Below are 57,671 nucleotides of genomic sequence, written 5' to 3' on the forward strand. Positions count from 1 at the left end.
AGCAAGGACGCGGCAGCTGATGGCATAAATTGAAACTATATAAAAATACAAAGCTATATTTTTAATACTTGCTCCACAACTTTTGGCATTGATCCAAATAAATTAATTGAATTACAAGAATCAGGCATTTTAGATTATGCCGAAGCATGTTTATCGGAAAAGCACAGTATCAGCTGAAATTTAGAAAAGTTTTCTTCCTCAGTTCATTTATGTCAACACTGATTTTTATATCCAGAATCTTAGCATAGTGGTGAATAGTCCTAATATTGGTATGCCCGAGCATTTTTGATAGGAGCCTTTTGAAATACATTTTAAACAGGAAAGGCGCAATTTCTTGCGCCTTTCGTGATCCCGCTGGGATTCGAACCCAGGACCACTACATTAAAAGTGTAATGCTCTACCAGCTGAGCTACGGAATCAAAGCTGTTATTTTCAGCTTTACTCTAAGCGTTTCCGTTTAAAGTGATGCAAATATAGGGCTACTATATATAGGGTGCAAATTAAAATCCCATAAATTATATACTGCGCTGATTTTTAGCCAGATTATTTACATATCACCAAATTTAAGCCTCGATTTTAACCCTAAAATCGACCTTTAGCCATTAAAAACGGCTTATCTTTTCAAAAAATTAACCAGCAATTGGTTCAGTTCATCTTTATGCGTAATGAATAATCCATGTGGTGCGCCTTCGATTACATAATATTCTGCATTCGGCAGCAACATGGAAGTGATTGCACTGGTTGCTTTGATTGGAACGGTTTTATCGTCATCACCGTGGATAATCATGATTGGAATAGTAATCGTAATCAGATCTGTTCTGAAATCAGTCTCAGAGAAGGACCTTACACAATCTGCAGTTGCTTTTGGACTGGCTACAATGGCAAGTTGGTGCATCCAGTTCTGGATCTCCTGACTTACCGGTTTATTCAGCACACCTTCGCTAAAAAATTGTTTACCAAAATTTGTCAGGAATGCCGGGCGGTCCTGATGGATACTGGAAACGATCCCATCGAATACTTCCGCAGGAACACCTTCCTCATGGTCCTCAGTTTTTAAAACCAATGGAACTACAGAGCTGATCAGGATTGCTTTCTCCACTTTAGAAGATCCGTATTTGCCCAGGTAACGCACTACTTCACCGCCACCCATGGAGAAGCCAACTAAGGTTACTTCAGATAAGTCGAGTGCACTGATTAGTTCATGCAGATCAGAAGCCAGGGTGTCGTAATCATATCCATTCCAGGGTTTGTCTGACTGGCCAAAGCCTCTTCTGTCGTACGCAATGCAGCGATAACCACTATATACGATGGAAGCGACCTGATATTCCCACATTTCGTGTGATACCGGCCATCCGTGGATCAGGATTACCGGTTTGCCTGATCCCAGGTCTTCATAAAATATGTTTACAGACTTACTGTTCTCTGGGTTTCTTTTGATATATGGCATAGTTCTCTTTTATGTTTAACTGTTTTAATAACATCCGGATCATCATTATGTTTAACTAAATCCGCAACAGACTGCGATACTAATTTAATATCCTCATCTTTGCAAAAAAAAATATACTAAATGAATAAAGCAATTTTTCTGGACCGTGATGGCGTACTGAATCACGAAATATACGATTATATCTGTCGCGTAGAAGATTTTGAAGTCCTGGAATACCAGATTCCTCCTTTAAAGAAACTATATGACGAAGGGTACATGCTCATTATCATTACCAATCAGGGGGGCATTGCTTTAAACCGTTATACCGAAGAAACCCTTGCAGAGATGCATGCCATTCTTGGCAAAAAGTTTGAAGAGCAGGGCGCATTGATCACCCATGCTTACCATTGCCCGCATCATCCAACCGTATCTGAAGAATGTGCCTGCAGGAAACCAAAATCAGGAATGGTGTTAGAAGCCATTGCGACTTACAATATCGATCCTGCATTGTCAGTAATGATCGGAGATAAGCCAAGAGATGTGGAAGCCGCAAATGGGGCAGGAGTGAAGGGGATTCTTATTGAGCCGGATGAGCAGATCAGCTATGAAAACATAAAAAAAGTGCTGTCGAATTAATCAACAGCACTTTTTTTATAATAAGATACGACTTATTTACCGGCAGCTTTAGCATGATCAGCTAAGAACTGAGCAAGACCGCTATCGGTTAATGGGTGTTTGATTAATGCAAGAATTGCAGAAAGTGGTCCGGTCATCACATCAGCACCTAATTTAGCGCAGTTGATGATGTGCATTGGGCCTCTTACCGAAGCTGCAAGAATCTGAGTTTCGTATTGATAGTTGTCAAAAATTAACCTGATGTCTTCGATCAATTGGAAACCATCTGTAGAGATGTCATCTAAACGGCCTAAGAAAGGAGATACGTAAGTAGCACCTGCTTTAGCAGCTATCAATGCCTGTCCTGCAGAGAAGATTAAGGTACAGTTGGTTCTGATGCCTTTTGATGAAAGATATTTAATGGCTTTAACACCGTCTTTGATCATTGGGACTTTAACCACGATTTTCGGATCCAGTTTAGCCAAAGCTTCACCTTCTTTAATCATCGATTCATAATCAGTAGAAATCACTTCTGCACTTACATTCGCATCAACGATATCGCAAATCGCTTTGTAGTGGTTCAATACATTCTGATCTCCGGTGATTCCTTCTTTAGCCATTAGGCTAGGGTTGGTGGTTACGCCATCTAAAACGCCAAGGTCTTGAGCTTCTCTGATTTGTTCCAGGTTAGCTGTGTCTATGAAAAATTTCATATGATATTTAGTTTAAGAAAATATATGATTAACTCGTGATAGTCGTTAGAAAGAAGAGTATGCATTCGAAGCATGGTCTATCTAGAAAAAATAAAAATGGGCAAGCACCTTTTATCGCACCGCTACAACCTTCTACCCTTGCTTCGTTCCCGCCCTGGGGGAGTTCAAAGGGAGCTGATCGTAAAAGACTTGCCCGTCACAAAAGTAGGAAAAGAATTGAATCTACAAAAGTAAATATTGCTTTTATTGTAGTTTTTTCGAGGGATTTGGGGTAATTGATTGAGATTAAACCTATTGTAGTGTAAATTATTTTTAATCTTTTTTCTCATTTTCTTTAACAAATGCTAAAAAAGGAAAAAATCTGCAAAACATCAGTATCAGAAACGAAACATAGAAATACTATGCATGAATAATAATGGTTATGAATGTCGTAATTTATATCGATGTAATTTATGAATATCACAAAATACAAGGATTATAATTGAAATATGCTGTGTATCTCCTAAAAAATATAACAATATTATAATTCCTTGATTTTTTTTCGTAACTTAGTGTCTGAATCACACTATACCCAACCAACATTAAATTAAACTTATGGAACAAACACAAGATCAGCAAGGGTTGTACGACCAGCGTTTTGAGCACGACGCATGTGGCATTGGTTTCGTTGCCCATATCAAGGGCAGAAAGTCGCAACAAATCATTTCCGACGCCATTACCATTCTTGAAAATCTTGATCACCGCGGGGCTTGCGGAGCAGAAATTAATACCGGAGATGGCGCAGGTATTATGATACAGATCCCTCACGAGTTTCTGTACGACGAATGTCTTAAAATCGGATTCAGCCTGAATGAATCCGGCGATTATGGGGTAGGGATGCTATTTTTACCAAAAGATGTCAAGGCGAGAGAAGAGTGCAGAGAGATCATTTACCGTGCAGCAGAGAAATTGGGACTGGAAGTTTTAGGCTTCAGAAGAGTACAAACCAATACAGAAGGTATTGGCGACATGGCATTATCGGTAGAACCGGAAATGGAACAGGTCTTTATCGCACGTCCTTATGCTATTGCAGCAGGTGCAGACTTTGAACGTAAACTTTATGTGTTCAAAAACTACCTGTCAAAGACCATTAACAATACCGTAAAGGGAATCAATGGCGAGTTTTATATTGCTTCTTTCTCTTCGAGAACGATCGTATATAAAGGACAGCTTACCTCTTTGCAGGTGAGAACCTATTTTACTGAACTAAGTGATAAGCGTGTCGTTTCCGCTTTTGGCTTAATTCATAGCCGTTTTGCAACAAATACCTTTCCTTCATGGAAGCTGGCGCAGCCTTTCAGGTATATCGCACATAACGGAGAAATTAACACCTTACAGGGAAACCTGAACTGGTTTAGAGCAAGCGTGAAGTCTTTGGCTTCGTCTTACTTTACACCTGAAGAACTGAATATTTTACTTCCTGTAATTGACGAATCCAATTCCGATTCAGGATGTTTAGATAATATAGTAGAGTTATTGCTTCATGCAGGCCGCTCATTACCACATGTACTCATGATGTTGATTCCTGAGGCATGGGATGGTAATGAAGACATGGATGAGCTTAAACAAGCATTCTATAAGTTTCACGCTACTTTAATGGAGCCATGGGATGGACCGGCTGCTGTTTCTTTTACAGACGGCAATTTGATTGGTGCCACGCTGGACAGAAACGGACTTCGCCCGCAAAGATATGCCATCACCGAAGATGATCATGTGATCATGGCTTCTGAAGCCGGGGCATTGGCTTTAGATCAAAGCAAAATCATCGAAAAAGGAAGGTTAACTCCCGGAAAGATGTTTGTGGTAGATATGGAGCAGGGACGAATCATTAGTGATACCGAAATTAAACAATTGGTTTGTGGCCGCAGGCCGTATGCAGACTGGTTAAATCAATACCAGATCAGACTGGAAGAACTTTCAGATCCAAGAGTAGTCTTCAGCGGACTTTCTCAGGAGTCTATCTTTAAGTACCAGCAGGTATTTGGCTATAGCCGTGAGGACATCGACCTCATCCTGAAACCAATGGCCAGGGATGGTAAAGAGCCGATCGGATCTATGGGAACAGATATTCCTTTAGCAGTCCTGTCGCAAAAACCTCAACACCTTTCTTCTTATTTCAAACAGTTGTTTGCGCAGGTAACCAATCCGCCAATCGATCCGATCAGGGAAAAAGTGGTAATGAGCCTTGCAGGTTTCATGGGTAACAACGGAAATATCCTGGAAGAAAAGGCCATGCAATGTCATTGTGTGGGGATTAAACATCCGATATTAACGAACTTAGAGTTAGAGAAACTAAGAAGTATCGATACGGGAGTATTCCAGTCTAAAACTTTACAAACCTATTTCAGAGCAACCGGAAAACCGGGAGCAATGGCAAAAGCGTTAGACAGGCTTTGCCGTTATGCAGTAGATGCAGTAGAAGACGGATTCCAGGTGATCATCCTTTCCGATCGTGCGCTGGATTCTGAACATGCTGCAATTCCTTCTTTACTGGCCGTTTCTACGGTTCACCATCATTTGATCCGTAAAGGATACAGGGGTGATGTTGGTTTAGTGGTAGAAGCAGGTGATGTTTGGGAAGTTCACCATTTCGCTTGTTTAATTGGATTTGGTGCAACAGCAGTGAATCCTTATCTGGCCGAAGAAACGATTACAGGTTTTGAAACCGAATTGGAGGCTAAACCTGCAAAATTAATTCAGAACTATATATATGCAGTAAATAATGGATTGTTGAAGATCTTCTCAAAAATGGGAATCTCTACATTGCAATCTTACCATGGTGCACAGATCTTTGAAATTCTAGGGATCAACAAACAAGTGGTGGACAATTATTTTACAGGTGCGGTTTCCAGAATTGGTGGATTAGGACTGGACGAAATTGCAAGAGAAGCATTGATCAAACACAACAGGATTTTTGGTTCGGCAACACGCCCGGATACGATCCTGCCTACAGGTGGTAATTACAAATGGAAACGTAAAGGAGAACAACATTTGTTCAATCCTCAGACGATCCACTTGCTGCAAAATGCAACGAGAAAGAAAGATTATAACGTTTATAAGCAATATTCTAAGCTGGTAAATGAGCAAACACATCAGGCTTATACGATCAGAGGTTTATTTGAATTCAATTACGATCGCCCTGCGGTGCCTTTAGAAGAAGTAGAACCGATTGAAAACATCTTGAAACGCTTTGCAACAGGAGCGATGTCATTTGGATCGATCTCTCATGAAGCACACTCTACTTTGGCCATTGCCATGAACCGCATCGGCGGAAAAAGCAATACCGGTGAAGGAGGAGAGGATGAATTGCGTTATGAGACTTTGCCTAACGGCGATTCTATGCGCTCTGCCATCAAGCAAATTGCTTCTGCACGTTTCGGGGTAACGAGTTATTACCTGAGCAATGCAGATGAATTACAGATTAAAATGGCACAGGGTGCCAAACCAGGTGAAGGTGGACAATTACCGGGAGATAAAGTGGACGACTGGATCGCTAAGGTTCGTCATGCCACACCGGGAGTAGGTCTGATCTCTCCGCCGCCACACCACGATATTTATTCTATTGAAGATTTAGCACAGCTGATCTTTGATTTGAAAAACGCAAACCGCGAAGCAAGAATCAACGTGAAACTGGTTTCTAAAGCTGGTGTAGGAACGATTGCTGCCGGAGTAGCGAAAGCACATGCGGATGTGATCCTGGTTTCAGGATTTGACGGAGGAACCGGGGCATCGCCATTGACCTCTATCCAGCATGCCGGACTTCCATGGGAGCTTGGACTTGCGGAAGCACATCAGACGCTGGTTAAAAACCGCTTGCGCAGCAGGGTAGTCCTGCAAACAGACGGACAGCTGAAAACAGGTAAAGACATCGCCATTGCAACGCTTCTTGGAGCGGAAGAATGGGGAGTAGCTACCGCAGCATTGGTTACCTCCGGATGTATCATGATGAGGAAATGTCACCTGAATACCTGCCCTGTAGGGGTGGCGACTCAGGATCCTAACCTTAGAAAATTATTTACAGGAGAGGCAGACCATGTAGTGAACTTATTCCATTTCCTTGCGGAAGAACTGAGAGAAACGATGGCGGAATTAGGTTTCAGAACGGTAGAAGAAATGGTGGGCCAGGCAGATGCCTTAAGCTTACGCCAGATCGATCCGACGGACTGGAAGTTGAAAGATCTTGACCTTTCCGCGATCTTGTATAAAGCTCCGGATAACGGATTAAGTCTGTATCAGACAGAAGTGCAGGATCATGGATTAACAGATATCCTGGATCATGCTTTAATTAAAGCAGCTCAACCTGCTTTGCTAAATAAAGAGCCGATCTACAGAGAGTTTGAAGTGAAGAATACCAACCGTGCGCTGGGAACGATGCTGTCTAACGAAGTGTCTAAAATTTATAAAAGTCAGGGTTTACCGGCAGATACGATCAATTTCAAATTTAAAGGTTCCGCCGGACAAAGCTTTGGTGCTTTCGCAGCGAAAGGAATCTCCTTACAATTGGAAGGTGAAGCAAATGATTATGTTGGAAAAGGACTTTCAGGCGCAAGGTTGTCTATCTATCCTTTCAGTACCATCAGCTATGTCCCTGAGCAAAACATCATCATCGGTAACGTAGCCCTTTATGGTGCAACCTCCGGCGAATTGTATGTAAGAGGGCAGGCAGGAGAACGTTTTGCGGTGAGAAACTCGGGTGCTACAGCAGTAGTGGAAGGCTTGGGTGACCATGGTTGTGAGTACATGACTGGTGGGGAAGTCCTGGTGATCGGTGATACAGGAAGTAATTTTGCCGCTGGTATGAGCGGTGGAGTAGCCTGGATCTATGATGTTAAAGGAGAGTTTGCCAATAAGTGTAATAAAGAAATGGTAGACCTTGATCCGCTGGATGAACAGGATGAGCTGCGCATTAATATCTTACTGAAGAAACACATTCAGCTGACAGATAGCAGTCTGGCTAAATTCATCTTAAACGACTGGACCACTCAATCTGCACATTTTATTAAGGTATTCCCTAAAGAATACAAAGCAGTATTGATGAAAAGAGCTAAAGTAACTGTTTAACCTTATGCTCCGAAACAACCAGAGAAAATTGAAACACAAAATGATCAGAACCACTAAACTAAATATAGCTTAACTATGGGAAAAGTAACCGGATTTTTAGAGTATGAAAGAACTGCTCCTGTAAAAGAAGATGCTAAAGAACGTTTAAAGCATTATAATGAATTTGTACAGAATTTTGAATTAGAGGAGGTAAACCGCGAAGCCGCAAGGTGTATGGATTGCGGGGTTCCTTTTTGTCAGTCGGGTTGCCCGCTTGGCAATGTGATTCCGGAATTTAATGATGCAGTATATAAAGGAGACTGGCAGCTGGCTTCTACGATTTTGCTGAGCACAAATAACTTCCCGGAGTTTACAGGAAGGATTTGTCCGGCACCATGTGAGTCGGCCTGCGTACTTGGCATCAACAGGTCTCCGGTCTCTATCGAAGAAATTGAAAAACATATTATAGAGATAGCCTTCAATAAAGGATACATCAAAGCGGAACAACCTTTGATCCGTACAGGTAAGAAAGTTGCCGTAATTGGTTCCGGACCAGCAGGCCTTGCCGCAGCAGCACAGCTGAATAAAGCGGGGCATGAAGTGGTGGTTTATGAACGCGATGATACACCCGGAGGTTTATTGAATTATGGAATTCCTGATTTTAAACTTCAGAAAGATATCGTCAGCAGACGTATCGCCCTGATGGAAAAAGAGGGTATTGTTTTCAAATGTAATTCCAATGTTGGGGTGAATGTAGAGCTCAATACATTACTTAGAGAATATCAGTCGATCGTGTTGGCTGGAGGATCTACCATTCCAAGGGACCTGAACATTACAGGCCGTGAGGCCAAAGGGGTTCATTATGCAATGGATTTCCTGAAACAACAGAACAAGCGTGTCAGAAATATCAGCGTTGATGGAGAAGCGATTCTTGCGACGGGTAAAGATGTGATCGTAATTGGGGGTGGAGATACCGGATCTGATTGTATTGGTACTTCCAATCGTCAGGGTGCAAAATCTGTGATGCAGTTTGAGATCATGCCGATGCCATCCCAGAACCGTACTTCTAATATGCCATGGCCAACCTTTCCAATGCTTTTAAAAGTAACGTCTTCTCATGAAGAGGGTTGTGAGAGAGCCTGGGGAGTGAATACCAAGGAATTCATTAAAGATGAAAACGGAAATCTGAAAGCCTTAAAAGTAGTGGATGTAGAGTGGGAAATTGATGCGGTTGGAAGGCCTTTGAATTTTAAAGAAAAAGCCGGTACAGAGCGCGATTTGCCTTGTCAGCTGGTTTTATTGGCCATGGGCTTCTTACATCCTCAAAAGGAAGGCTTAATTGAAAAATTAGGTGTAGAGCTGGACAACAGAGGAAATGTAAAGGCCGAAGAGGGTAAGTATCAAACGAATATTGCCAAGATTTTTGCTGCAGGAGATATGCGCCGCGGACAATCCTTAGTGGTATGGGCAATTTCAGAAGGCAGAGAAGCAGCCCGTAAAGTAGATGAATACCTGATGGGACATAGCAGTCTGGCATCTAAAGATGGAATCCCTTATGCTTAATCATTAAAAAAGAGATAAGATTTATTTCATTATTGATAATAAAACCCCGGAAATTTAATATTTCCGGGGTTTTTTAATGTAAAACTGCATCCAAAATTCCTACCCTAAGGAAGATTTATTACGAAATAACGCTGGTATCAAGGTTTTTGGTAAAAAAGAAGTTAAATGATCAGAAAGACTAAACAGAAATCCTTGCGGGGGATGATTGAATATTCTACTTTTTGGCAGTTTCTTTACAAAAGAATTACAATTGATGGGTGTTATTCTGTAAACGGGCATTTTCATTTATTTATATCGTTCTATGTGGTCTGAACGATGTTTTATAAGTAGAGTTAACGGTGTGAATTTTCATTGAATTTCAACTCCCGAAATCAAATGAAAAATGTCCGGATGAAACCCTGATTTGGGATTTTTAGGACGCTAAAAAAAATATTATTAGCGCATTTTTTATGGTAAATCCATCAATTTTATTCTAAAATATGCTGTTTTTTGGTTTTGTTTTAAGTTTAAATACTTGTAGTACTGGTCGTTATGCGCGTTTTGTAACGGAAATGAGACCATGTTGACATATAAAATTCGGCAAAAGCTTAAATTATAGTTATTAACTAATCCTAAATTAACTATGAAAAGACCATTACTAACGCTAATGGTGCTATTGCTGTTTACAATAACAGCCTGGGCACAAACACGTACCATCACTGGTACCGTAATCGCGACAAGCGACAAAAATCCCCTGCCTGGGGTATCTGTAAGGGTGAAAGGGCAGAAAACAGGAACTCAAACCGGGGCCAATGGAAAGTACTCCATCGAGGTGAACGGAAGCAACCTGAGCCTGGAGTTCTCTTACCTGGGTTTTACAACCCAAACGAAAGCAATCGGATCAAATAATCAGTTAGATGTTTCTTTAAATGATGAAGAAACCAATTTAAATGAAATTGTGGTTACCGCGCTTGGTATCAAGAGAGAAAAACGCACATTGACCTATTCTACCCAGGAAGTGACGGGAAATGCTTTAGTCGCCGCTAAAGAGAATAACCTGGTCAATGCACTGGCAGGTAAAGTAGCTGGTGTTCAAATCACAAACTCAAGTGGTGCGGCTGGTAGCTCTTCCAAAATTGTGATCAGAGGAAATACTTCCCTTACCGGAGAGAATGGTGCCTTATTCGTTGTGGATGGAGTGCCGATCAATAATACGGAAGCAGGAAATCCGGATGGCGCATTGAGTGCCGGAGGTACAGCAAACAGAGCAATTGATATTGATCCAAACATCGTAGAAAGTGTCTCTATTCTTAAAGGTGCAGCAGCGAGTGCTTTATATGGTTCGGCTGCAGCAAGAGGGGTGGTGATCATCACGACGAAAACGGGTAAAGGAAGGCCTTCCGTATCTCTCTCTTCGGGTGTTACCTTTGACAATGCCATATTTCCTGAGTTTCAGGACAAATATGCGCAGGGTAGTGATGGTAACTATGTAGATGGTAATAATGGAAAATTAGGTTCAAGTTCATGGGGTCCACTCATTGAGGGACTCATGGTAAATGGAGCGCCGGTTACAAAACACGATCCAAGAAAGGAATTCTTTAGACAAGGTTTTACTACAGACAATACAGTTGCTGTAAATGGATCTACGGATAAATCAAGTTACCTCGTTTCTTATTCTTACCTGAATACAAAAGGTACCATGCCAGGTACAGATTTTGGACGTCATTCCTTCTTTACCAAATTTACAAACGAAATAACCAGTAAGGTTTCTGTCACAGGTCAGGTGAATTATATCAATACCGGAAATGATCGCTTGCCTGAAGGAAACAGTCTTGCCAGTCCATTCTGGACAGTATATGCTGCCCCAATTTCATGGAATCCTTTTCCAACCACCAATCCTGACGGAAGTCAAAGGCTTTACCGCGCAGCGCGGAATAATCCATATTGGCTGGTAGATAACGTTAAATTCAGCTCTTTTGTAAACAGGTTCTTACCTGTATTTACGCTGAATTATAACCCAACACCATGGTTGTCAATTACGGAAAGGATAGGCGCGGATATCTTTAACGATGCAACAACTTATCATGAAGCTCCGGGGATTGTTGGTGGAGAATCTGCAAATGGAAAAATGTACAACCGCGAAATCAATTTCAAACAATTCAATCACGACTTAATCATTGAGGCGAAGAAAAACTTTGGAGACGACTTTTTTGGAAGTATCCTGGTAGGAAATAACATCCTTTCTTCTCAACAGAAAACGGTGTTTGATAAAGGTATTGGCCTATCAGCAAAAGATTTTTATAACATTGCAAATGCCTCGACCATTCTCTCTACAATAACGGACAACAATTACCGAAAAGTAGGGATATATGCACAAATGACGGGAGAATACAAACGCATGCTGTCTTTTTCCTTAACAGGTCGCTATGATGGTACTTCGGTGCTGAGTTCGGATAAAAGATTTTATCCTTATGGCTCTGCTTCTGCCGGATTCATATTTACGGAACCGCTTGATTTAAGTAACAACTCTATCCTGAATTTTGGTAAGATTCGTGTTTCTTATTCTTATGTAGGAAACGATAATGTTCAACCTTATAGCATTGGCAGAATTTATGCCAAGCAAGTCATTGGTAATATAGAGTTTCCTTACGACGGTCATAATGGATTTTTACTAAGTAATGTAATTGGTGACCCTAACCTGAAAAATGAATCCTTAAAGGAATTCGAAGCAGGTCTGGAGTTAAAGATGTTTAAGAGCCGCCTGAATGTTGAAGCTACCTATTTTAATAAAATCAGCGGGGACTTGATCAGTAATACGCCAATTACCCCTTCAACCGGAGCTAATGCAGCCATCATCAATGCAGCAAGCATGTATAACAGAGGTTTCGAATTGGTTTTTAGTGGTACTCCTATAAAAACTAAAGACATCACCTGGGTGGTAGGATTGAACTTCTCTAAAATCAACAACAAAGTGACCGAGATTGGCCAGGGCAAGGATAACATTCAATTCGCAGGTTTTACCAGTCCGGGTGTATTCGCTTATAAAGATCAGCCTTATGCAGTCATTTTTGGTTCAAGGTATCTTCGTAATGATGCGGGGAAAATGGTCATAGATGCGGATGGGTATCCGATTATTGATGATACTCTTGGTCCAATTGGAAATACAGTAGCTAAATGGAACGCTGGATTAACGACTACTTTTACCTGGAAAGGCATTAGTCTTTCCGCGGTATTGGATATGAAAAAAGGCGGTGATGTTTACAATCTTGATAATTTCTATCTTAACTTTTATGGGGTAACCAAGCTAACTGAAAACAGAACTGGAACCAAGGTGTTTGATGGCGTAACAGAAGACGGACAGGTAAATACCAAAGTCGTTCCGATAGATCAGGCATATTATCAGAATAACTACTCCCAGGTAGATGAAAATGGGGTAGAAGATGGTACGTATGTGAAATTAAGACAGGTGAGCTTAGCTTACAGTTTTACGCCTTCGCTTTTAAAGAGAACACCGTTTAAAGGGTTGAGCGTTTCCGCTACAGGAAGAAATTTATGGTTCTATACGCCTCATTATACAGGCTCAGATCCGGAAGTAAGTTTATATGGTACCGGAAATGGTGGTGGCTTTACAAACTTTGTAACCCCGTCTAACAGAAGCTATAATTTTGCTGTAAAAGTTACTTTCTAAAATCGAACAACATGAAAAAGACATCATATATATTAATCGCATTTGTGCTACTGGTGTTTGCATCAGGATGCAAAAAATTTCTTGATATTAACAAGGATCCTAATAACCCGGTAGATGTACAGGAGTCACTGATTCTAACACCTCTGGAACTTTATACGACAACAAACATTGTTGCCGGTTACCCTGGAAGTGTTTCTGCTTACTGGATGCAGCAAATGGCAATCAATCAGCCCGCACCGGAGATCGATTCCTACCGCATCACACCGAGTGATGTAAACAATACCTGGAGCTTTGATCTTTATCCTGCAATTTTGCTCAATGCCAGAATCATGGTCCAAAAAGCGGAAAAGTCGGGTAACAATGGTTACGCAGGTATTGGAAAAATCCTTCTTGCTTATAACCTTGCCTTTTGTACCGATCTTTGGGGAGATATTCCATATTCAGAAGCTTTTCAGGAGCTGGCGAATCAGCGGCCTAAATATGATTCACAGGAAAGTATTTACAAGCTAATTCAAAGTACATTGGACGAGGCAATTGTAATTCTGAACTCAGCTCCGGCCGGAGTTAAAGTAGGTACTGATGATTTAATCTATGGTGGTGATTTTGCTTCCTGGAAAAGACTCGCTTATACACTTAAGGCCAGATATTACCTTCGTTTGAGTAAAGCTGCAGGTTATTCTGCTACAACTCAGGCCGATTTAGCGTTAGCGGCATTGCAGAATGGCTTTTCTACAAACGCGCAAAATGCGAAAGTTACTTACTCAGGAAAAGCAAAAGGAGAGAATCCCTGGTATCAGGGAACTTTGCCGGGAGCAGGAGGTGTAGTGCTTTCCAAATATTTTACTGATTTATTAGTTTCCAATAATGATCCCCGATTGCCAATTATAGCGACGGCGGGTTCTGGCGGAGATTATGTGGGCAGACAAAGTGGAACGACACCCACCCCAGATCCAGCGATTTATGCTACAGTTTCGCCTAATGTGGGTGGATATTCTGAAGCGGATGAAGAAAGTGGGAAAGTTGCCCCGGTATACCTTGCTACCTATGCAGAGGCATTGTTTATCAAGGCTGAAGCCACATTGATAAAATCAGGACCAGTAGCGGCAACACCTGTGCTTAAGGAAGCTATTGAAGCCAATATGAACTTGTTGAAAGTTGCGGCGGTGGATAGAGATGCTTATACGGCTACTCATTCTATTCTTGATCCGGTAACTCCGTTAAAGACGATCATTGTAGAGAAATATGTCGCCAATTTTTTATCACCTGAAACCTATAACGATTGGCGCAAGACAGGCTTCCCAGTGCTGACTATTGTTCCAAATGCATTCAAGCCATATATTCCTCAGCGTTTCCCTTATCCTTCACAGGAAGTTACAGCCAATCCTCAACCTCAACAGAGCGTTCTTACCTCTGAGAAAGTTTGGTGGGCCAAGTAAACAATAAGAATTTCTTTTAAACAAGAGCGGCCGCATCAGTTGATGCGGCCGCTCTTGTTTAAATTTTTTGATGATGAGGTTAGGATTTGTCGTTTGGATTCTTTTTCTTTTCCATCAACATCGCAATGGTTTTCTCAATCCTGCTGATCCTGGTTTTATCCTGCTTTGCCGTTAAGATCCAGAGCACATATTCTTTTCTGTGAGAATAAGCCAGAGATTCAAAATAAGTCAGCGCTAAAGGATATTGTTCCAGAGCAGCCAACAGGTCTTCCGGAAGCGTGACTTTTTTGTTGATCACATCAATATATGCTGAAAATTCATTCTGCTCAATATTTTCATTTCTCACTGAAGAAGCCTTCACCAGATCTATAGGTTTCAGGCGCAGACCTGTCCATACTTCTGAAATAGAGACCGATGCACAGGGCGTCAGTTGGTAGGCTTTCAGTTCGTCCCATGGCGCCATCATATGGAGATCGCTTTCCATTCCTGAAGTTTTTTTAGGATAAGCAATCCAGAACAGCGTATCCGGCTTGAGTTTCCCGGAAATGATAGGCAGTTGTTCTTTCAACTCATAACTATTCATGACAAATAGCAACAGCGCATCAAATTCCTTTTCTGCATTAAAACTGAGCTGTACGGCATCAAAATCTCCCAGCAGCGCTGCTACATTTTCAGGCGCATTTTCTACAAGCAGCTTAAATCCTGCTTTAACATGTAGTTTTTTCAGTAGTTTGTTGTCCATCGGTCCGCTTATTTAATCAGGTAAAGCAATTACAACCTTAGTTTGGCAAAGAAATCCCATAGGACAATACCTGCAGAGATCACAATATTGAAGGAATGTTTGGTTCCAAACTGAGGGATTTCAATACATTTATCAATTTGCGCCATCACTTCTTCACTCACTCCGTTGACTTCATTTCCGAAAATCAACGCATATTTTTTACTGCTTTCGGGCTGGAAAGTATTTAACATCACACTTCCCGATGCCTGTTCAATGGCAATGATTTCATATCCATCTTCACGAAGGGAAGCTACTGCTTCCAGTGTGCTTTCAAAATGTGTCCATGCCACGGACTGGGTTGCGCCTAAAGCCGTTTTTTCTATTTCACGGTGCGGAGGTTGAGCGGTAATGCCACAGAGGTATAATTTCTCTATGGCAAAACCATCTGCCGTCCTGAAAACGGAGCCAATATTGTGCATGCTCCGTACATTGTCGAGCACCACGATGACCGGTAATTTCTCCTGTTCTCTAAATTCTTCTACACCTACACGGTTTAGCTCGTCTGATTTTAATTTTTTCATTAAAGACTTTTGATAATTCTATCCGGCAAAATTAAAATTAAATTGCAGAAGCACCATCACCAATCTCACTGATATAGATGGCCGCCGGATAACCGATTCGTTCTACATAGAAATCAGTCAGTTGTCTGGCGAAATCTTCTTCCTGACCTTTCTTTAACAAGGCAATTGCACATCCTCCGAAGCCTGCACCGGTCATTCTTGCACCGATCACATACTCGTAATCCGTACAAAATTCAACAACTGCATCCAGCTCTGCACCGGTAACCTCATATAAATCCTTTAAAGATTGATGAGAAGCGTACATTAAGCGGCCAAATTCTTCCAGATTTCCTTCGTTTAGAGCTTTTGCAGCAAGGCTTACCCTGTCGTTTTCCCGGATCACATGGGTGGCCCTTTTCAAAACAGTCTCGTCAGTAATCAAATGACTGTGCAGGGAAAATTTCTCTGCATTCAGTTCGCATAGGTTATTTAGTGTAATTTCCTGATTGAGTTGTGCCAAACCCGTCTGACATTCCGCAACCCTTTCATTGTATTTTGACTCCGCGAGTTTCCTTGGTTTGTTGGTATTTATGATGGCCAAAGAATAATCGCCCAGGTTACAGTCCACAGACTTATATTTTAAAGTATCGCAATTCAGTACCAGGGCTTTATGCGCCTCTCCGAATGCAACGGCAAACTGGTCCATAATACCGCAGTTCACACCGATAAATTCATTTTCTACTTTTTGAGCAAGTAAAGGGATCTCAATTTTTTCATAACCAAAATTGAAGTAATCATTTAAAGCATAAGCCATTGCAACTTCTATCGAAGCTGAGGAAGATAAGCCGGAGCCAATCGGAATATTGCCGTAAAAGAGCAGGTCAAGACCGGTAGGGATTTCGTGTTTTTTAAGGATTTCATGGAAAACACCCAATGGATAATTGTACCATTCTGAACCCGTTTTTGTATAAGATGGTTGTAGGGCAATTTCTTGTGTTTCAGGGAAGTTAAGGCTGTTGAACCGAATCACCCGGTCGTTGTTTGGAGCAATGCTCAACCAGGTGCCTAAAGTAACTGCGCAAGGCATTACGAGCCCGCCATTATAATCAATATGCTCACCAATCAGGTTCACGCGTCCAGGGGTAAAGTAGTTCGCCTTTGGCTCTTGTCCATATAGCGCTAAGAATTTCTCGGTCAATTCCGCTTTCATTGTAATATTTTGATTTAAAGTTTTTGTTTTAAGTAAAGTATTGATAGTATTGTTTTAAATAACAACCGCCCTAATATACAATTTATGGAAACAAAGCTAATCAAGACCGGGAAATTTATTGACGGTAAGGAGATCCTTGGTATTGAGTTAACAAATACGCATGGCACCTATGTGAAAATATTCAATTATGGTGCAATCATTAATAAATTTATCGTACAGAATAAGCGGGGCGAAAAGCAGGATATTGTGCTTGGCTTTGATGATTTTGAAGGCTATGTAAGTGAAGCGTACCTGGCAGACTATCCTTATCTGGGCGCTGTGATCGGCCGCTATGCCAATCGGGTAAAAAACGGAAGATTTACCATTGACGGAACGGTACATCAACTGACACAGGCTAAAGGTGGCGATTGCCTTCATGGCGGAAATAAGGGATTTGACAAACAGGTTTGGGATGTTTTATCCACCATAGACCCAAGTGTTACCCTGCAATATGTGAGTCCGGACGGAGAAGAACATTTTCCGGGAAATTTAACGCTGCAGCTGACCTTTAAGCTGACTGACGATAACGAATTGATCCTTGATTTTAAAGGAAGTACCGATCAGGCGACGGCCATCAATATCACGCACCATAGCTATTTTAATTTATCACCTGATCTGGAATCAGTCGGAAACCACCATCATAGAATGCCTGCAAGCCACTATCTTGAACAGGATGATAACTATGCTGTTACCGGTAAGTTAATTCCTGTAGAGGGCACGATACACGACTTCCTGGGTGGAAAGCTGATCTCTCAGGATTGGGATCCGGAAGAAGGTTACGATCAGAGCTATGTTTTGGATAAAGAATACGGAGAATTCACACTGGCTTCAGAAACCTCAGAGGAAAAAAGTGGTTTGAAACTTTCCGTTTATACCACGGAACCTGTGGTGCATTTGTATACGGCAAAATACACCTCCGTGAAACATGGCAAAGGTGGTGTTGAATACCATCCTTATGGTGCTTTCTGTGTGGAAACACAGCATCATCCAAACGGCATTAATATCCCTTCCTTTCCGAGTACCATACTAAGACCTGGGGAAACGTATAAACAAACTACAATTTATAAAATAGAACATAACTAAATGAAAGTTGATATCTGGTCGGATGTAAGGTGTCCGTTTTGTTATATAGGAAAGCGGAAGTTTGAATCTGCACTCGCTGAATTTGAGCATAAAGAAGCGATAGAAGTAGAGTGGCACAGCTTTGAACTGGATCAGAACATGGTTACCGTGCTGGACAAAAGTTCAGAGGAATACCTGGCCGAGCGTTATGGAAAGAGCCGGGAATGGGCCGCAGAAAGCCATAAACATGTGACGGAAGCAGCAGCAGAAGTTGGATTGAACTTTAATCTGGCGCAGTCTATCGTGGCCAATTCCTTTGATGCACACCGCCTGATTCAGCTGGCAAAATCTAAAGGTTTAGGGGATGAGATAGAAGAGGCTTTGTTTAAAGCTTATTTTACGGATGGAAAGAATATTGACGATCCTGCTTCTTTAGTTGAAATAGGAACGCTGGCAGGCCTGGAAGCCACAGAAATTACCGAGCTATTAAATAGCGATCATTTTACAGATGAAGTCAGATATGATGAGAAAACTGCCGAAACTATTGGTGTTCGTGGTGTTCCTTTCTTTGTCTTCAATGAAAAACTGGCCGTGTCTGGTGCACAGCCTTCAGAGACTTTTCTTGGCGCATTAAAGCAGGCCTGGGAAGGTCAGGCTTGATATCAGATTTGAGGAAATCCATGGTCACTAAACAATAAACCCACGTTGAGTCCACCTTTTTCTGGTAAAAGGTGGACTCAACGTGGACTTACTGTGCACTTGCTGTGGACTCAACTTGTGTGTATCTGTAACCTACAGCAAAAGTTTCCAGAGCGGCTTTCTTTTAAAATGATGCCGGGATTCCTGCAGGTATTCATCCATGATGCGTGGCTTTCTTAAAATTAAATCTGTAATCGTATCCCGTTCCGGTTCCGGAACTTTGATGGCGAGGTCATCCAGCTCCACAATATGGTTGGCCAACCATTCCGGTAATTTTGCCTTCCTGGTTAACTGATTAAACAAGGCCTCCGGTGTGATGTTTACATAATCGATTTTACGACCCGTTATGCGGGATAATTTTGCGGCCATTTCTATGTTTGTAATCGCTTGCGGGCCGGCGAGAACAATAGATCTTTCTGTTAATGCCAGGGGGGATAATAAATTGTTGACGGCTACTGTGGCTACATCACGGCAATCCACATAATTTCTTGGCGCATCTCCTAAGGCCCCGAAAATCTTGCCGAAATATTGAATTGTGAATACATTCCGTTCCCAGTTTTGCATAAAAGAATGGGGCCTCAGGCAACAAAAATCCTCGATATTTTGCGAAAGATGTTCGTCTATTTTACTATGCCATTGGCTAACCTCCACCTTTGCCGGTAATGGAACAATCGGTGAAGATAACTTAACGATGCGTTTTACGCCACTTTTTTTGGCCGCATCAATGATGTTCATTTCATGTGCCACCTGATCCGGAGAAGTTGCCGTTAAAAGAAACAATGCATCCGCCCCGAGACAAGCTTCTCTAAGTTGCTCGCCTGAGTTTAAGTCGGCACTTACATAGGTGATGTTCGATGGAAGGCTGTTTTTCAATACTGGATAGGGCCGTTCCGGATTTCTAAGAACCCCTCTTGCGATACAATCAATGCCATTTAGCTGGCGCATGACCTCTGTTCCGACCGTACCTGTGCAGCCGAAGACAACGATTGTAGGCTTAATTTCTTTCATTTTTATAAATCTTTACAGGTTGACGGACAGTTAATATGGTGGCACCTAAAAACGCGGAGAATGTGATGTTAAAGTATTGTGATTGAAGTTGAAAGATCCAGGTGATCAGTAGTCCAAGGCTCATCATGAGCATGATGATCAGCAGGGACCTCAGCAGCTTTTGTCGTACTAAAATCTGTTTCAACTCCAATTGCCAAAGGATCGCAAAGCTTAACAATGTTGACACCAGGGACGATATTCCTATCGTCGTATAGCTGGCCTGAATCAGGTCACTTTTCTGAAGAATAATTCCGGAGATGCCAGACATTAGCGAAGGAAATACATAAGCGGGAACGGATGCCAGGAGCAGGGAGCGCAGGTTAAAACTCCCGGGCTGGTAATTTCTATGATTCATCAGTTTAAAAGAGTTTTATGACTTGAGTAACAGGATCACTGCCCAGGGTTATCGCACAGTCATTGAACCTCGGCTTTGCCGAAGGTTTGAAGTTATTGCCATAACCAACAGGTTCCTGAGGGATACCGAACCAATCCTGCTTTAGTTTTTTATTGTCATCCAAGTCCTGAAAAACAGTGACCGCATAGGTTCCTTTTTTCGGTAAATTAAGGCTAAATGTTAAGGTGGAGCCATTTGCCTTAAGGGTTTTGCTGAGGAAGACTTTTTTCAGAAAATCTTCTTTTTTATCATAAATATTTAGCACAACAGTACCTTTTCCCGGTTCAATGTTAGTGATGTTGATGTTCATTTTTACTTCTTGTGCCTTTGCTAAAGCGGAAGCAAAAATGGCGAGCGTGATCAAAATTTTAGCTTTCATTATTTTCTGTTATTTACTGGTTTTCTTCCGATACGATAGGTTAGTGCGGCTTTTCCGTAAGCCATGTTAGAGATGCTGAAGTCATTGACCGTTTTTTGTTTGTCATCGAACAATTCATAGCGGTTCAATAGTCCCATTCCTCCCTGTACCTGAAGCCAGATGCCTCCAACCAGACGTTGGTGCAGCTGCAGGCCACCATGGATGGTAGAAAACTGTGCGTAGTCGACTTCTTTGCCATTATAGCCTTTGTAGTTTTTCAGGTTAAACCGGGTCCAGTCTATTGAGCCGGCCAATCCAACCTGGGTATTTTCAGTCAGGTTATAGAGTACATTTAACCTCGGCCAGTAGAACTGGGCCAGCAATTTACCGTTCGTGCTTCTGTAATCAATTGAGATTCCCGGCGTGATTAAGGCTTCCCCGAAGGAATACATCGCATGTACGCCAAGGCCGATTTCAAGATTAGATTCCGCACCGAATTTTTTGGATACCCCAAGTATTCCGTCCAGGATCAGGTCATCAAAAGAGACTTTCTTTTTAAAATCTGCCGCGATGGTTGGCATCGCTATTGCCAGAATAGACCATTTACTTGAAATCGGATGTCTGATAATAATGACCGATTTTATTTCATGAATCCTGTCGATACGGTTTGGATCGGCAATCGTCTCATCATCATATTTAAAATCCATCATTCTATAGTTAATGTTGCTGAAAACACTGGTTTTGCCGATGTTGAAAGCTGGAACAGGCAACCAGGCATCGTAAGTGTTCAATTGAAACTTATTCTGTTTCAATGAACTCTCAGCTGGCAAATCTTTAAAATCGCTCTTGGCGTGAACGGTGACAGCCACACCACCAATGTCCTGAATAATCTGGCCCTGGCTTTTATTGGAAAACAGGAAAGCAGAGACGATGATAAAAAGAAAAGACAATTTTTTCATGCTGGTATGAGGATACCGTGGCTGATCGCAAGGTTGATTGCATACCTTCAGGTACCCATAAGTACGCAGGGAGGGGAGTGCTTTTTGTTGGAAATTTCTAATGGGAATTGATGTTTTCATTTTCTTTGAATTTGATAATACAAAGATGACCTGAAAACAGAAGCTGCTTTAAAACAAAACCGTCCTTTACCCGGACAAATCCTGCATAAATGCAATCCGGTATTCGGAAGGAGTGATTCCGACTACCTTTTTAAATAGGCGCCCAAAATAGCTTGGATCACCAAAATTGAGCTCAAAAGCAATTTCAGAGATGCTTTTGGTCAGGTCCTGTAACAACAATTGACTTTGCAGGATACTCACTTTATTGATCCATTCCTTTGGACTTGTACCGGTCGTTTCTTTCACACACCGATGGAGGTAGTTCTCCGACACCGCTAACTCATCCGCATAAAACAACACTGTTTTATGAGTGATGTGATGTTTGTACACGAGCTCCTTAAAATTGAAGGTAATTTCGGAATTTCGGTTTACCCCTTTATTCAGTGCTGTATTTGAAGTAAGGATTTTTTGTAATCCTGCCTGAAGCAGCGAATAACAGATGCCGAGGTTGGGGGCCGGACTATAAAGTTCAATGCTCAGGAGCTCAAAAAGAGGAGTTAGCCATGCACTGCTCTCCTTCGATAACTGGATTACTGTGTTTGCGGAAAAAAGTTTAATGAGTTCCTGTTTGGATAACAGTTGATTCAGTGTCTGATCTTCAAATAAAATCATATGCCCCGTGGCATCTTCACTCACTTCTTTTAAAGCCGTAACATTGCCCTGCCTGATGAACAACACTTCATTTTCTTTGATGGATTGTACATCGGCATCTACCTGTTGTTTTGCCTTTCCTCTGGTAATGTGAACAATGAAATTGAAATCAGGCCTGTGCAGGGGGCTGGGCACTTTGATAAACCCGGATGTCTTTCCGATATCATGTATTTGGATAGGTGTTTTTAAAATCACGAAATCCGTTGACATTTCGGACATATACTGACCTCTGAAATCCGTCGGGCTTACTCTCTTTATTTTAGTCACGGTACAAAGCTAACAGAAATAATATTTAGTAAATGTTTTTTATTTATCGCTCGTCTTGTTTATAGGTGGTATTGGGACAGGCGGCATTGTGGTCGGGATCGGTGCCGGTCGGCTATCCTCTTTATATTTTTGGTACCCCTGGTAATGGTATGATTTTTCAGCACCCTCACCACAAACGGTATAGAAGATGCTGGAAGATGAAATACTGTCTTTCAGGCCGCTAAAATTGCCTTTGGTTTTGGGAGATAACTTGACATATTTACGCAGATAACGGGGATCGTTATACTGATTTTGTCTATAGTAGGCCTCGTTCTCTTTCGCTTTTTTACTGATATATTGGTTTGATGCCTTGTCGTACAGGTAATCGGCAGCTGCCGGCGAAGGGAAAGAATGGTAGTGTTTATTCGCAAAGACGAAATCCCCTGTATTCTTTTTTGACAGGTCATACTCATTTTTCAACTGCATAATATCCCGCCATTGGCCTTCATTTTTATCTGTTTTCTGCTTTTTAAAACCTTTCTCTCCAAAAGATGCGGATAACCTCAGGAGTTTTTCATTTTCATCAATGGAAATCATTCCTGAAAAATGTTCCGCATAGCGACCAGGCGCATTATAAACCAAGGTCAAATCGTTAAAGCTTTTATCTATCTGGTAGGTCCAGGAAACGTTTTTGTTGGAAAGGGTGATGCCGGAAACTTTATTTTTTCGCGTCAATACAAAGGGTGCGTCAAAACAATTGGCGTCTTTATTAAACACGTTTTTAATGCTGTCGGCCCCAAGTTGCACAAGGGTTTCTGCAGCTCTGTCGAAACCCTTAAAATCTATTCTTACGCTTGCTCCGATACTTTTGTTCTGATGGGCATATATTTCAAATAATTCCGATTTATCGGGATAGAAAAGCAGATAGTCTTTTTCAAAACCATAACTTCCGAAGATGGCGGTAGCGTAACCATACAACAAGAATCTGCCATCATCAAATAAACAGATTCCTTCTGTACTTTTTCCATAACATCCGCTGAGCGCTTCATAGCGCAGATCTTTATTGGTTTTTTGAGCGAAACAGAATACAGCTAAAAGCAATAGCTGGCATAATAGGAAGATTTTTTTCATTGTTCTGGGATACTATTCCGTCAAAGATCGGCAATATATTTCCCAATTTTCATTCCGGAAAAAATACATCCTCCAAGAAATGTTCCTTCCAGCGCACGGTAGCCATGCATACCGCCGCCACCAAAACCGGCTACTTCGCCCGCTGCATATAGCCCTTCCAGAACAGTGCCATCGGCTTTTAAAACCTGTCCGTTAAGATTTGTTTCGATACCACCCAATGTTTTACGGGTAAGGATGTTGAGGCGTACGGCAATCAGTGGCCCGTTTTCAGATGCTAATATTTTATGCGGTTTCGCTACACGTCCGAGTTTATCACCTAAATACTTTCTGGTACTCCGGATATAATTAATCTGGGTGTCTTTGGAGAATTTATTGTCCAGTTCCCTGTCTCTTGCTTCCAGGAGCGACCTGATCTTTTGCGCATCCAGCAGAAGATCACCAGAAAGTTCGTTCATCTTTTGCACCAGTTCTTCCAAATCATCTGATACAATAAAATCTTTACCATTTTCCTTAAACGCTTCTACGGGACCGGGTGCTTTTTTACCGAAAATCCTTTTCAGAAAAAGGAGGTAATCTTTATTGGTGATATCCGGATTTTGCTCTGATCCGGAAAGCGCAAATTCCTTTTTAATGATTTTTTGTGTCAGGATAAACCAGGAGTAAGCATATCCCGTTTCCTGGATGTGTTTCAAGGTGCCCAGTGTATCAAATCCCGGTAGGAAAGGAGCAGGGAGGCGATTGCCCTTGGCATCAAGCCAAAAAGAAGATGGACCGGGTAGTATTCTTATGCCATGATTTGGCCAGATGGGATTCCAGTTTTGCAGACCTTCGGTGTAATGCCACATCCGGTCGCGGTTAATGATATTGGCACCTGTAGCTTCGGCAATGCCGATCATTTTACCATCTACATAGGCCGGTACACCACATACCATGTTTTCTGGTGCTTTACCCAGTCTTTCCGGCCAGTTTTGCCGTACCAGTTCATGATTGGCGCCGATTCCCCCGGTTGCGATCACGACAAGAGCTGCTTTATATTCAAATTGAGAAATGACATTCCTGTTGGTCGCAAACCCCCTTTCTTTATCATCATTTTCTAATACATCACCCTGTGTGCCAACGATTTTTCCATCTATGCTGATCAGCGCAGTCACGCGATGTCTGAATTTCATTTGAAGCAGGCCTTTTGCGCTTGCTTCATGAGCTTTTTCGACAAATGGTTTGATGACGCCGGTACCGGTACCCCAGCTGACATGAAAACGTGGAACTGAATTGCCATGACCACTTGCCGCGCCATCTCCTCGCTCTGCCCATCCCACCATAAACATCAGCTTAATGCCCATCTTAGAGATGTATTCGTATTTTTCTCCCGCAGCAAACTTTAGATAGGCTTCTGCCCATTGCCTTGGCCAGTAATCTTCTTCACGATCGAAAGCAGCTGTGCCCATCCAGTCCTGCAAGGCCAGTTCATAAGAATCTTTGATCCCCATTCTGCGTTGCTGGGGCGAGTTGATTAAAAATAAACCTCCAAATGACCAGAATGCTTGTCCGCCGAGATTTTGCTCCGTTTCCTGATCCAGTAGCAATACCTTTTTTCCTGCATTGGTAATTTCCATAGCAGCAACCAGTCCGGCTAATCCGGAGCCAATGACGATCGCATCAGGTTTAAACTCTTCTTCTATAGGCATATACACAAATATAAAAGAAAAGTTGAGGGTTTTATTCCGGGGAAACCGATAGTTTCAAACCAGGTAGTCTATATTCTTCATCCGTAACAGGCTGGTGCCATACTGTAGTTCCTTTTTGCCTGCCGGTGATCGCTACCTGAACAAAAGCAGTATCCTGACTTGCGCCATGCCAGTGGGGGATGTTTGGCGGGCATTTGATCGCATCACCTTTGCGAAGAATTACTTTTGGCTGTCCTTTCTCCTGATAATAGCCTACGCCATCTGTTGCCAATAAAATTTGCCCAGCAGGATGGGAATGCCAGTTACTTCTGGCACCAGGAGCAAAAGTGACGTTTCCAACCGCGTTCTCATTTAAACTATCGGCATCTATCAGGGATTTTACCCATACCTCACCCTTGAAATTATCATTTGTATTTTTATCTCCCTGAGGGAAAATAACCGATGTTTTTTCTCCCTGAGAGGTGCTTTCTCTGGATTTATTGGTACAGGAATAAATTAGGACCAATAGGAATGCAGCACTGAAAATATGTTTCATGTTGAGCTATTTTAAGTATTGTTTAAAGAAGGCGTCTATTTTTTTAAGGGATACTTTCATGTATTCCGGTCTGTCGTAAAGATCAACATGTGATGCTCCGGGAACAACAAAAAGTTCTTTAGGCGCTGCTGCTTTTTTATAGGCATCTTCGCTGAAATATTTTGATACTGCCCTTTCACCAACAATAAAAAGCAGCGGACGTGGGGAAATGGTTTCAATTTGAACAAAAGGAAAGAAATTCATCATTGGAGCGAGGCTGGTAAACGAATAGCCCGTGGTAGAATTGGGATGATTACCTCTTGGGGTACGGTAATAATCAAAAAACTCCTTAGTATTTTCTGTTTCATTTTCGCCAAGAACTTCAGGAATGGCATTGATGTCCTTTCTTTTTGCCCCTGCAAATTCCTTAGTGCGTTGTTCCCCGATTTCATCCAATGTTTTCATGCGCTGTTCATAAGTCATTACATCACCCAGACCTTGCCTGCGGGCGCGGCCCATATCGTACATGCTTACCGTAGCAAGGGCTTTAATGCGATGGTCGATTTGCGCTGCACTTACTGAGTATCCACCACTGGCACATACGCCTAAAACGCCGATTCTGTTTTTATCCACCAATGGATAGTTGCTTAAAAAATCTATTGCCGCACTAAAATCTTCCACTTTGATCTCCGGCACTTCAATATGTCTCGGGAAGCCACCGCTTTCCCCGTGAAAGGAGGCGTCATATGCCAGGGTGACATAACCTAATTCCGCCAGCTTTTGCGCATGCAATCCGGAGGTTTGTTCTTTTACACCCCCAAAAGGATGGCCGACTACAATGGCCGCATATTTTTTGGTAATATCGTAGTTCGGCGGAAGAAACAAGTTGGCCACTACGTTAATCTGAAGTCTGTTTGGATAGGATACTTTTTGGATTTTAACGCCATTTTCTCCATCTTTTAAGGGGTATATCCTTGTATTTAGTAATTCTGCCGCTTGTTTATTGTCGACATTGCTTTGAGCTTTTAACGGATCGGCATCTATGGTTGACATCACTATGGTGGTCAGGATGAGCATTGCCTTTTTCATTTTATTTATGTTTTGAGACTTCATGTTACTTTTTGTTTGTGAGTACTTGATTTAATACCGATTGGGCTGATTTGGCAGCTGTAGCACCTATATTTGATTTTATGATGCCGACGAATTGCTGTAACTGATCTGGTGTTAATCCGAGATTCAGGCAAATGCTCAAATGAGAATTTAGCATCGGTTCTACTCCGCCAATACTGCTCAGCACTGCTACGGTTACCAATTCTCTATCCGTATAACTCAATATATCACGTTCAAAAATATCGGCAAACAAATGCGCTTTGAGAAATACTTCTATTTCTGGGGCAAAGGCAGCGTAACCTGTTTTTGGACCATCTTGTGGAGCTCCGGTAAGTGTTCCCAAAATAGCCTTTCCACGTTCGTATTTACTCCGTTCATCTTTAACAGGAGTGGCTTCCGGACCCCAGGTATCCCTGATGCCTTTGGTTTTACGTTCCTCGAGAACCGATATCAGTGTTTGAAGTCCGCGAATGCTGCGGGGAAATCCGCAATATGCATAAAGGTGGACAATTGCTTCTTTTATTTCGTTAACAGTCAGGCCTGCCTCAAGCCCGGAGTTCAGCTTTGTTTTTAATTCCGGCAGGTCACCTTTAGCCGTAACAGCAGCGATGACGATCATACTTTGTTGTTTGGAACTTAAGGTTTTTTCTATTGCGCCTTTTTGTTGTGCCGCGATAGGGGCAGCTGTACCGGCTACTAATAATAAAATTGCTATCGTCATTACGATACTGAATGTTATGGTCCTTTTCATCTTTTAATTTTCTGATGATACAAAGGTCCAGATAATTTAAAGCGATAAGGGTAGATGGATTACGGGGATTAGTACCAATATTACTTATCGAGTCCTTTTTCTTGTAGCCATTTCGACATCAGATCAGCTATTACTACATTGTTTAAGTCGGAAAATGGGAAATGTGTATTGCCGTTGATTCCTATTTCCGGAAGATGAACTACCCTTGCATCCCCACCATGTTTATTAATTGTAGCGGCCCATATTTTTGCCATTTCAAGCCCCGAACGCCAATGGTCTTTGTTCCAGACCTTTGTCGGCTCCTTTGCAATGTTGTCACCATAATAAATGGCGATTGGTATTTTTGTGAGCTTATTGAAATCGGACAAAGGGATTTCCTGGCCTTTTAATTCGCCAAAAAGACCTGTGGATTTTATCGGCTGGGGTAATTCATCTTTTGGAAACAGGAAACCGCTATAGGGTTCGTAGGCTACAATAGCTTTGACCTTATCATTTTTTATAGCGGTAAACCAGCCGGGACCACCACCTTGTGAATGCGTGATCAATATCCCTTCCCCGATTTTATCAAATAGCTGAGCAACCGCATCCGAGACCATGTTGCCATCAAAACCACCTGTATTTGGGGTCATTTGCCTGAAAAATTGCTCCAGAGCAGGGGAGTCCTTTGGAAACTGAACGTTGGGGAAATAATCGGGATAATTGCCAATCCTGAATTGTGTGAACCAAAACTGTTCGTCCGGGTTAGGAGTGATCGTTGCGGCAACTGTACTCTTTCCCGCTTCGCCACGTCTCGGCTGATCAAGCAGATAAACCCCGAAACTTCTTCTTAAAAAGATATTCTGAAAACCTTCTCGTCCATCAGGTGTCGTTTCCCATGTTTTTTTAGATTGTCCGGCTCCATGAAGAAAAACCAAAGGATACTTGCGGGCCTTTACCGGGATCTGATAGAAAGCATATGCATGGTCGCCATGAAAGGTTTGTCCCTGAGGTTTTAACGCGTTGTTTAAATCGAAATTTCCAGGTTCGAAAATCTTTGTTCCACCAATGGCGAAACTACCTTGTTCCTGAATAACCATTGTGTTTTGTTTCCGTAAGCCACAGGAGGCAAGCAGGACGGAGAGCATCGTAATTTTATATATTTTATTCATACTGAATTCCCGGGATTTAAAGCTAACGGTATTTTAGTTGCCAAGCAATCTGGTGAAAGAAAGGGAGCCTAGCATCCATTTGTCATTTTGTTTCACATATACTTCGGTCACAACAAAAGGATTGGTTACCTCGTTGCCACCAACTACAGCCAGCAACCTGATTTTGCTAAGCACAATCGCAGTATGGTCTATGATGTTTACGGTAACATTTTGTATCTCCGCTTTTTTATAATGTATGCCACCGCTTTTGATGGTATTCAATTCCTGTTCTCTTGACATTGATCCGCCCATATGGACAAAGACCGCTTTTTCATGGAAAAGAGCGGAAAGGGAATCGACATTTTTTTCCGACATCCAGTCCCATTTCTTTTTAGAAAGTAAGCTCATTTCCTGCATGGCATCAAGGCCATCTGTATTGGCGTTTTTAGTTTGAGCACTTGACACTTGAGTGCTCATTAAGAAGGCAAGAAGTGCCAGAATTGATAGTTTCATTTGATGGAGTTTAAAGTTTGATTTGAGGCTATTTAGTGCGATTGTATTCTTTGTCGCTCACCCTGTGCAACCAGATCGTTTTTCCGTTTTGAGCAGGGGAGGTTGCAATATAAGTGACACCGCTTTCAGGCGTTGCACCATGCCAATGCTCCACACCAGGAAGACATTTGACAACTTCGCCAGGACGTACAATTTGTTTGGGCTTACCTTTTTCCTGATAGTACCCAATCCCCTCGGTAATGATTAGTATTTGCCCACCTGGATGGCTGTGCCAGTCTAATCTTGCTCCGGGATCAAATATCGCTACTGAAGTCCCATAAGTAAAGACACTGTCTGCCACATTTAATTCTTTCAGCCAGACATTTCCTACATGATGGACATTGACTGCTTTTTCCCCTTTGGGAAAAATCGGAGTTTCCTGCGCTACTGCCTGAACAGACAGGGCGACACAAAATAAAATCGCAAAATAACGTACCTGTTTCATAATTCTCTTTTTAAAATGTCAATCTATTTTCCAACCCTTGCCTGTAAATGTTCAGGATATCTGGCTCCCTGTACCGCTATTTCAGCAGCGGCTTTTTCTATTTCCTGTAAATCTTCTTTTGAAAGTGTGATGGATGCTGCGCCAATGTTTTCCTGCAAGCGATGAAGCTTTGTCGTTCCCGGAATAGGGCTGATCCAGGGCTTTTGAGCCAGTAGCCATGCTAAGGCGATTTGTGCAGGTGTTGCCTCTTTTCCGGCTGCGATACTTTGCAAAAGCTCCACCAATACCTGATTTGCTTTTCTGTTCTCTTCTGAAAAACGGGGGACGATATTCCTGAAATCGCTGTGGTCAAATTGAGTGTTTTCATTGATTGCTCCTGTCAGAAAGCCCTTTCCCAAAGGGCTAAATGGCACAAATCCAATTCCTAATTCTTCCAGGGTTGGCAATATTTCTTTTTCGGGCTCCCGCCACCATAACGAATATTCACTTTGCAACGCCGAAACAGGTTGTACAGCATGGGCTTTACGGATGGTTTGTACGCCGGCTTCTGAAAGCCCGAAATATTTCACTTTCCCTTGCTGGATGAGCTCTTTTACGGTGCCTGCGACTTCTTCAATTGCAATGACAGGATCAACACGGTGCTGGTAAAGCAAGTCAATGGAATCTGTTTTTAACCTTTTTAATGCTTCATCTACATAAGCGCGAATGCGTTCCGGGCGACTGTCCATTCCTTTTCCTGGCTCACCGTCAACAAAGCCAAACTTGGAAGCAATCACTATTTTGTCCCGAAACGGAGCAAGTGCTTCTCCCAGGAGTGCTTCATTGGTATAAGGGCCATAGGCTTCGGCAGTGTCAAAAAAGGTGACGCCTGCATCAAATGCCGCTCTGATTAATTTTATGGCTTCTTGTTTATCTGTTGCAGGGCCATATCCAAAACTCAAACCCATACAACCTAAACCAAGGGCAGATACTTCTAATCCAAAATTACCAAGTTTACGCTTTTCCATATTTTTATTGTTAAATGGTATACCACAAAGATGAGGACTGAAAATGAAGCGCCTGGTATACACATTCCTGTATTTACTACCAATATTACTGATCGCTTGACTGGTGCTGTTATAGAAACTTTCTAATGTTTATTTTTGTTTCAGAGAAACAACAGTAGTTATGGAAGAGACGGTGAATTTTGCTAAGATCAGTGAATATAATGCTTTTAATAATCAGGAAACCCTACATCCACTGATAAGTGTAGTCCATTTGGATAAAGCTGAACCTCGTCAGCTTCGGCGTTTACGTTACGAGTTTTATACTATTTTCCTCAAGCAAATCCACTGTGGCGACCTTCGTTACGGACTTAACAATTATGATTACGAGGAAGGGACACTCATCTTCCTTGCACCAGGGCAGGTGATTGGCGAAAATAAAGAGGGATATTATCAACCTCAGGGAATCGCCCTGGTATTTCATCCTGATTTGATCCACGGCACAAACCTTGGAAAAAAAATTAACGATTATACATTTTTCTCCTATGCCGTGAATGAAGCTTTGCATTTATCAGAACAGGAGCGAAAAATCATCATGGATTGCTTCGCTAAAATTGAATATGAATTACAGCATGCGATTGATAAACATAGTAAACGACTGATTGTATCTAATATTGAATTGTTTCTGAATTACTGTGAACGGTTTTATGATCGCCAGTTTATCACAAGAGATCATGCCAATAAAGGGATTTTGGAAAAGTTTGAAGAGCTGCTTAATGGTTATTATGCATCGGAAAAGCCATATTCTATAGGACTGCCTTCAGTTGCCTATTGCGCGGATGAATTACACCTTTCTTCCAATTATTTTGGTGATTTGATTAAAAAGGAAACAGGGAAATCGGCCCAGGAGTACCTCCAAAACAAAATTATTGAGGTTGCCAAAGACAAGATTTTTGATTACAATAAGACGGTAAGTGAAATAGCCTATGAGTTAGGCTTCAAATATCCCCAACACTTTAACCGGCTCTTTAAAAAGCGCGTTGGAGTTACACCAAATGAGTATCGAAGCCAATAAAGAGACCAGATTATCATTTTCAGCAGTGCCGGGAAAGGGCACTGCTGAATGAAAAGTGTTAAAGCTTCAGTTTTATTCCTCCGTTGACTACAAATCCGTCAACAGGAGCATAAATGTCTCTGAAGACCGGGCTGGTAATCGTGCCGGTATAAATGGTGTCAAACTTAGTCTGACGGGTATTGCTGAAATTCTCGAAGTTTACAAAAATGGAAAAACCTTCCCAAAGTTTTTCCGCCATCAGTCCGGTGGTCCAATAGCTTTTTCCGATGCTGCCATCGTTTAACTTCTGTTTGCTAAAATAATAGGCTTCCAATCCAATTTTCCACTGGTCTTCCAACTCGTACATCAGTACATTGTTTAGACGATGTTTGGAAACCAACGGATAGGCCGTGCTGGTACTTTCTGTATGTTGGTTAACATCTGCCAGGGTATAACCAATAAATAGCTTAAAATCACTATAAGTGATCTTCACATTCGTTTCCATTCCTTTTGTATCCAGGTTTCCCTTAGGCTGAACATATTGAAGATGCGTACCTGCGAAAGGACTTAACAGGATAGGATTGTTAATGCGGGTATAGAAAAACATCTGGTTAATGCTCAGGCCCAACTTATCTTCAAAAAGTGCTGTGCCGTAGTTGATGTCGTAATTGGCCCCATAAGAACGTTCTGCTTTGGTGTTCGCTACATCAATCGGAAGTACATTTTTGAACTGGATCCGTTCGGCATCTTCCGTAAATACACTTGGTGCTTTATAACCCAATCCGCCACCTAACCGGGTAGAAAAATGTTCGTTAATTTTCCATAAGCCAGAAATCTTCGGCAGAAAGAAGAACCCATATTCATTGTGGTAATCCGCCCTGATTCCAGACTCAATACTGAATTTCTCTGTTGCATTCCAGGTGTTTTGTACAAAGCCGCCAACGGTATTGTAATTATAGCTTCTAAGGGCATTGTTGTTTTGCTGATCCTCTTTGAACCGATCGGTGAGGATGTTGAGGCCGGCAACCCAATCTGCCTGTTCTCCATTGCGGCTATAGTCTACTTCCGTATAAGTAGACAACTGCTTTCCGGAGAATAAATAGTCCGGCAATGCGATACTCCGGTCATAGTAGCTTACCGAATTTCTGAAAATGAATTTTTCCCTGTCGCTTAACTTATGGTCAAGCTCGACCTGGGTACTGTAACGGCCTGTTTTATTTTTTTCAAAATAACTGTGTTCAGCACTGCCATTTCCTCTAATATATTCCAGATCGCCACCCATACGCTTTTCTATAGTCGTATTTAGTCCGGCCGAAATGGTAGTCCCTTCTGTTAAATAGAAAAACAGCTTTGGGTTCAGGGTAAAACGATCAAATTTCGGAATGGCTGTTAAACCAATGTCCGAAGGATCATAAGCTGTGCCGTGATTGTAGGCGGCGTAAACAGTGGCTCCAATTTTCTCGAATTTTTGGGCATAAAAACCACTTACATCCAGACCTAAAGCGGAGGTGCCGTTTAAAAGAAGGTTTAGCTGACGTTCTTCTGCCGGCTTTTTGGAGACCAGGTTAACCAGGCCTGCAATGGCGCCGCCACCATATAGGGTAGAGGATGAACCTTTGATTACTTCCACCTGTTGCAAGTCCAAAGGGGCGATTTGCAGCAAGCCTAAACCACCTGAGAAACCTGAATATAAGGGAAAGCCATCACGGATGAGCTGTGTGTATTTCCCATCCAATCCCTGAATCCTAATGCTTGAATTGCCACTGGTTGCAGAAGTTTGCTGTGTTTGGATGCCTGTACTTTCTGCAAGCAGCATGCGGATGTCGCCAGGTTTCATATTGCCCTTTTCATCGAGTTCTTCTCCGGCGATGACTTCCACACGGGTAGGGATGTTATCGATGGTTCTGCTGCTTCTTGTTGCTGAAATGATCACTTCTTCCAGTTCTTCATCTGTTTCTTCCTGTTGTAAAAGAATAATTGCAGGAACGGATTGAACCAATGGAAAGATAAGGGTGTCAATTCTGGTCTGGTAACCTTTAAAACTAAACCTGATCAGTTGTTTGCCATCGGGGATATTGTTCAGGATGATCTGTCCGTTAGTATCTGAGCTTGTTCCGACATTGATCTCCTGAATTTTTACGGTAGCACCTGATAGGTTGCTGTTTGTTTTTGCGTCTTTAATGATCGCTTTATAAGTATTTTGAGCATATGCTGTAGCTGTAAAAAACAGCACAGACAAAAGCACCATCAATTTCTTCATGATATATTTTGTAATTAGTGATTTCGAAAAATGAAGCCTGAAACGGCTGTTGAGAAGAAGCTAAGCTATTTTCGGCGGTTGCCAGATGGAGGTAGGGATCTGCCTTAATTCAATCATGAGGTAAGTACTGCGGTGGATTTCCGGCCTCAGGTAAGTGGTAAAAGTGATTAATGAATAACCTGAAAATGTAAAACCTGCACAGGTTCCACAAACGTAGAAAGGGGAACAATCCTTACAGCAATCATCATCATTTTCAGGACAGTTATGACCCGGTTCTTTTTTCTCCCTGTTTTCAGTATGGGCCTCACGCTCCTCCAACGCGCAGCAAGGCGTTATGGTAAGCGTAAGTACAACCAAGGCCAATAGCAGGGAGAGTATTTTCACGACGTAAATGTATTGAATTTGTTTTAACTTATTCTTCCATCACTGATATGGATTGTTTTATCTGTATTTTTTGCAAATTCTTCATCATGGGTAACGATGAGCATCGTCTGGTGTTGCTCTGCCGAGAGTTTTTTAAACAGGTCGAATACCAGGCCAGTATTTTTACTATCCAGGTTTCCGGTGGGTTCATCGCCCATTAAAATTAAGGGGTCGTTTATCAAAGCCCTTGCAATCGCCACGCGCTGCTGCTGACCTCCGGAAAGGAGAGAGGCCCGTTTTAAGGCCTGGTCCTGTACATCCAGTAATTTCAAAAGATCCATCGCCTTTTGTTCTAATTCCTGTGGGGGAAAGGCAGCACGTTTTAAACCGGGCAGCATGACATTTTTTAATACCGAAAATTCAGGCAGCAAAAAATGGAACTGAAATACAAAACCAATGTGCTTGTTCCGGAAATCGGCCAGCCAGCTGTTGTTTCTTCCCTGCATTTCGGATCCGTTGATGTTTATACTGCCCTCAAAATCGGTATCCATGGTGGACAACAGATAAAGTAAGGTAGACTTCCCGCTCCCGGATTTTCCGGTAATGGAAACGAAGTCGCCTTTTTCTATCGTTAGGTCCAGGTTGTCCAGTGCTTTGAACTTTTTAGGATCGTAAAAGTATTTATTTAAGTTTTTTGCTTCAAGTATATTCATGGTTTTAGCCTCTTAAAATGGTGATGGGATCTACTTTAGCTGCTTTTCTGGAGGGCAGGTATCCTGCAATGGCTGTGGTAAGAATGCCAAAGGAGAATCCCATAATGTAATACAGTGGGTTAAAACTAACCGGCAGGTGATCAAGTGAGAACATGACGTCGCTATGGTATGGCATTTTGGAAATGGCATAGGAGATGAGGTAACCAAATAGTAAACCAGCGGTTGCACCAATGATTCCAATGACAAAGGCCTGGGTCATAAATATCCGTCTGACATCTCCATTTGAAAAACCGATCGCTTTGAGTATGGCAATGTCTTTCATTTTTTCGTAAATCATCATGGTCAGAATGTTGAAAATACCAAAGCCTGCAATCAGCAGTAGGACAACCTCAACACTGTAGGTAATCATATTTTGAAGTGCTGCACCTTCCAGCAGAGTAGTATTGTCCTTTTTCCAGTCGGATCCTGAATAATTGTAGTTTTTTTGCAGTCTTTTTGCCTCATCAGGGGCAAGTTCAGGATCAAATAGTTTGACTTGAATGTCTGTAAGATAGGAGGAGGGGACATTTAAAAAGCGCTGCACGGTTTTGATGCTGCCATAACTTTGCTGGTTGTCGATATCAACCAAACCCGTTTTAAAAACACCAATAATACTGATGCTAAAATTAGCTCCCTTTTCTGTGGTCAGTTCTATCTTATCGCCGGTTTTTACATTTAGTTTTCTGGCCAGCCCGCTTCCCACTACGATACTGTTTGGCATGGTTGCGAGTTCGGTAAAACTTCCGGACACAATTTTGTTTTCCAGATTAAAAAGAGCATTCGCTTCTTCGAAATTTATGCCCAGGATAGTGCCATTAATAGAAACAGCTCCCAGCCGGTAAAATACTTTAGTGCTGACGGAGCCGGATACCGTTTTTACAAGGGGATTTTTGCGGATCTCCTTTACCGCCTGTTTCCCATCTTTAAGGTTCATGAAAATATCTTTTGGCTTTTGATGTCCGACTGTATTGATCTGATTGGGATAGATATTGTCAATTATCGTTTTGTCGGAAAGCTTTACCTCATTGAAAAGTCTGAGATGGGGAGACTGTTCAAACATGATGGCCTGCATGTAATTCTGTGATCCCTGGATAAATCCAATCATGAACACGAAAATGGTAATGCCCAAAGCAACTCCTATGGTTGCGATAATGGTTTGTTTCAGTTTCGCACTCATATGGACGAAGGCTATGGAAGCCGCCAGTTTGAAATCTGTGATGATCTTTTTCATGATTTATTTGTTTTTTATCAGTACATCCCCTTTTTTTAGACCAGCTTTGACTTCCACCCAATTGTCGTTTTCGGTGCCCCGGGTCAGTTTTATCTTTTGCTGCTGATCCCCTTTCTGAATTAAAACAGAATCGCCAGGTAAAATATAATCGCCCGGAACCATAAGGGCAACCGCTTTTTGACGGATGAGGATGTTGGCTTCTACGGAGGATTGCGGAAAGAAATCAACTGGCTCAGCAACCTGAGCTTCCACTTTAAAACTGCGGGTATCTTTTTGCAGGACGGGGTCAATCTTGCTGATGATGCCTTCAAATTGCCGTTCTGCGAACGCATCCGTTTCAAAAAACACCTTTTGACCCAGTTGGATCTGACGAATATCCCGTTCATCTATCAAGAGTTCCAGCTTATATTTTTCTTTTGAACCTAACCATAAGATCGTTTCTCCAGGGCCGGTAATTTCTCCAGGTTTAAGGTCTATACTCCATACTTTTCCTTCCAGGTTACTGGTCAGCACATTTTTGCTATGTTGTCCCTTAAACCGGGCCAGATCTTCCTCCGCATTCAAAGCAGTTGTTTTTAATGCGGCTGTTTTTACATGATATTCAGCTTGCAGGCTATTGATTTGTGCCAGACTCGTTTTAGCCTGGAGAGCCGCTTTGTCTGCATCCTTTTGCGCTACCGCTTTATCCTTTGCCAGGTCCATGTACCGTTCTGCATTTAGCGCATCCTGCTGATATTGCTGTTTTGCCAGGCTGATTTTTTCCTTTAATTGTTTGAATTCGGCCGCATCTTTCTCTGTACTATTTCTGGCCAGGGCAGCTCGTTCTGAAAGCAAACTGAGCTGTTCTTTTTCGCTTGAAGATCCGAGTATAACTAATGGTTGTCCTTTTTTTACAAGATCACCTTCCTTGACCATAATGGCCAGAATACGCATGGGTTCTGTAGATTTTAACATTTCATAATGCATGGGCATAATTTTGCCTGAAGCATACACGGCCTGGTTAAATTGTTTTTCTGTTGTGGTGTAGGTCTCCGTTTTCTGTTTGCATGCCGCAAAGCCTAAACTGAAGAATATGACCATCGTTGATAAAGCTTTCATAATTTTTGACTGGTTAAATAATAGAGTTCCACTGCATGTTGCAATAGGTTCTGATTGGATTTATTTAGTTTTTCTGTCGCCTCGTTTAAATCTTGCTGAGCCTGTCTCAATTCAATCATATTGATAATCCCTTTTTCAAGCTTTTGATAAGAAAGCGCTACATTTTCCCGGGCAAGCTTCAATTGCGCTTCCTGAGTTTTCAAATCCTGTACGGCCTCCAGGTGGAGCTGCTGTTCTTCCAGGTAATGTTTCTGCTGCGAATTCAGGTAGTCTAGAAATTCAAGTTCTGCCGATTCCAGGCGTGCTTTCTGTTTTCCGGGGTCGTAAAATTGCTTACTTAAGGAGAATAGGGGCACAGTCAATTGCAATCCGATAAAACCAGATCCAATCCAGCGGGATTGCCCAATGAAATCTAAAGATTGCCCAAAACCCATTTTGCTGTAATAGCTCCTGAGGGAAAGAGAAGGGTACCATGCCGCCTTTGCAGATTTCAGTTCCTGCGCAGCAATGCTCAGTTTAACTTTCTGGCTTTCATAATCAGGCAACTCTTCAGTAATGAAACCGGAAGTTGGTAAAATTTCCATATCCTCGCTATTGTTTACCAGGAGTGAATCAGCCAGGGGAAACCCCATCCAGAATTTCAGGTCAAGCAGTGCATTGTGGACCTCCGTATTTTTTCTGGAGAGTTGGTTTTGCAACTCCTTCATCATGCTGGTCGACTGGTTCAAGGCGATCTTGTCTGTAAATCCCTTATCGTATTGTCTGGTGATCAACTGGTGGATCTCCTGGTAGTTGTGATAGCTGTCTTTTGCCAGGGAAAGCCCTTTGTTTAGTGCTTGCAGCTGGTAATAAGACATCCTTACATTTTTAGATAAGGTCTTTTCAAAGGATAAAAGTTCGTTTTTTTTTGCCTGTTGCTGTAAGGCAGAAAGCCTGATGGCTTGCCAGGTTTGAGGATCAACAAGGTTCAGATTGGCCTCTATACCGATATTGCCCATCCAGGGTGTCCCGAGTTTTATCGGGACATAGGTACCTGCCGGCTGACCTACCAGCTCACCAGGAAACACTTGTACCGGAATTTCCCAATAATGATCGATCCCTGCCTTAACGTCTATTTTGGGTGCCAAGCGGCCGATTACAGATTTTCTTTCCCAATCTGCAGCGAGGATGAGTTTTTGCCTGGACTGCCTGGACTGGTTGTTCTTGTGTGCATATTCCAGACATTTAGCAACTGTCCAGTGTTGTCCGGAAGCCAGCCATGGCAAGAAAATAAGGCAGGCCAAGGCCATAAAGAAGGATGTTCTTTTCATATTTATCAATATTATAAGTGTGGTTAGCCCCTTTTTTTATAGACCCTCATCGCCAGGATATAAGCCAGGAGCATAATTCCAACGCACCAGGCGAGGGCGATCCATATTTCGTTGCCGACCGGCTGGTTTGAAAGTAATGCGCGGATGGTTCCGACTATCGATGTCACGGGTTGATTTTCGGCAAAGACACGAACAGGTCCAGGCATGGTCTCAGTAGGCACAAAGGCGGAGCTAATAAAAGGTAGAAAGACAATGGGGTAGGAGAAGGCACTTGCACCGTCGACGGTTTTGGCGGAGAGTCCGGCAATTACTGCGATCCAGGTCAGGGCCAGTGTAAAGAGCACAAGTATACCAGCTACGGCAAGCCATGACAGGATATCCGCTGAAGAGCGAAAGCCCATTATTAATGCGACAAGAATGATCACGATCACTGAAATGACATTGGAAACCAATGAGGTCAGCACGTGGCCCCACAATATGGTGGATCGTGCAATCGGCATAGAGTTGAACCGCTCCAATATGCCCCGTTGCATATCTAAAAACAGACGGTAAGCCGTATAGGATACCCCACTGGCAATCGATATCAACAGAATACCGGGAAGCAGGTAATTTACATAGTTGTCCGTACCGGTTTGGATTGCACCTCCAAAAACATAGACGAATAATAGCATAAACATGATTGGCATAATGGTCACCGTGATGATGGTGTCCATGCTGCGAAGAATATGGCGCATGGAACGTCCAAGCATTACGCCCATATCGCTGAAAAAATAGTTCTTTGTCGTTTCCATTTAGTTTTCCTCCTTTTTACCTACGGTGGAAAGAAATATCTCTTCCAGTGTCGGTTGTTTTTCAATGTATTCTACTTTTACTGGCGGGAAAAGCTTTTTCAGCTCTTCGAGTGCGCCACTCTGGATAATCTTGCCCTGATGAAGAATGGCAATCTGATCGGCGAGCTGTTCGGCTTCGTCCAAATACTGAGTGGTTAGAAACACAGTTGTTCCGCTACCGGCAAGCTCTTTGACAATTTTCCAAACCTCAATGCGTCCCTCAGGGTCAAGCCCGGTGGTTGGTTCGTCCAGAAAAATGAGCTGCGGACTTCCCACAAGGCTCATGGCAATGTCGAGCCTGCGGCGCATGCCTCCTGAATAAGTTGCCGCTCCGCGATCGGCAGCGTCGGTTAAACTGAACCGGTTAAGCAAATCCTGTGCGACCTGCCGGGGATTGCTAAGATGGCGCAGCTGAGCGACCATGATGAGATTTTCACGACCTGTTAGAATCTCATCCACAGCGGCAAATTGCCCTGTCAGGCTAATCGACTGCCGTACATTTCCGGGATTTAACAAAACGTCAAATCCATTTACTGTAGCGTTTCCGCTGTCCTGTTTCAGCAGTGTGGCGAGAATTTTGATAATCGTTGTCTTTCCTGCCCCATTGGAGCCAAGCAGGGCGAAAATACTGCCTGTTTTTACTTGAAAATCTACACCTGTCAGCACAGGTATATTTTTATAGGATTTTTTGAGTCCTTGCACTGAGATCGCGATTTCGTGATGTGACATATTTATTTCCTCCTTTATGGTGTTAGCAATGTGATGCCAGTTAAATCCGCTTTTGCATTTTTCAAAAAAGCATAAGTCAGATTATCCATCTTGCAATCAATAAACCGGATCCCTTTCAAACTCTTGCTTTTAAAGAAGGTGTTATTTTTAAAGAAAGTATTAGTAAGCGTTGCATTTTGAAATGTCACTCTGGTAAATCCGCAGTTTTCAAAATAGCAGTCCTCCAATGTGCCATCAAAGACAATGTCGGCAAGGTAGGTGCCAATAAAAGAGCTGCGATTCCAGACCCCATTTGCAATTGTATTTTTCTCAAGGCCACCGGATTTAATCACCATCCCGGTAAAATCGGTGTCACTGAGATCGCAACCTTTGATATAGCTTCCTGAAAACTCAGTATCTTTCAATAAACAACCCCTAAATAGATTGTTTGCTAAGTTTGAATTCTGAATCCGACTGCTGCTAATGTCGGAGCCGGAGAAATCACAATTCTCCACATTATTGCTTTTTAGAAGAAGGCCTGACAGATCTGAGCCGATAAACAGGCAGTGCTGCATGTTGGAAGAGCTAAATTTTTCATGCAGATTTTTCAACCCGGAAAAGTCAGCATCCACCCAGTTTCCGCTTGACATATTCCAACCTGGCTTTTTCTCCTGCTTTCCGGATGGCAAAGCATCAGATCCTTTAATCAACGGTTCAACGGCCGCTATGTCACTGACCTCCGATTGGAAACTTTCCGAAAAATAATTGAGGTCCACGCCCATAATTTCCGCGAGGGCGTTTAAAGTAATGATGTCGGGCATTGATTCTCCGCGTTCCCATTTTCCGACAGCCTGGGGACTGATGAACAGACGCTGGGCAAGCTGGGCTTGAGAAATATTTAGTTTCTTTCGTGCTTCGGCAATTTTATTGCCAATCGTTTTTGCATTTATCATAAGTATAATGTCTTTAGTTATTTTAATTGTTTTGATACTACAAAGGTATTTGAGCAGCATTTCAGAATCAAAAAAACAGCCCGACTTATAGTTGTAATTACGCTACTTTTGGTTGTAACCAACAACGAATGGTGGTTTCTGCAGGGATTTGAATTATAAGTCTGTTTTTGAGGTATAATTTACAATATGGGAATCATTAAATCTTTGTCAATTTTTATACTAGCCGGCTTATGTGAAATTGGAGGGGATATCTGATCTGGTTATGGCTGAAAGAAGGGAAGCCTTTGTGGTACGGTAGGGGCTTGTATCATTATCTAGATGCCAAGGTAGATTAATTAGATTTTAATAGCGTCTTTAATGGCTCTTTCTCGAAATAAATGATTCCGGCGAGGAAAACAATTAACATGCCATTGCCAATGTAGATGTTTCTTTGAAATACCCAGAAAGAAAGAACGACAAGGACAACAGAGCTGATTAGATAGGCTAATATTCGTTTTAATTTATAAGGTATTGGATAGTGTTTCTGACCCAAAACATAAGAGAGTACCATCATCGTAAAATATACGGTCATGGAAACCCATACCGAACCCATGTAACTATATCTGGGAATCAACAGGAAATTTAGAATAATCGTAAGTATGGCACCTATTCCTGAAATGTAAAGCCCGAATTTTGTCAGATCGGAGAGCCGGTACCAGACCGATAAGTTCATATATACCCCAAGGCATACATAACCAAATAATAAGAATGGCACTGCCTGAAGTCCTTCCCAGTATTCCGCGATATTTGTTTTGTTACCAATGATGAAATATTTCAGCATTTCGATATTGGCCACCAGTGCAACAAACAGTATGGTAAGTGCGATTACAAAATAATACAAAATAGTCGCATAATTCTGTCGGGCATTCGCATTACGGGCATGGCTAAAGAAGAAAGGTTCAGCGCCGAGCCGGAATGCGGTGATAAAAATGCTCATAAATACGGCAATTTTAGAAACGGCACCCAATATCCCCACCGCTTTATCCGCAATAGATTTATCAAGTAATTCGCTTAAAGCGACTCTTCCCAAATTTTCATTTATAATAAAAGACAAGTTTGCGATCAGGATTGGCCAGGAGTAGGAGATCATTTTACCAAACAGGGAGCTGTCAAATTTTAACTGCAATTTTAAGACCTCCGGTAGCAGGAGCAGCAAGGTTAGCATACTGGCAATCAGGTTTGCCACGAACACATAACCTATCCATTGATGCCTGTACCAGGTTTCCAGCCATCCTGCCATTGGCCAGTGCTGTTTTATCGCTATGGGGAGCAGGAAAATAAAGACGAGGTTCATCACTACAAAACAACCGATATTCAGAAATTTGATCAGGCTATACCTGAAGGCTTTGTTATCTGCTCTGAGTTTTGCAAAGGGGATCACACAGATGGCATCAATAAACAGGATCCATAAAAAGTATTGTACAAAGCTCCTGTAGTCTGCAAGCCTGTCTGATCCGTTAGAAAGGTAAACTGCAATAGGTTCTTTAAAAATACTTCCGGTGATCAGAAACAAGCAGGCAATAAAAGCCACACATAGAAAGGAATTGTTATAAACCACCTGTTTCTTATCCTCGTGCTTATTCAGATACCGGAAAAATGTACTCTCCATTCCGAAGGCCAAAACGGCATTAATCATTGCAGAATAGGAATATAAAGTAGTAAAAACGCCATAGGTAACTGCTGGATAGGTTTTGGTATAGATGGGCGTTAAAATGAAATTTAGTAATCTTGACAAAACAGTGCTTATACCATAAATGGCCGTTTGTCCAACAAATTTTTTAAGGATCGACATTTAATAAATCTTAGTCATCAGGATTGTAAATTAATGGCTCATTTGAAAATACTCCTGTAAAGGGCCTAATGCAAATACAGGCAATGTACTTAAAGCGTTGAGTAAGATAATGACCATGAAGAGGAACAGGCCAAAAGTAGCCGTTTCGGTTTTTAATACCCCATCTGAAGTTTCTGCGGATTTCTTTTTACTGAGTAAAAAGGCAATGATCAATACGCCTGCAATAGGCACAAACCTTCCGCTGAACATGGCAATGGAGGTACTGAGGTTCCAAAAGGCGGTATTGTCGCCCAGGGCTTCAAAACCACTGCCATTTCCAGCCGTTGCAGATACATATTCATAAAACATCGTCGTAAATCCATGCGCTCCGGAATTTCCCAGCCAGCCTAAGGTGGCATTACCACCAGGGGTTTCATTGATCACAAAACAAGCTATTGCCGTAAGCGCCAGGGGAACGAGTAGTTGTAATACGGCAACCCCTGTAGCCAGTTGCATTTCCGGGAGACCTATTTTTCTACCGAGTAAAACGGGAGTACGGCCAATCATCTGACAACCTAGAAATGCAGCCACAATCAAATAATAGAAAATATTGATCAGACCGGTACCAAGCCCGCCAAAAAAGCCATCCACCTGCATGCCGATCAGCATAGGAATACCTGATAAAGGCATATAACTATCCAGCATTGAGGTGATCGTACCCGCCGGAACAACCGCATTTTCGCCGCTATAAAAACTGGTATAGTAGCTGCCAAACCGGATTTCTTTTCCTTCCATATTGCCGGAGCTGGTATCAATCCCCATTTTGGAAACGAGGGGATTGCCATTCGTTTCCTGCCAGACAATAGGAATAGTGATCAACACCAGTCCAAGCGTCATCACACCAAGAATCATGTTGGCAAATTTTCGGTTTTCCAGGAAATAGCCGATAAAAAAGATAAATGCCATCGGCAACAGCAGCACGATGATATAGTGGATTACAAAGCTGATGGAATCGGGGTTTTCAAAAGGGTGCGCATTGTTCGTACCAAAATATCCACCGCCATTAGAGCCCAGTTCTTTAATAGGGATCATGGCGGCAACCGGACCTGTGGCGACTACTGAGGTATCTCCCTGGAGGGAAACAACTGTTTCGGGGCTATTGAAGGTCATTGGCATGCCCCGGAAAATGAAAAATGTCGCGGCTAAAATGGCCAAAGGAAAGAGGATCCTGGTGCAGGAACGGATAAAATCTACGTAGAAATTCCCCAATTGCTGACCTGTTCTCTTAAGGCAACGAATGACCGCCACGCCGACAGAAAGACTGGCAGCGGCACTTACAAATTGTAACAGCGTAAAAACCGAGATCTGGGATAGATAAGTTGCCCCCGTTTCTCCCGAATAATGCTGTTGATTGGTGCTGGTGATAAAACTTATAACCGAATGTAAGGCCAGGGTCCATTCCATGGATGGATTACCCGCAGGATTTAATAGAGATTGTCCCTGGACAAGCAATATTCCAAAGCCATATAACAGCCAGATCATATTCACCGTGGCGAAGGCCAGGAGGTATTGCCTGATGTTCATCGTTGAGGAAGGGTTAACCTTCATCAGGCGGAAAATTTTCCGTTCTGCTTTTGTGAGCAATCCATCACCGGAGAGATCATCTTTATATACTTTGCTCATGTACTTGCCTAATGGCCAGGAAAGTATCACTACTATGAAGAATAATAGGAGCGAGCCAACTGCGTCAATCATCATTATCTATAAGTTATCCAATGCGATATTTAGTTCAAGAACATTGATTTTTTTAGGTCCAAACAGACCCCATAGCGGTTTTTCGGTATGTTTTTCTATCAGTTTATTTAGGACAGATTCCTTAAATCTGCGGATTCTGGCAATCCGTTTTACCTGAACATTAGCCGCTTGTACTGAAATATGCGGATCCAGGCCGCTTCCGCTTGCGGTAACAAGATCAACCGGAATTGCAGATTTATCAATCCCCGGATTGTGAACCAAAAAGGAATCTATTCTTGCCTGTATTTCTGCCAGGTATACCTTATTGGAAGGACCTTTATTGCTGCCTCCTGAGCCATTTGCATTATAATTTACAGCAGAGGGGCGGGACCAGAAATACTTATTCCCGGTAAATGACTGACCTATACTTTTATAGTATTTTCGTCCTTTGTATTCAATGATTTTTCCTTTACCATTGTTCGGTCCGAAGTAAGCAATTCCTAGTAGCAGAAGAGGATATAAAATAGAGAAGAGAAAAATCGCAACTGCTGTTACTTTAATCGCAGGGAGCATATTTTCTTTCATTTCTTCAGGAGGTGCATGTTAAATCCCTTGTCATTCTGAGATGCCGAATTCTCATAGTTATGAATTTTCCTATAAAATTTTTTGGCTTTAAAGAGGAGAAAGAAACACAATGACCCAAAGAAGAGGAGTATTAAAGCGAGCGCGACGATGGTGGGGTGAAAGTTGAGTATTCTGATGGAGATCCCAACCAGAATGATAAGGAGGTAAAAAACGATGAGGTAATGGAATGGTCTTATCTGTCGACATCGTTGGACCATTCTTCTTTTTTCTTGCATTGTTCGAAATCGTTCCATCTTTTTATAATTTAAGTTTTTGACAATTTTTATTTAAAATATTTTATTGATTTAGTGATCTGCTCATGTGCTTTGAAAAGCAGTATGCCAATCGTATTCCATTTTTGCTTGCCTTAGGTTAAGTATCTATTTGTCAGCTGATTAAAATATGTGTCTGCAGATTTGTAAAAAAAAATCCTACCAAAATGGCAAGGTTTTTATTAAAATGACGCTGAGTTGTTTGCTTGAATAACGGGCATAAAGTACCAATCAAAAAATGCGTTCCCTGAAAATGAAGTCTTGTTTTACAGGTCTGAAAATGGGGGAAGACCGATCAGTTCTTCCATTCGATTTGACATAAACCTTGTCATTTTGAAAAGGTATTTTTTTTGCATTTATTCTGTTAAAAAAAAATATCAACGATTTTAATAGCATCGTCATCGTTTTTAGTCTGTACGCTGATCAAGGCACTTATTTTGAACCTGAAGGTCAATCAACCTAAAAAAAATGAACGATGAAATGATATTTGTGCGTATTGCTACCATGGATGATATCAGATTGGAAATCAGCTGTAATGAGCAATTCCTGGAGGGCTGTAAAAATTGCCCAAACTACAATGTTTTGGAGCCGAAGAAAAAATGTAATTGCTTATATACAGCCATGCTGTTTGATCCTGAAGTAAACCTGAACTATGATGTTCCTGCACAACCGGATACGCAGCATAGATATAGACTTTAAAATCCTAATATTAAAAGTATGAACAAGTTATATGACAAGGCCATTGAGTTGTTGGAGAATTTAATTAGAATCCCTTCTTTAAGTGGCGACGAAAAAGCAGCAGCAGACAAAATTGAATCATTTTTAGCGGAGCACCAGGTGTTTACCATTCGTAAATACAATAATATATGGTGTTACAATAAATATTTTGATCCATCAAAACCGATTATATTGCTCAATTCCCATCACGATACCGTAAGGCCCAATGATCAATATACAAAAGACCCATTTCATCCGGTTAGAAAAGAAGGGCGTCTTTATGGTTTAGGCAGTAATGATGCCGGTGGATCGTTGGTTGCGCTTATTGCCGCTTTCCTTTATTTTTATGAAAGAACGGACTTGCCTTATAATCTATGCCTGGCAGCAACGGCGGAGGAAGAAAATTCAGGTCAGAAGGGAATAAAATGTATTCTTGATGATTTGATGCCTGTTTCATTTGCTATTGTAGGGGAGCCTACAAATATGCAGATGGCTATTGCCGAAAGAGGCTCAATGGTGTTGGATTGCGTATCGACTGGTCGTCCGGGACATGCAGCAAGGGAAGAAGGAGATAACGCAATTTATAAAGCCATCAGGGATATCCAATGGTTTTCAAGTTTTGTTTTTCCTATTGAATCAGATCTTCCAAATCCGGTGAAGATGTCTGTAACGCAAATTAATGCAGGGATACAACACAATATTGTTCCCGGTGAATGCAGTTTTACGGTTGACATCAGATTTGACCATAGCTACACTGAAAAAGAAATCATCAATACGATTATGAACCATACTTTTTGTGATACCACCCTTCGTCCGAATGTGCTTACTCCTTCATCAATAGATCTCTTGCATCCCCTGGTAAAAACGGGTATTGCTATTGGGCGGAAAACTTACCTTTCTCCAACCAGCTCTGATCGGGGATGGCTGGATATGCCGTCGGTAAAAATGGGGCCTGGTGACTCTGTCAGATCACATACTGCTGATGAATATATTTATCTCGATGAAATAAACGAAGGGATCAGCATATACATAGAACTGTTGGAGTCCATACTTCCATACCTGGTTAATGGTCCCGAACTGGACCGGCAGATTTATGAATCCCATAGCTAATCATTTTACCATATCTAAGAAGAGCCGTCTTTTTAAGACAGCTCTTCTGATCACCACGATGGAATAATTAGTTTATTTTTTTTTAGATTATAAAGGATATAATGCTGCGGTTGCCAGTTTATCTTTCGCTGATAAAACGGTTGCGCCGCTTCCACATTGTCCGCCATTCATTAATGACAACGCATCAGTTCCTCCAACTCCCGGTACATTGATAGTGGTCGATTGGTTGGTGTGTTTGAAAGAGATGGTATGTCCGAATTCGTGTGTAATTGTTCTTGTACGTTGTGCAAAAGAATTGCCCTGGATCAAGGCTTGATTGATCCACACTACGCTACCTGCTTTACCGTTGCTGGTAGATAAATAAGCCTGTCCACATACGGAAGCTCCGATGGTATTGTCTACTTTGATCAAAATATCATAAGTACTGCCGGTGGTCAGGACAAATTTAATTTTAGAGTTTGGCACAGCATTCCATTGTGCGATTGCTGCGTTAATTTCAGCCGCCATACTGGTGATAGATGCATCAACTTTAACAAGGATATTATTGCTGTTGGTTACCAGATATCCATTGTAATACTGCTCTGTTTTTGGCATTCCGTTATCAGCCGGAATTTCCATGTTTTTATCGACCACCATATCTCCATCAACGACATATCTATCGCCTTTGTCGACGATTTGTGCGTCTGTGAATCCCAGATTTTTGATGTAGGCAAGAACTTTGTCTTTTTGTTCTGTTTTAACTTCCTGATCTGCAGGTTGGTCATTCTTCTTTGAGCATGAAGTAATTAAAATAGCGAATACTGCGATGAGCGCAATGCTTTTAAATAGATTTTTCATAATTTGAATTTTAGGGATGATCGTGATGATGTTACAATTTAATAATTATTCCAGAAATATAACATAGAAAAATTATTAATCTTTAAAAGCTAACGTTATACGAGTTCTTAATCTCTGCCATTGCAAAAGTGCTGTGGGTACTGCCTATGCTTTTTACCGAACCTAATTTATTAAAAACAAAATCCTGGTAATGTTTCATATCTCTTGCATGGACCTTTAATATAAAATCAAAATCTCCCGAAATATTATAACACTCTACCACTTCATCAATTTTTAAAATGTCTTCTACAAACTGATGGCCTATTTTTCTATCGTGCTGTTTGAGCTTAATATTGCAAAAGACAATAAATCCCTGATTAAACTTTTCAGCATCAAGTATCGCAATGTATTTTTTAATATATCCGGTACTTTCCAGTCTTTTTACCCGTTCGAAAACAGGTGAGGGTGACAGGTTTACTTTAACCGCTAACTCTTTTATCGTGTAGTTTGAATTGCTGCCTAATATCTTCAGGAGCAACAAATCTGTTTCATCCAATTCTTCCATAGAATAATTTCCTTTAGTGCGGGTAAAAATAGCAAGTTAAAAGCATAATATGCTTGGTTTTATTATTTAAAAAGTTATTTATGCTTATTTATTGCTGACCATAAAGTTTTATAATCTGCATATATACATTTGCGAAGAATTAAAAACTGACTTGTAATAAATAAAGCTTCCAGTGTTAAGAATACAACCCGGGAGCTTTTTACAATGATTATTAACCATTTAAAAAGTTGAAGAAAGATGCAAACGCACAACCTTGGCTATCCACGAATTGGTAGCAACAGAGAACTCAAAAAAGCCTGCGAGCAATATTGGTCAGGTAACATTTCATTAGCGGAATTGTTAAGTAAGGGGAAAAGTATCTACGAGCAAAACTGGAAATTGCAACAGGAAGCAGGAATAGACCTGATCCCTTCCAACGATTTTTCGTACTATGACCAGATTCTGGACATGTCCTTAACCGTAGGAGCCATCCCGAAACGTTACAATCAGGTCGCCTTAAAATCCAACAACGAAATGGATTTATATTTCGCTATGGCAAGAGGCTATCAGAAAGACGGACTGGACATTACCGCAATGGAAATGACCAAATGGCTGGATACCAATTACCATTACATCGTTCCTGAATTTTACAAAGACCAGGAGTTTAAATTATTCTCTAACAAAATCGTCAATGAGTTTGCGGCCGCGAAACAATTAGGCATCAAAAGCAAACCTGTGATCATCGGACCAGTTTCTTATTTGTTGCTCGGAAAGGAAAAAGAAGAAGGCTTTGATAAACTGGATTTAGTGAAGCGGTTACTACCGGTTTACATCCAGATTTTAAACGAGCTAAAAGCTTATGGAGCAGAATGGGTACAGTTTGACGAACCATTCCTGGCTTTAGACATTAATGATAAAACAAGAGAAGCCTATAAATATGTTTACGCAGAGATCAGAAAGCAATTTCCTTATCTGAAAATTTTGGTAGCTACCTATTTTGAAGGCCTGAAAGACAACCTGGCTTTAGCCCTTTCATTGCCGGTTAACGCATTGCACATCGACCTGGTACGTTGTCCGGAGCAATTGGATGAGGTGCTGGATGCAATTCCTGAGCAATTGATCTTATCGCTCGGTATCGTAGATGGCAGAAATATCTGGAAAAATGATTTTGAACAGTCATTGGCAATCGTCAAAAAAGCGATAGATAAACTGGGAAGCGACCGGATTCTCCTGGCACCGTCCTGTTCATTATTACATTCACCATGTGATCTGGATCTGGAAACCAATGATCAAACCTTAACTCCTGAGATTAAAGAATGGCTGGCTTTTGCGAAACAAAAGATTGATGAAGTGGTGGTGTTAAAGGCCTTGTCGGCAGAAAGCCCGGATCAGAATGCATTGGCGAAACTGGAGTACAACAAAAAGGCGATCGCTAACCGCAGCACTTCCAAATTGATTCACAACGGGCAGATCAAACAGCGTGTAAGTTCCATTACCACTAAAGACGCTCAACGGGAAAATCCTTTTTCTATTCGTAAAAAAGCACAACAGGACATTTTGCAACTGCCGCTTTTTCCAACGACAACCATCGGCTCATTTCCACAGACTGCCGAAGTGAGAAGCTGGAGAGCCCGATTTAAGAAAGGCGAGATTAGTCCTGCTGAATACGACAGCCTGTTAAAAAAAGAAACAGAAGAAACGATACGCTGGCAGGAAGAAATTGGTATTGATGTATTGGTTCACGGAGAGTTTGAACGCAACGACATGGTGGAATATTTTGGCGAACAACTGAACGGGTTCAGCTTTACCAAAAATGGTTGGGTGCAAAGCTATGGCAGCCGCTGTGTTAAACCACCGGTTATTTATGGAGATGTCCATCGCCCTGCAGCAATGACGGTCTACTGGACCGCATATGCACAGTCGCTAACCAACAGCCTGGTCAAAGGAATGTTGACAGGCCCTGTGACTATTTTACAATGGTCTTTTGTCCGCAATGACCAGCCCCGTTCGGTAACCTGTAACCAAATCGCATTGGCGATTCGTGATGAAGTAACAGATCTGGAAAATGCGGGAATCAAAATAATTCAGATTGACGAACCTGCCATTCGCGAAGGTTTGCCATTAAGGAAGGCAGACTGGCAAAATTACTTACAATGGGCGGTTAACGCATTTAAAATCTCTGCGAGTGGTGTAAAAGATGAAACGCAAATTCATACACACATGTGCTATTCCGAATTCAACGACATCATTCAGAATATTGCCGATATGGATGCAGATGTGATTACGATTGAATGTTCCCGTTCACAAATGGAGTTATTAGATGCTTTTGCAGACTTCAAATACCCGAATGAAATAGGACCAGGGGTTTACGATATCCATTCTCCAAGAGTACCTTCCAAAGAAGAAATGGTACGGCTTTTAGAAAAGGCAAAAGCGGTCATTCCAGCTGATCAACTTTGGGTAAATCCGGATTGTGGCTTAAAAACCCGCCATTGGCCGGAGACCAAAAGTGCTTTGATTGCCATGGTGGCGGCGGCTAAAGAATTGAGCGCAAATGAACTGGCAGTATATTAGCCGGATTCCTTTTCGGATCAGACCTGAACCGGGGGCACCCGATTGAGCGATACAAACCCCTCTTTACAAATTGTAATGAGGGGTTTTTGCCAGGCAACAAATTCCTTTTATATAGTTGAATTACCAAAATAATTGGAGATTATGTACGAAATGCTAAAAATATTAGCATAACTTTGCGCGTACCTAAATTTCAAATCATGGACAGCGGCAAGCAAATCATCCATATGGATCAGGATGCCTTTTTTGTTTCGGTTGAGGTCAGAAAAGATGTTTCATTAAAAGGGAAACCTGTAATTATCGGAGGAACGTCCGACAGGGGAGTGGTCGCATCATGCAGCTATGAAGCCCGAAAATTCGGAATACATTCCGCAATGCCTTCGCGTATGGCCAAATTGCTCTGTCCTCATGCGATATTCATTAAGGGCAATATGGAGGACTATTCTAAAGCATCTCATGAAATTACTGCGCTTATTCAGGAAAAGGTACCCCTTTTTGAAAAGGCAAGTATTGATGAGCATTATATCGATATGACGGGCATGGATCGTTTTCATAACTGTATGAAATATGCACATGAGTTACGTGAAACCATCATAAAAGAAATAGGACTCCCCATTTCTTTTGGCCTTTCTGTAAATAAGACGGTAGCTAAGATGGTAACCAACGAGTGTAAGCCCAGTGGCGAAAGAAATGTGGAACAGAACGAAGTGCTGCCTTTCCTGAATCCATTGTCTATCCGGAAAATCCCCGGGCTCGGCGAGAAAACGTTTGTCAAACTTAGTGATATGGGGATCAAAAAGATCGTTACTTTATCACAGATTCATCCTGAACAGATGAATTTTCTCCTGGGTAAATCGGGATTATCCCTGCTTCAAAAGGCGAAAGGGATCGACAATAGTGCCGTTATTCCTTATACAGAACAGAAATCTATTGGCACCCAAAGTACCTTTCATGCAGACTCCATTGATATTGATATGATTAACAATTTGCTCGTTGCCCAGGTGATGGATGTGGCTTATCAACTTAGAGAAAAACGAAAACTTTGCGCTTGTGTTACGGTGACGATCCGATATGCCAATTTTGAGACGGAAACAAAGCAGGCAGCCATTGCTTATACTTCATTGGACTCCGTTTTGATCGCCACCGTAAAAGACCTGTTTAAAAAAATGTATAACCGAAGGATGTTTTTAAGACTTGTAGGTGTCCGTTTATCGAATCTTGTGACTGGTTTTGAGCAGATCGACCTGTATAGTGAATCACAGGAACAATACAGCCTGGTTCAGGCACTCGATAAGATCCGCAGGCGTTTCGGGCAGGATGCAGTAACCAGAGCTGCAGTAATGGACCTCAAATTATAACCTCATGTACCTGAACGTCCACTCCCAGTACAGCCTGCGCTATGGCACGATGTCTATCCGGACATTGGTCGACGAGGCCCTGGCCCGGGGTATTACCCAGATGGTGATCACCGATATCAATAATTCAACAGGGGTGATGGAATTTATGCGGGAATGCCGTAAAAAGAAGATCAAACCTATTGGCGGAATAGAATTCCGAAGAGATAAAAAACTGCTTTATATCGGCATTGCCAGGAATAAAGAGGGGATGAAAGAACTCAATGATTTTTTGACTGACCATAACCTGAATCAAAAGGAACTGCCGGATCAACCCGGGGAATTTAAAAACGTGTACGTTGTTTATCCCTATGGACAAAATCGGGAGTTGAAAAGCAATGAATATATAGGGCTTCGTTTCGATGAACTGTATCAGTTGTATAACAAGGATTTAACAGCCTTTCAGGACAAAATGCTGGCCCTGCAGCCAGTATTTGTGGCAAATCGGATTGAATACAGGTTACATGAATACCTTAGAGGAATCGACCTGAATACCTTGCTGACTATGGTGGAGCAGGAAGACAAATGCAAGGAAACAGATGTCTTCCTGAACCCCGGAGATCTGGAGTCAAAATTTTCAAAATACGCGTTTATCCTCGACAATACCCGCAGGGTCATGGATAGCTGTACGATGGATTATCCGGAGGGGCAGCTGAAACTGAATCGCAAAACCTTTACCGGAAATAAAAAGGACGACAACGCACTTCTTGAAAAACTGGCGACAGAAGGGATGTTTTACCGCTATGGAAATAAGAACAGGGTAGCATTGAAACGGATCAGGCAGGAGCTGAAGGTTATTGTTGAGCTGGACTTTTGCGCCTACTTTTTGATTACCAACGATATCATTCAGTATTCTATGCGCCGGGGGTATTATCATGTAGGAAGGGGATCTGGTGCCAATAGTATTGTCGCTTATTGCCTGCGCATTACCGATGTAGACCCGATCACATTGGATTTGTATTTTGAACGGTTCCTGAATGTGGAACGCTCTTCAGCGCCGGATTTTGACATTGACTATAGCTGGGACGAACGGGAAGATGTACAGGATTATATTTTCAAACGCTATGGTAGGGAACATACTGCTTTATTAGGTACAATGTCTACCTTCAAAGACCGTTCGGTTATCCGTGAGATCGGCAAAGTCATGGGGCTGCCTAAAACAGAAATTGATGGTTTTACTGATCCCGCTTCTGCGGCCGCTAACCGGGACAATGTGACCTTTAAAAAAATCATGGCGATACATTCCATGATGGGAAACATGCCCAACCAACGGAGTATCCATGCAGGTGGGGTATTGATTTCAGAAGAACCGATCACGTATTACACCGCTTTGGACCTTCCCCCCAAAGGCATGCCGACCGTACAGTGGGATATGTATGAGGCCGAAGCAATCGGATATGATAAATATGATATCCTTTCTCAGCGGGGCATCGGGCATATCAAAGAGGCGGTGAAACTGGTAGCACAAAATCAGCAAAAAAACCTCGACATCCACCAGGTACAGCAGTTCATGAAAGATCCTCATTTAAACAACAGATTAAAAAGCGGGAATACGATCGGTTGTTTTTACATCGAGTCTCCTGCGATGCGCCAGCTGTTAACCAAACTCAGCTGCGACAATTACCTGACGCTTGTTGCTGCCAGTTCGATTATTCGTCCGGGAGTGGCACAATCGGGAATGATGAAAACCTATATTTACAGTTTTCATCACCCGGATCAGGTACAATACCTGCATCCTGTAATGGAAGCGCAGCTGAAGGAAACTTTTGGAGTGATGGTGTATCAGGAGGATGTGATCAAGATCTGTATTCATTATGGAGGTATGGATGGTGCCGACGCCGACATTTTAAGGAGGGGAATGAGCGGAAAGTACCGCTCAAGGGTTGAGTTTGACAAGCTCGTGGAGAAGTTTCATGAAGGGGCTAAAGCACTGGGCAGGCCGGAAGCGGTAACAAATGAAGTTTGGCGCCAGGTATCCAGTTTTGCGGGGTACAGCTTTTCCAAAGCACATTCCGCAAGTTTTGCGGTCGAAAGTTACCAGAGCCTTTATCTGAAAACCTATTTTCCAATAGAATTTATGGTCGGGGTGCTGAACAATTACGGCGGTTTTTATAGCCGCTGGCTTTATGTACATGAGCTTAAAAAATCAGGGGCAAATGTTCATTTGCCTTGCGTAAATAACAGCAGTTCTGTAGTTTCTATTGCGGGTATTGATGTTTATCTGGGCTTCGTTGGCATACAGGGTCTGGAAGGTAGATTAATAGAACTGATCCCGGAAGAACGCAAACACAATGGCGATTATCTACATCTGGAAGATTTTGTGAAACGAACAGAAATTGGCCTGGAACAAGCGATACTTTTAATTCGTTGCGGAGCATTGCGCTTTACAGGGAAAAGTAAAAAAACGCTGCTATGGGAGGTCCATACGTTGCTTGGCAATAAACTGAAACCAAACAACCATGCCGAACTGTTCCATGTAGAAGCGAAACATTACACCTTGCCGGATCTGGTAAATACTGCACAGGAGGATGCTTATCATGAACTGGAATTGCTGGGCTTTCCACTCAGCCTATCTATGTTTGACTTGCTTAAAACTGAATATAGGGGAGATGTCCGTGTCAATGATCTCATTAAACATCTCGGGCAAACGGTCAAAATGGTAGGTTTATATGTCTGTGAAAAGACGGTACATGCCAGGAACAATAAAAAAATGTGGTTCGGTACTTTTCTGGATGCTGATGGAAATTTTTTTGATACAACACATTTCTCAAATCATACGCCGGTCTATCCTTTCAGAGGGGCCGGATGCTACCTGATTCTGGGAAAAGTTGTGGAAGATTTTGGATTTCCAAGTGTTGAAGTGATTAAATTTGCAAAACTACCTATCCTTAATAATCCGGTGATGGATTGAGTAACATGCTCTTGTTGTTGGCCTGCTTTAAATGTTTCCTGGCAATGCGGGCACCTTATTTTCATATTGTAAAAGTAAAAAATATCCTATGTTTGTTCAGCTGAAAATAAATAATTTACCCTGGCAAATGACTTTTAAAATAAAACTGATGACTGCGCTTGTGATGATGAGCGCAAGTGTTTTCGCTCAAAATCCAGTATACTTTCAATCTTTCGAGCCGGCTGCCCAATACAGCACGACAAAAGGAATAGCCGGATCTGCTCTGGACCTTTCTGCTAATGCAGCGATCCGTAAAATTTTAACGGTAAAAAATCCGCTGAATGAAAAAGACGGAGATTTTTCTGTCATGCTATGGGTAAAAGCTTCGCCTCATCTGGCCAGTGATTATGATGTGCTTTCCTCCACAAGATTAACCGATAAAAAATTAAAGGGCTGGAGATTGGGTGTTCAGGCAAATGGCGCATGGCAGTGGGAAGCGATGGGAAAAAGCAGGTATGAATATAACCCTACTGTGGAGCGACAAACTGTTAAAGACAATAAATGGCATTTGCTTGCTTTTAGCTATTCAAAAGAAAAGGAAGAGGTCCGCTTATATTATGATGGTGTAAATACAGCGATCTATTACAGCCCTGGCTTAGATTCCTTAAATGCAAAGGAGCTCCTGATTGGAGGAAGAATCGCAGATCCTACAAATTCTTCCAGCGCAGAATACCGGGACCAATGGCATGCCTTCAATGGCGCATTAGATCAGGTCACTTTATTTACGGAAGTGCTGAGTTCTGATTTTATTCAAAATGAATACCATGCCCATTTTCCTGTTTTAAATACAAAAGCGTTAACGAATGAAAAGAATGTGCTCAAAGTGATGAACTTCAATATCTTTCACGGAGGAAATGAGACTGGAAAAGAGGTGGGAGTGGAGCGCATTGTAGAAGTGATCAAAAACTCCGGAGCAGACCTGATCTCTATGCAGGAAACTTATGGTTCAGGTGCCAGAATTGCAGATCGATTGGGCTATTATTTCTATTTGAGAAGTACCAACATCTCCATCATGAGTCGTTATCCAATTGAAGAAACCTTGGCAGGTTATAAATCATTTTATAATGGCGGAGCGAAGATCAGGTTGTCTAAAGATCAAAAAATAGCATTTTTTGCCAATTGGCTTAATTTTCCGACAGACTATTGGGGAGATCTGGAGAAGAACGTTAAACTGAATGCCGATACTTTAACCAAACAAATGGACCAGGGGAATACTGCTGATTTACGCAATATCCTGCAAATCATCCAGCCTTATGTGGATCAGTCTGCGACTACTCCGGTGATCTTTTGCGGTGATTTTAATTCTGGCTCTCACCTGGACTGGATCGAATCAACCAAACATCTGAATGGCGGTTTAGTAGTTCCTTTTCCTTCCGGATTGCTGTTAATGAAAAACGGATTCAAAGATTCGTTCCGGGAAATACACCCTGATCCGCTAAAAGTAAGAGGAATTACCTGGAGCCCGATGTCTGTGGATGCATTTAAAGACAGGATTGATTATATCTATTATAAAGGTTCAAAAATCAAAGCCATCGCTTCGGCTACCATCGATCAGCATCCGGTAAAATATCCTTCAGATCATGCCGCACTGCTGACAACTTTTAAAATTCAGAAATAGGGATACTTGTCTTTTCTTGCTTTTTTCCGGTACGGAAATAGATTGGTTTT

Annotated in this window: 47 protein-coding genes, 1 tRNA gene and 1 other RNA gene; 14 read left to right on the forward strand and 35 right to left on the reverse strand. The window is 41.9% G+C overall.

Annotation, left to right across the window (positions count from 1 at the left end; translation table 11 throughout):
• Nucleotides 1-346: 346 nt before the first annotated feature.
• Together BLQ87_RS21420 and BLQ87_RS21425 are read right to left on the reverse strand one after the other, a co-directional pair.
• Nucleotides 347-419, reverse strand: a tRNA-Lys gene (locus BLQ87_RS21420).
• A 194-nt stretch (nt 420-613) separates the two neighbouring features.
• Nucleotides 614-1,447 carry an alpha/beta fold hydrolase gene (locus BLQ87_RS21425; protein WP_074610884.1) on the reverse strand — a complete coding sequence of 278 codons (834 nt, stop codon included), beginning with the start codon at nt 1,445-1,447 and terminating at the stop codon, nt 614-616.
• Nucleotides 1,448-1,567: 120 nt separating this feature from the next.
• Here BLQ87_RS21425 and BLQ87_RS21430 point away from each other — a divergent pair, with 120 nt between their 5' ends.
• Nucleotides 1,568-2,062: a D-glycero-alpha-D-manno-heptose-1,7-bisphosphate 7-phosphatase gene (locus BLQ87_RS21430; protein WP_074610886.1), complete on the forward strand. Its 495-nt coding sequence runs from the start codon at nt 1,568-1,570 to the stop codon at nt 2,060-2,062.
• Between the two features lie 32 nt (nt 2,063-2,094).
• Here BLQ87_RS21430 and fsa read toward each other — a convergent pair whose 3' ends face one another.
• A complete protein-coding gene (fsa, locus tag BLQ87_RS21435) occupies nt 2,095-2,754 on the reverse strand; it encodes a fructose-6-phosphate aldolase (protein ID WP_074610889.1) in 660 nt (219 codons plus the stop codon).
• 95 nt (nt 2,755-2,849) lie between these two features.
• Nucleotides 2,850-2,949, reverse strand: an RNA gene (gene ffs / locus BLQ87_RS21440) — signal recognition particle sRNA small type.
• 399 nt (nt 2,950-3,348) lie between these two features.
• Between ffs and gltB the strand changes: the two genes are divergently transcribed.
• The 4 genes from gltB (at nt 3,349) to BLQ87_RS21460 (ending at nt 14,499) form a co-directional block, all read left to right on the forward strand.
• Entirely contained in the window at nt 3,349-7,854 is a 4,506-nt protein-coding gene (gltB, locus tag BLQ87_RS21445; protein WP_074610891.1) for a glutamate synthase large subunit, read from the forward strand.
• A gap of 75 nt (nt 7,855-7,929) precedes the next feature.
• Nucleotides 7,930-9,396, forward strand: coding sequence for a glutamate synthase subunit beta (locus BLQ87_RS21450; RefSeq protein WP_074610894.1), 1,467 nt, complete (start codon nt 7,930-7,932; stop codon nt 9,394-9,396).
• Between the two features lie 622 nt (nt 9,397-10,018).
• Nucleotides 10,019-13,063: a SusC/RagA family TonB-linked outer membrane protein gene (locus tag BLQ87_RS21455; protein ID WP_074610896.1), complete on the forward strand. Its 3,045-nt coding sequence runs from the start codon at nt 10,019-10,021 to the stop codon at nt 13,061-13,063.
• Between the two features lie 11 nt (nt 13,064-13,074).
• Nucleotides 13,075-14,499, forward strand: coding sequence for a SusD/RagB family nutrient-binding outer membrane lipoprotein (locus BLQ87_RS21460; protein ID WP_074610898.1), 1,425 nt, complete (start codon nt 13,075-13,077; stop codon nt 14,497-14,499).
• A gap of 79 nt (nt 14,500-14,578) precedes the next feature.
• Here BLQ87_RS21460 and BLQ87_RS21465 read toward each other — a convergent pair whose 3' ends face one another.
• The 3 genes from BLQ87_RS21465 to BLQ87_RS21475 are packed head-to-tail and all read right to left on the reverse strand — an operon-like array spanning nt 14,579 to nt 16,990.
• Complete coding sequence (locus tag BLQ87_RS21465) at nt 14,579-15,241, reverse strand: YdeI/OmpD-associated family protein (RefSeq protein WP_074610901.1); 663 nt, start codon at nt 15,239-15,241, stop codon at nt 14,579-14,581.
• Between the two features lie 29 nt (nt 15,242-15,270).
• The gene (locus tag BLQ87_RS21470; protein ID WP_074610903.1) at nt 15,271-15,801 is read right to left on the reverse strand and encodes an RNA methyltransferase; all 531 of its coding nucleotides are present in this window, start codon (nt 15,799-15,801) and stop codon (nt 15,271-15,273) included.
• 37 nt (nt 15,802-15,838) lie between these two features.
• Nucleotides 15,839-16,990 carry a galactokinase gene (locus BLQ87_RS21475; RefSeq protein ID WP_074610905.1) on the reverse strand — a complete coding sequence of 384 codons (1,152 nt, stop codon included), beginning with the start codon at nt 16,988-16,990 and terminating at the stop codon, nt 15,839-15,841.
• An 84-nt stretch (nt 16,991-17,074) separates the two neighbouring features.
• On the opposite strand from BLQ87_RS21475, the gene BLQ87_RS21480 reads away from it, so the two are divergent.
• Together BLQ87_RS21480 and BLQ87_RS21485 are read left to right on the forward strand one after the other, a co-directional pair.
• Nucleotides 17,075-18,112, forward strand: coding sequence for an aldose epimerase family protein (locus BLQ87_RS21480; protein ID WP_074610908.1), 1,038 nt, complete (start codon nt 17,075-17,077; stop codon nt 18,110-18,112).
• On the forward strand, nt 18,113-18,751 hold the full coding sequence (locus BLQ87_RS21485) for a DsbA family oxidoreductase (RefSeq protein ID WP_074610910.1): 639 nt from the start codon (nt 18,113-18,115) through the stop codon (nt 18,749-18,751).
• 132 nt (nt 18,752-18,883) lie between these two features.
• Here the strand turns inward: BLQ87_RS21485 and BLQ87_RS21490 are convergent, their stop codons facing one another.
• From BLQ87_RS21490 to BLQ87_RS21555, 14 genes are all read right to left on the reverse strand, one after another.
• Entirely contained in the window at nt 18,884-19,798 is a 915-nt protein-coding gene (locus tag BLQ87_RS21490) for an NmrA family NAD(P)-binding protein (RefSeq protein WP_074610913.1), read from the reverse strand.
• Entirely contained in the window at nt 19,785-20,192 is a 408-nt protein-coding gene (locus tag BLQ87_RS21495) for a hypothetical protein (protein ID WP_074610915.1), read from the reverse strand. The genes BLQ87_RS21490 and BLQ87_RS21495 overlap by 14 nt, the downstream gene beginning before the upstream one ends.
• Before the next feature lie 4 nt (nt 20,193-20,196).
• Nucleotides 20,197-20,610 carry a DUF2141 domain-containing protein gene (locus BLQ87_RS21500; protein ID WP_074610917.1) on the reverse strand — a complete coding sequence of 138 codons (414 nt, stop codon included), beginning with the start codon at nt 20,608-20,610 and terminating at the stop codon, nt 20,197-20,199.
• Nucleotides 20,610-21,668, reverse strand: coding sequence for a DUF6268 family outer membrane beta-barrel protein (locus tag BLQ87_RS21505; protein ID WP_245723903.1), 1,059 nt, complete (start codon nt 21,666-21,668; stop codon nt 20,610-20,612). Before BLQ87_RS21505 ends, BLQ87_RS21500 begins: the two co-directional genes overlap by 1 nt.
• Nucleotides 21,669-21,734: 66 nt before the next feature.
• Entirely contained in the window at nt 21,735-22,625 is an 891-nt protein-coding gene (locus tag BLQ87_RS21510) for a helix-turn-helix domain-containing protein (RefSeq protein WP_074610920.1), read from the reverse strand.
• A 39-nt stretch (nt 22,626-22,664) separates the two neighbouring features.
• Nucleotides 22,665-23,735, reverse strand: coding sequence for a hypothetical protein (locus tag BLQ87_RS21515; protein ID WP_074610922.1), 1,071 nt, complete (start codon nt 23,733-23,735; stop codon nt 22,665-22,667).
• Nucleotides 23,736-23,755: 20 nt separating this feature from the next.
• The gene (locus BLQ87_RS21520) at nt 23,756-25,420 is read right to left on the reverse strand and encodes an FAD-binding dehydrogenase (RefSeq protein WP_074610925.1); all 1,665 of its coding nucleotides are present in this window, start codon (nt 25,418-25,420) and stop codon (nt 23,756-23,758) included.
• A gap of 31 nt (nt 25,421-25,451) precedes the next feature.
• Nucleotides 25,452-25,955: a cupin domain-containing protein gene (locus BLQ87_RS21525; protein ID WP_074610927.1), complete on the reverse strand. Its 504-nt coding sequence runs from the start codon at nt 25,953-25,955 to the stop codon at nt 25,452-25,454.
• Nucleotides 25,956-25,961: 6 nt separating this feature from the next.
• The gene (locus BLQ87_RS21530) at nt 25,962-27,023 is read right to left on the reverse strand and encodes an alpha/beta hydrolase (RefSeq protein ID WP_216857840.1); all 1,062 of its coding nucleotides are present in this window, start codon (nt 27,021-27,023) and stop codon (nt 25,962-25,964) included.
• Between the two features lie 25 nt (nt 27,024-27,048).
• Nucleotides 27,049-27,795, reverse strand: a complete 747-nt coding sequence (locus tag BLQ87_RS21535; protein WP_074610930.1) for a carboxymuconolactone decarboxylase family protein — start codon at nt 27,793-27,795, stop codon at nt 27,049-27,051.
• An 80-nt stretch (nt 27,796-27,875) separates the two neighbouring features.
• Complete coding sequence (locus tag BLQ87_RS21540; RefSeq protein WP_074610933.1) at nt 27,876-28,943, reverse strand: alpha/beta hydrolase; 1,068 nt, start codon at nt 28,941-28,943, stop codon at nt 27,876-27,878.
• A gap of 33 nt (nt 28,944-28,976) precedes the next feature.
• Entirely contained in the window at nt 28,977-29,435 is a 459-nt protein-coding gene (locus BLQ87_RS21545; RefSeq protein WP_074610935.1) for a nuclear transport factor 2 family protein, read from the reverse strand.
• A gap of 28 nt (nt 29,436-29,463) precedes the next feature.
• Nucleotides 29,464-29,919, reverse strand: a complete 456-nt coding sequence (locus tag BLQ87_RS21550) for a cupin domain-containing protein (protein ID WP_074610937.1) — start codon at nt 29,917-29,919, stop codon at nt 29,464-29,466.
• Between the two features lie 23 nt (nt 29,920-29,942).
• Nucleotides 29,943-30,926, reverse strand: a complete 984-nt coding sequence (locus tag BLQ87_RS21555; protein ID WP_074610940.1) for an aldo/keto reductase — start codon at nt 30,924-30,926, stop codon at nt 29,943-29,945.
• 160 nt (nt 30,927-31,086) lie between these two features.
• Between BLQ87_RS21555 and BLQ87_RS21560 the strand changes: the two genes are divergently transcribed.
• Nucleotides 31,087-31,977, forward strand: a complete 891-nt coding sequence (locus tag BLQ87_RS21560; RefSeq protein ID WP_074610942.1) for a helix-turn-helix domain-containing protein — start codon at nt 31,087-31,089, stop codon at nt 31,975-31,977.
• A gap of 58 nt (nt 31,978-32,035) precedes the next feature.
• Here the strand turns inward: BLQ87_RS21560 and BLQ87_RS21565 are convergent, their stop codons facing one another.
• The 12 genes from BLQ87_RS21565 to BLQ87_RS21620 form a co-directional block, all read right to left on the reverse strand.
• Nucleotides 32,036-34,216: a TonB-dependent receptor gene (locus BLQ87_RS21565; protein WP_074610945.1), complete on the reverse strand. Its 2,181-nt coding sequence runs from the start codon at nt 34,214-34,216 to the stop codon at nt 32,036-32,038.
• 60 nt (nt 34,217-34,276) lie between these two features.
• The gene (locus BLQ87_RS21570) at nt 34,277-34,600 is read right to left on the reverse strand and encodes a DUF6660 family protein (RefSeq protein ID WP_143010519.1); all 324 of its coding nucleotides are present in this window, start codon (nt 34,598-34,600) and stop codon (nt 34,277-34,279) included.
• Between the two features lie 23 nt (nt 34,601-34,623).
• The gene (locus BLQ87_RS21575; protein WP_074610950.1) at nt 34,624-35,292 is read right to left on the reverse strand and encodes an ABC transporter ATP-binding protein; all 669 of its coding nucleotides are present in this window, start codon (nt 35,290-35,292) and stop codon (nt 34,624-34,626) included.
• Nucleotides 35,293-35,296: 4 nt separating this feature from the next.
• Nucleotides 35,297-36,562: an ABC transporter permease gene (locus BLQ87_RS21580; RefSeq protein ID WP_074610952.1), complete on the reverse strand. Its 1,266-nt coding sequence runs from the start codon at nt 36,560-36,562 to the stop codon at nt 35,297-35,299.
• A 3-nt stretch (nt 36,563-36,565) separates the two neighbouring features.
• On the reverse strand, nt 36,566-37,660 hold the full coding sequence (locus tag BLQ87_RS21585) for an efflux RND transporter periplasmic adaptor subunit (protein WP_074610954.1): 1,095 nt from the start codon (nt 37,658-37,660) through the stop codon (nt 36,566-36,568).
• Nucleotides 37,657-38,970: a TolC family protein gene (locus BLQ87_RS21590; RefSeq protein ID WP_074610956.1), complete on the reverse strand. Its 1,314-nt coding sequence runs from the start codon at nt 38,968-38,970 to the stop codon at nt 37,657-37,659. The genes BLQ87_RS21585 and BLQ87_RS21590 overlap by 4 nt, the downstream gene beginning before the upstream one ends.
• Nucleotides 38,971-38,993: 23 nt before the next feature.
• Nucleotides 38,994-39,761 (reverse strand): ABC transporter permease, encoded by a 768-nt coding sequence (locus BLQ87_RS21595; protein WP_074610957.1) that lies wholly within the window; start codon nt 39,759-39,761, stop codon nt 38,994-38,996.
• Nucleotides 39,762-40,529 (reverse strand): ABC transporter ATP-binding protein, encoded by a 768-nt coding sequence (locus BLQ87_RS21600; protein WP_074610958.1) that lies wholly within the window; start codon nt 40,527-40,529, stop codon nt 39,762-39,764.
• 14 nt (nt 40,530-40,543) lie between these two features.
• On the reverse strand, nt 40,544-41,461 hold the full coding sequence (locus tag BLQ87_RS21605; RefSeq protein ID WP_074611231.1) for a helix-turn-helix domain-containing protein: 918 nt from the start codon (nt 41,459-41,461) through the stop codon (nt 40,544-40,546).
• A gap of 331 nt (nt 41,462-41,792) precedes the next feature.
• Nucleotides 41,793-43,292, reverse strand: coding sequence for an oligosaccharide flippase family protein (locus BLQ87_RS21610; protein WP_083361991.1), 1,500 nt, complete (start codon nt 43,290-43,292; stop codon nt 41,793-41,795).
• A 30-nt stretch (nt 43,293-43,322) separates the two neighbouring features.
• Nucleotides 43,323-45,029, reverse strand: coding sequence for a potassium-transporting ATPase subunit KdpA (gene kdpA / locus BLQ87_RS21615; protein ID WP_074610959.1), 1,707 nt, complete (start codon nt 45,027-45,029; stop codon nt 43,323-43,325).
• A 3-nt stretch (nt 45,030-45,032) separates the two neighbouring features.
• Nucleotides 45,033-45,590, reverse strand: coding sequence for a K(+)-transporting ATPase subunit C (locus BLQ87_RS21620; RefSeq protein ID WP_074610961.1), 558 nt, complete (start codon nt 45,588-45,590; stop codon nt 45,033-45,035).
• Between the two features lie 779 nt (nt 45,591-46,369).
• On the opposite strand from BLQ87_RS21620, the gene BLQ87_RS21630 reads away from it, so the two are divergent.
• Both BLQ87_RS21630 and BLQ87_RS21635 read left to right on the forward strand, forming a co-directional pair.
• Nucleotides 46,370-46,600 (forward strand): hypothetical protein, encoded by a 231-nt coding sequence (locus tag BLQ87_RS21630; protein ID WP_074610966.1) that lies wholly within the window; start codon nt 46,370-46,372, stop codon nt 46,598-46,600.
• A gap of 18 nt (nt 46,601-46,618) precedes the next feature.
• A complete protein-coding gene (locus BLQ87_RS21635; RefSeq protein ID WP_074610968.1) occupies nt 46,619-47,728 on the forward strand; it encodes a M20 family metallo-hydrolase in 1,110 nt (369 codons plus the stop codon).
• Between the two features lie 87 nt (nt 47,729-47,815).
• Here the strand turns inward: BLQ87_RS21635 and BLQ87_RS21640 are convergent, their stop codons facing one another.
• Nucleotides 47,816-48,565, reverse strand: a complete 750-nt coding sequence (locus tag BLQ87_RS21640) for a M57 family metalloprotease (protein ID WP_074610970.1) — start codon at nt 48,563-48,565, stop codon at nt 47,816-47,818.
• A gap of 82 nt (nt 48,566-48,647) precedes the next feature.
• A complete protein-coding gene (locus tag BLQ87_RS21645) occupies nt 48,648-49,109 on the reverse strand; it encodes an Lrp/AsnC family transcriptional regulator (RefSeq protein ID WP_074610972.1) in 462 nt (153 codons plus the stop codon).
• A 237-nt stretch (nt 49,110-49,346) separates the two neighbouring features.
• Here BLQ87_RS21645 and metE point away from each other — a divergent pair, with 237 nt between their 5' ends.
• The 4 genes from metE to BLQ87_RS21665 all read left to right on the forward strand — a co-directional run bounded on the left by metE (nt 49,347) and on the right by BLQ87_RS21665 (nt 57,621).
• The gene (gene metE / locus BLQ87_RS21650; RefSeq protein ID WP_074610975.1) at nt 49,347-51,662 is read left to right on the forward strand and encodes a 5-methyltetrahydropteroyltriglutamate--homocysteine S-methyltransferase; all 2,316 of its coding nucleotides are present in this window, start codon (nt 49,347-49,349) and stop codon (nt 51,660-51,662) included.
• 197 nt (nt 51,663-51,859) lie between these two features.
• On the forward strand, nt 51,860-53,017 hold the full coding sequence (gene dinB / locus BLQ87_RS21655) for a DNA polymerase IV (RefSeq protein WP_074610977.1): 1,158 nt from the start codon (nt 51,860-51,862) through the stop codon (nt 53,015-53,017).
• Nucleotides 53,018-53,021: 4 nt separating this feature from the next.
• Nucleotides 53,022-55,964, forward strand: a complete 2,943-nt coding sequence (dnaE, locus tag BLQ87_RS21660) for a DNA polymerase III subunit alpha (RefSeq protein ID WP_074610980.1) — start codon at nt 53,022-53,024, stop codon at nt 55,962-55,964.
• Nucleotides 55,965-56,091: 127 nt separating this feature from the next.
• Entirely contained in the window at nt 56,092-57,621 is a 1,530-nt protein-coding gene (locus BLQ87_RS21665; protein ID WP_074611233.1) for an endonuclease/exonuclease/phosphatase family protein, read from the forward strand.
• Nucleotides 57,622-57,671 lie beyond the last annotated feature (50 nt).

Origin of the sequence: Pedobacter steynii (genome assembly GCF_900103665.1) — a bacterium.
Classification (GTDB): Bacteria; Bacteroidota; Bacteroidia; order Sphingobacteriales; family Sphingobacteriaceae; genus Pedobacter; species Pedobacter steynii.

Bases quoted from the DNA above. Each gene is read 5' to 3' on its own strand.
- BLQ87_RS21450 (WP_074610894.1), top strand. From the start codon at position 7,930: ATGGGAAAAGTAACCGGATTTTTAGAGTATGAAAGAACTGCTCCTGTA.
- BLQ87_RS21540 (WP_074610933.1), bottom strand. From the start codon at position 28,943: ATGAATAAAATATATAAAATTACGATGCTCTCCGTCCTGCTTGCCTCC.
- BLQ87_RS21470 (WP_074610903.1), bottom strand. From the start codon at position 15,801: ATGAAAAAATTAAAATCAGACGAGCTAAACCGTGTAGGTGTAGAAGAA.
- BLQ87_RS21630 (WP_074610966.1), top strand. From the start codon at position 46,370: ATGAACGATGAAATGATATTTGTGCGTATTGCTACCATGGATGATATC.
- BLQ87_RS21500 (WP_074610917.1), bottom strand. From the start codon at position 20,610: ATGAAAGCTAAAATTTTGATCACGCTCGCCATTTTTGCTTCCGCTTTA.
- BLQ87_RS21550 (WP_074610937.1), bottom strand. From the start codon at position 29,919: ATGAAACAGGTACGTTATTTTGCGATTTTATTTTGTGTCGCCCTGTCT.
- BLQ87_RS21585 (WP_074610954.1), bottom strand. From the start codon at position 37,660: ATGAAAGCTTTATCAACGATGGTCATATTCTTCAGTTTAGGCTTTGCG.
- BLQ87_RS21610 (WP_083361991.1), bottom strand. From the start codon at position 43,292: ATGTCGATCCTTAAAAAATTTGTTGGACAAACGGCCATTTATGGTATA.
- BLQ87_RS21590 (WP_074610956.1), bottom strand. From the start codon at position 38,970: ATGAAAAGAACATCCTTCTTTATGGCCTTGGCCTGCCTTATTTTCTTG.
- BLQ87_RS21530 (WP_216857840.1), bottom strand. From the start codon at position 27,023: ATGAAAAAGGCAATGCTCATCCTGACCACCATAGTGATGTCAACCATA.
- BLQ87_RS21575 (WP_074610950.1), bottom strand. From the start codon at position 35,292: ATGAATATACTTGAAGCAAAAAACTTAAATAAATACTTTTACGATCCT.
- BLQ87_RS21595 (WP_074610957.1), bottom strand. From the start codon at position 39,761: ATGGAAACGACAAAGAACTATTTTTTCAGCGATATGGGCGTAATGCTT.
- BLQ87_RS21465 (WP_074610901.1), bottom strand. From the start codon at position 15,241: ATGGACAACAAACTACTGAAAAAACTACATGTTAAAGCAGGATTTAAG.
- BLQ87_RS21600 (WP_074610958.1), bottom strand. From the start codon at position 40,529: ATGTCACATCACGAAATCGCGATCTCAGTGCAAGGACTCAAAAAATCC.
- BLQ87_RS21495 (WP_074610915.1), bottom strand. From the start codon at position 20,192: ATGAATCATAGAAATTACCAGCCCGGGAGTTTTAACCTGCGCTCCCTG.
- BLQ87_RS21545 (WP_074610935.1), bottom strand. From the start codon at position 29,435: ATGAAACTATCAATTCTGGCACTTCTTGCCTTCTTAATGAGCACTCAA.
- BLQ87_RS21475 (WP_074610905.1), bottom strand. From the start codon at position 16,990: ATGAAAGCGGAATTGACCGAGAAATTCTTAGCGCTATATGGACAAGAG.
- kdpA (WP_074610959.1), bottom strand. From the start codon at position 45,029: ATGATGATTGACGCAGTTGGCTCGCTCCTATTATTCTTCATAGTAGTG.
- BLQ87_RS21490 (WP_074610913.1), bottom strand. From the start codon at position 19,798: ATGAAAGAAATTAAGCCTACAATCGTTGTCTTCGGCTGCACAGGTACG.
- dinB (WP_074610977.1), top strand. From the start codon at position 51,860: ATGGACAGCGGCAAGCAAATCATCCATATGGATCAGGATGCCTTTTTT.
- BLQ87_RS21525 (WP_074610927.1), bottom strand. From the start codon at position 25,955: ATGAAACATATTTTCAGTGCTGCATTCCTATTGGTCCTAATTTATTCC.
- metE (WP_074610975.1), top strand. From the start codon at position 49,347: ATGCAAACGCACAACCTTGGCTATCCACGAATTGGTAGCAACAGAGAA.
- BLQ87_RS21460 (WP_074610898.1), top strand. From the start codon at position 13,075: ATGAAAAAGACATCATATATATTAATCGCATTTGTGCTACTGGTGTTT.
- BLQ87_RS21515 (WP_074610922.1), bottom strand. From the start codon at position 23,735: ATGAAAAAAATCTTCCTATTATGCCAGCTATTGCTTTTAGCTGTATTC.
- gltB (WP_074610891.1), top strand. From the start codon at position 3,349: ATGGAACAAACACAAGATCAGCAAGGGTTGTACGACCAGCGTTTTGAG.
- BLQ87_RS21520 (WP_074610925.1), bottom strand. From the start codon at position 25,420: ATGCCTATAGAAGAAGAGTTTAAACCTGATGCGATCGTCATTGGCTCC.
- BLQ87_RS21565 (WP_074610945.1), bottom strand. From the start codon at position 34,216: ATGAAGAAATTGATGGTGCTTTTGTCTGTGCTGTTTTTTACAGCTACA.
- BLQ87_RS21580 (WP_074610952.1), bottom strand. From the start codon at position 36,562: ATGAAAAAGATCATCACAGATTTCAAACTGGCGGCTTCCATAGCCTTC.
- BLQ87_RS21455 (WP_074610896.1), top strand. From the start codon at position 10,019: ATGAAAAGACCATTACTAACGCTAATGGTGCTATTGCTGTTTACAATA.
- BLQ87_RS21605 (WP_074611231.1), bottom strand. From the start codon at position 41,461: ATGATAAATGCAAAAACGATTGGCAATAAAATTGCCGAAGCACGAAAG.
- dnaE (WP_074610980.1), top strand. From the start codon at position 53,022: ATGTACCTGAACGTCCACTCCCAGTACAGCCTGCGCTATGGCACGATG.
- BLQ87_RS21430 (WP_074610886.1), top strand. From the start codon at position 1,568: ATGAATAAAGCAATTTTTCTGGACCGTGATGGCGTACTGAATCACGAA.
- BLQ87_RS21505 (WP_245723903.1), bottom strand. From the start codon at position 21,668: ATGAAAACATCAATTCCCATTAGAAATTTCCAACAAAAAGCACTCCCC.
- BLQ87_RS21635 (WP_074610968.1), top strand. From the start codon at position 46,619: ATGAACAAGTTATATGACAAGGCCATTGAGTTGTTGGAGAATTTAATT.
- BLQ87_RS21620 (WP_074610961.1), bottom strand. From the start codon at position 45,590: ATGAAAGAAAATATGCTCCCTGCGATTAAAGTAACAGCAGTTGCGATT.
- BLQ87_RS21665 (WP_074611233.1), top strand. From the start codon at position 56,092: ATGACTTTTAAAATAAAACTGATGACTGCGCTTGTGATGATGAGCGCA.
- BLQ87_RS21560 (WP_074610942.1), top strand. From the start codon at position 31,087: ATGGAAGAGACGGTGAATTTTGCTAAGATCAGTGAATATAATGCTTTT.
- fsa (WP_074610889.1), bottom strand. From the start codon at position 2,754: ATGAAATTTTTCATAGACACAGCTAACCTGGAACAAATCAGAGAAGCT.
- BLQ87_RS21555 (WP_074610940.1), bottom strand. From the start codon at position 30,926: ATGGAAAAGCGTAAACTTGGTAATTTTGGATTAGAAGTATCTGCCCTT.
- BLQ87_RS21535 (WP_074610930.1), bottom strand. From the start codon at position 27,795: ATGAAAAGGACCATAACATTCAGTATCGTAATGACGATAGCAATTTTA.
- BLQ87_RS21480 (WP_074610908.1), top strand. From the start codon at position 17,075: ATGGAAACAAAGCTAATCAAGACCGGGAAATTTATTGACGGTAAGGAG.
- BLQ87_RS21425 (WP_074610884.1), bottom strand. From the start codon at position 1,447: ATGCCATATATCAAAAGAAACCCAGAGAACAGTAAGTCTGTAAACATA.
- BLQ87_RS21640 (WP_074610970.1), bottom strand. From the start codon at position 48,565: ATGAAAAATCTATTTAAAAGCATTGCGCTCATCGCAGTATTCGCTATT.
- BLQ87_RS21645 (WP_074610972.1), bottom strand. From the start codon at position 49,109: ATGGAAGAATTGGATGAAACAGATTTGTTGCTCCTGAAGATATTAGGC.
- BLQ87_RS21485 (WP_074610910.1), top strand. From the start codon at position 18,113: ATGAAAGTTGATATCTGGTCGGATGTAAGGTGTCCGTTTTGTTATATA.